This is a genomic window from Bradyrhizobium sp. GCM10028915 (assembly GCF_042666195.1).
Taxonomy (GTDB): domain Bacteria; phylum Pseudomonadota; class Alphaproteobacteria; order Rhizobiales; family Xanthobacteraceae; genus Bradyrhizobium; species Bradyrhizobium canariense_D.
In genome coordinates, this window is record NZ_JBHTFN010000044.1 from 1,159,714 (window position 1) to 1,216,104 (window position 56,391).

A 56,391-nucleotide genomic window follows, 5' to 3' on the forward strand; every position below is an offset into this window, starting at 1 on the left:
CGCGCACATCGTGGCAATCGCGACATACTCGCCGAGCATGAACAGAAGATACGGCGTCGAGCCGTACTCGACCATGAAGCCGGCGACGAGCTCGGATTCTGCTTCGACGAGGTCGAACGGCGGGCGGTTGGTTTCAGCCAGCGCCGAGACGTAGAAGATCACGAACATCGGGAACAGCGGCCAGACGTACCAGTTCAGGATGGTGAGCTGCGGCAGCCCGATCAGGCTGGCGAGGCCGCGGACATGCTGCGCCTCGACCACGGCCGAGAGGTTCAGCGTGCCGGCGCAGAGCAGCACCGTGATGATGACGAAGCCGATCGAGACCTCGTAGGACACCATCTGCGCCGCCGAGCGCAGCGCCGCGAGGAACGGATATTTCGAGTTCGACGACCAGCCGGCCATGATGATGCCGTAGATCGACAGCGACGAGATCGCGAAGATGAAGAGAACGCCGACGTTGATGTCGGAGATCACCCAGCCGAGATTGGTAGGGATCACCGCCCAGGCCGCGAGCGCGAGCACGCACGAGACCAAGGGAGCAAGAAGAAACACGCCCTTGTTGGCGCCGGACGGGATGATCGGCTCCTTCAGCACGAACTTCAGGAGGTCGGCGAAGGATTGCAGCAGGCCCCAGGGACCAACCACGTTCGGGCCGCGGCGGATCTGCACCGCCGCCCAGATCTTGCGGTCGGCGAGCAGGATGTAGGCGATCGCCACCAGCAGAACGACCAGCACCAGGACGCTCTGCGCGATCATGATGATCAGCGGCCAGAGGAACCCGGTCCAGAATGCGCTTTCGAAGAATTCCATCGGCTCACTCCGCTGCGGTCAGCATCTGCCCGGAGGCAAGCCGCGAACATTCCGCCATCACGGCGGACGCACGCGCGATTGGGTTGGTCAAATAGAAGTCCTCGACAAGCGGCTTGAACGGGGCCTTCTCCGTCGTGCCGCCCTTCCCCGCGAGCTTCTTGATCTGGTCGGCCGAGCCGGGCTCGATCTGGTCGAGACGCATCAGATGCGGCACGGCCTTGAAGATCGCCTGGCGCAGGGCCGAAAGCGAGTCATAGCCGAGCTTCTTGCCGAGCGCCTCCGACAGCGCGCGGACAATCGCCCAGTCCTCGCGGGCCTCGCCCGGCGGGAATGCGGCGCGTCCGGTCATTTGCACGCGGCCTTCGGTGTTGACGTAGATCGCGGACTTCTCGGTATAGGCGGCTGCTGGCAGGATCACGTCGGCCCGATGGGCGCCGCGGTCGCCGTGGGTGCCGATATAGACGACGAAGGTGCCGTCCGACGGCTTGATCTCGTCGGCGCCGAGCAGGAACAGCAGATCGAGCGTCCCGAACGTCGTCATCTGCGCCGCATTCAGCCCGCCCTGACCAGCGACAAAGCCGATATCGAGAGCGCCGACGCGCGAGGCGCTCTCGTGCAGGACGCCGAAGCCGTTCCAGCCGTCCTTGAGCGCGCCGACGTCGAGTGCGAGCTTGGCCGCGGCTGCGAGAATGGCGGCGCCGTCGTGGCGCGAGGCGGCGCCAGCACCGACCAGGATGATCGGGTTCTTGGCGTTCTTCAGCACGTCCATGAAGGAGTGCTTGCCGGCCGCGAGCTCACCCAGCGTGTCGGTGCCCGCGCCGAGGTGATCATAGTCGTACGTGAGGTCGGGCTTGGCGCCGATCACGCCGACCTTGAAGCCGCCGGCGCGCCAGCGCTTGCGGATGCGGGCATTGAACACGGCCGCTTCTTTCCGCGGATTGGCGCCGATGATGAGCAGCGCATCGGCCTGCTCGACGCCGGCGAGCGTCGGATTGAAGATGTAGGAGCCGCGGCCGAGCGCGGGATCGAAGGCGTCGCCGCCCTGCACCGCCAGATTGGCCGAGCCGTATTTGGCCAGCAAGTCCTTCAGCGCGAACATCTCTTCGACGCCAGCGAGGTCGCCCGCGATCGCGCCGATGCGCTTGCCGTCGGTGCGGGCCGCTTTCGCGGCGATCGCGGCAAAGGCCTCGGGCCAGTTCGCCGCGCGCAGCTTGCCGGCTTCGCGGATATAGGGCCGGTCGAGACGCTGGGTGCGCAGGCCGTCGACGACGTGACGGGTCTTGTCGGAGATCCACTCCTCGTTCACGGCCTCGTTGATGCGCGGCAGGATACGCATCACTTCGCGGCCGCGGGTGTCGACGCGGATCGCGGATCCCACGCCGTCCATCACGTCGATCGACTGGGTCTTGCCGAGCTCCCACGGGCGCGCGGCGAAAGCATAGGGCTTCGAGGTCAGCGCGCCGACCGGGCAGATGTCGACGAGATTGCCTTGCAATTCCGAGGTCAGCGCGTGCTCGAGATAGGTCGTGATCTCCATGTCCTCGCCGCGGCCGGTCGCACCCATTTCGGGGGCGCCGGCCACTTCCGCCGAGAAGCGGACGCAGCGGGTGCACTGGATGCAGCGGTTCATCGAGGTCTTGACCAACGCGCCGAGATATTTGTCCTCGACCGCGCGCTTGTTCTCGGCGAAGCGGCTGGTGTCGACACCGTAGCCCATCGCCTGGTCCTGGAGGTCGCACTCGCCGCCCTGATCGCAGATCGGGCAATCCAGCGGATGGTTGATCAGAAGGAATTCCATCACGCCTTCGCGCGCCTTCTTCACCATCGGCGAACGGGTGGAGATTTCCGGCGGCTCGCCCTTGGGGCCTGGACGGCAATCGCGCACGCCCCAGGCGCAGCTCGCGACCGGCTTCGGGCCGCCCTTCACCTCGACGAGGCACATCCGGCAATTGCCGGCGATCGACAGCCGCTCATGATAGCAGAAGCGCGGAATCTCGGCGCCGGCCGCTTCGCACGCCTGGAGCAGCGTGTATTCGGCGGGGACATCGATCTCTTTACCGTCGATGATGAGCTTGGTCATTCTCTCTACTCCGCCGCGACCATGTTCACGGGATCGCGGACGCCGATATCGTCGATGTCGGACTTGTGCGAATATTGGTCGATGCGCGCTTCGATCTCGTGACGGAAATGCGCTATCAGGCCCTGGATCGGCCACGCCGCCGCGTCGCCAAGCGCGCAGATGGTGTGGCCTTCGACCTGCTTGGTGACTTCCAGCAGCATGTCGATCTCGCGCTTGTGGGCGCGGCCTTCGGCCATGCGGGTCAAGACGCGCCACATCCAGCCGGTGCCTTCGCGGCACGGCGTGCACTGGCCGCAGCTCTCATGCTTGTAGAAATAGGAGATGCGGGCGATGGCGCGGATCAAATCGGTCGACTTGTCCATCACGATCACGGCCGCGGTGCCGAGACCCGAGCGCAGCTTGCTCAAGCTGTCGAAATCCATCGGCGTGTCGATGATCTGCTCGGCCGGCACCATGCGCACGGAGGAGCCGCCGGGGATCACGGCCTTGAGGTTGTCCCAACCACCGCGGATGCCGCCGCAATGCTTCTCGATCAGCTCACGGAACGGAATGCCCATGGCCTCTTCGACGTTGCAGGGCCGCTCGACATGGCCGGAGATGCAGAACAGCTTGGTGCCGACATTGTTCGGACGACCGATGCCGGCGAACCATGCCGCGCCACGGCGCAGGATGTCCGGCGCAACCGCGATCGACTCGACATTGTTGACGGTGGTCGGGCAGCCGTACAGGCCGACATTGGCCGGGAACGGCGGCTTCAGGCGCGGCTGGCCCTTCTTGCCTTCGAGGCTCTCGAGCAGCGCGGTTTCCTCGCCGCAGATATAGGCGCCGGCGCCGTGGGCGACGTAGATGTCGAACGGCCAGCCGTTGACGTTGTCCTTGCCGACCAGCTTGGCCTCATAGGCCTGGTCGATCGCCGCCTGGAGATGCTCGCGCTCGCGGATGAACTCGCCGCGGACATAGATGTAGCAGGCATGCGCGTTCATCGCGCAGCTCGCGATCAGGCAGCCCTCGATCAGGAGATGCGGATCGTGCCGCATGATCTCGCGATCCTTGCAAGTCCCGGGCTCGGATTCGTCGGCGTTGACGACGAGATAGCTCGGCCGGCCGTCGGTCGATTCCTTCGGCATGAACGACCATTTCAGGCCGGTCGGGAAGCCGGCGCCACCGCGGCCGCGCAGCCCCGACGCCTTCATCTCGTTGATGATCCAGTCACGGCCCTTGTCGATGATGTTCTTCGTACCATCCCAGGCGCCGCGGCGCCGCGCGCCCTCGAGCCCCCAATCGTGGAGGCCGTAGAGGTTCTTGAAGATGCGGTCCTTGTCCTCGAGCATGTCAGTGCTTTCCGATCAACGGTTGGCTTGCTTGTAGGCAAGCCCGGCGGCGCAGACGGCGAAGGTCAGCGCCCAGAGCAGACTGGATTCCAGCGACGCGTTCAGGGCGAAGCGCTGAAGCAGGAAAATGAATGTGGCCGCCACGGCGGAATGCATTGCGACGAAGCCCCACTTCTTCACAACACTGCTCCCTTCAACTGGCGGTGAGAGATCACGCATCAGGTGATTTCCTTCAGCGTTGTCGGCCCACCGGTCGGCGCCGAGAACTGGCGGCCGTTCTGCGGACCGGGCTTGGGCGGGTTGCCCGAGGCAAAGCCATCGAGCACCTTGCCGAAGCTTTCCTTGGTCAGATCCTCATATGTGTCCTTGCCGATCAGCACCATCGGCGCATTCACGCAGGCACCGAGGCACTCCACCTCCTCCCAGCTGAAATTGCCGTCCTTGGAGAGATGGAAGGGCTCGTGATGAATGCGGTGCTCGCAGACGTGGATCAGATCCTCGGCCCCGCGCAGGCGGCACGGCGTGGTGCCGCAGACCTGGACGTGGGCCTTCTTGCCGACCGGGGCGAGCTGGAACATCGTGTAGAAGGTGGCGACCTCGAGCACGCGGATATAGGGCATGTCGAGCATGTCGGCGATGACGCGGATCGCGGCTTCCGAGACCCAGCCGTCGTGCTGCTCCTGCGCCCGCCAGAGGATGGCGATGACGGCCGAAGCCTGGCGTCCGGCCGGATATTTCGCGATCTGCTGCTTGGCGAACGCGAGGTTCTCCTCCGTGAACGCAAAGCTCGCGGGCTGGACTTCCTTCGGTGCTAATCGGCGAACGGACATCTCTTCAATCTCTCACTGCACACGGCGCGCTGTTTTCGCATTCAGGGCATTGATCCTGTCCTGCCAGAATGCGCTTGCGGTGCCGAAAACATTGTAGCCGACGTGGGTGGAGACCTTGATGCGGTCGAGGATCGACAGCTCGGTCACCGTTTCCATACGTCGGGTGCTGGGATCGTAGACGATCAGCTTCAGCGGGGTGTGTTCGAGGATGTAGCGCGAGACCGCGTGCGAACGGTCGCTGCCGTGCTCCTCGCACATGACGACGCTGTCGGCCTGGAGCAGCCGGGCGCCGCCCTTGATCGCCTCGATCTCGACGCCCTCGACGTCGAGCTTGATCAGGTACTTGCCGGTGCCTGCGATCTTGCCGTCGTCGATCAGATTGTCGAGCGCAATGACCGGCACGTCCTCGCCGCCCGCCGACGCATCGCCGGCGATGCTGAAGGCCTCGTGCTTGGTGCCTGACAGACGCGCGGTGCCACGGGCCGCGCCGATCGCGCATTTCATGGTCTCGAAGCGGCTGGCGTTAATGCGGGCGTTGTTGTCAAGCTTCGGATAGTTCTGCCCCGACGGCTCGATCGCGATCGCCTTGTGCGAGCCGAACGGCTTGCTCGACACCAGCACCGACCAATAGCCGTAATTCGCGCCGCAATCGAGCAGCGTGTAGTCGACGTCGATGGAATCGGCGAACAACAGCTCCAGCTCGTCCTCGTAATTGTAGGAGCGGTTGAGCAGCTTGCTCCAATAGCCGTCGCCGTAGGGAAATTCGAACACGGCGTCGGGATTGAGCTTGATCGCGATGTTGCGCTCGGGCAGCGTCTTGCGCAGCAGATTGGCGCAGGCGATGTAGCCCATATGCGAGAAGTGCGACGAGATCTTCGATCCCGTCACCAGCGCCAAGGCAGCCGTCCGCTCCCACAGGTTGGCCCCTTCAAGGGCCCCCGAGGCGCGGTCAAACTGGATCGGCGCCTGCGCCATCACCGATCGACCTCTCCGAACACGATGTCGAGCGAGCCGAGGATCGCCGAGACGTCGGCGAGCAGATGACCGCGGCAGATGTGGTCCATCGCCTGCAGATGCGCAAAGCCGGGCGCGCGGATCTTGCACTTGTAGGGCTTGTTGGTGCCGTCCGAGATCAGAAAGACGCCGAACTCGCCCTTCGGCGCCTCGACCGCGGCGTAGACCTCGCCGGCGGGCACGTGGACGCCTTCGGTGTAGAGCTTGAAGTGGTGGATCAGCGCTTCCATCGAGCGCTTCATCTCGCCACGGCGCGGCGGCGCGACCTTGTTGTCCTCGACGACGACGGGACCCTTCCCGTCGGCCGCGTTCAGCTTCTGGATGCACTGCTTCATGATGCGCACGGACTGGCGCATCTCTTCCATGCGGATCAGATAGCGGTCATAGCAGTCGCCGTTCTTGCCGATCGGGATATCGAAATCCATCTCGGCGTAGCATTCATAGGGCTGCGACTTGCGCAGATCCCAGGCCGCGCCCGAGCCGCGCACCATCACGCCCGAGAAGCCCCACTCCCAAGCTTCCTTCAGCGACACGACGCCGATGTCGACGTTGCGCTGCTTGAAGATGCGGTTGGCGGTGAGCAGCCGGTCGAGATCTTCGACCACTTTCAGGAACGGATCGCACCAGGCGTCGATGTCGTCGACCAGCTTCTGCGGCAGGTCCTGATGCACGCCGCCGACGCGGAAATAGGCTGCGTGCATGCGACTGCCGGAGGCGCGCTCGTAGAACACCATCAGCTTTTCGCGCTCTTCAAAGCCCCACAGCGGCGGGGTCAGCGCGCCGACGTCCATCGCCTGCGTGGTGACGTTGAGCAAATGCGACAGGATGCGGCCGATCTCGCAATAGAGCACGCGGATCAGCTGCGCGCGGCGCGGCACCTCGATGCCGAGCAGCTTTTCTGCAGCCATGCAGAAGGCGTGCTCCTGGTTCATCGGCGCGACGTAGTCCAGGCGGTCGAAATAAGGGATCGCCTGCAGATAGGTCTTCTGCTCGATCAGCTTTTCGGTGCCGCGATGCAGCAGACCGATATGCGGATCGACGCGGGCGACGACTTCGCCGTCAAGCTCCAGCACCAGACGCAGCACGCCGTGCGCAGCCGGATGCTGCGGTCCGAAGTTGATCGTGAAGTTGCGAAGCTGTTCGGGTTGCTCGTTCATGATCAGACCTTCGGCCCCGCTTTTTCATCGCCCGGAAGGACCGGATAGTCGGCGCCCTCCCACGGGGACAAAAAGTCGAACTTGCGGAATTCCTGGTTGAGCCTGACCGGCTCGTACACCACCCGCTTCTCCTGGTCGTCGTAGCGGACCTCGAGGAAGCCGGTGGTCGGGAAATCCTTGCGCAGCGGATGACCCTCGAAGCCGTAATCGGTCAGGAGGCGGCGCATGTCGGGATGACCGACGAAGATCACGCCATAGAGGTCATAGGCCTCGCGCTCGAACCAGTCGGCGCCGGGAAACACCTCGATCAGCGACGGCACCTGCGTGGTCTCGTCCGCCTGGGCCTTGAGCCGGATCCGCGCGTTCAAGGTCGGTGACAGGAAGTGATAGATCACGTCGAAGCGTTTTTCGCGCGACGGATAATCCGCGGCCGTGATGTCGGTGAAGTTGATGAAGCGGCAGCTCGGGTCGTCGCGGAGGTACTTGACCACCTCGACGATTTTGCTGACCTCGACATCCACCGTGAGTTGGTTGAAGGCCACCGAATAACCCATGGCGGCGCCCGGAAAGGCGTTAACGATCGTCTGCCCCAGGGCGTCGAGCTTGGCGTCGTCCATGACGTAAAACCTTAGCGTTCGATTGTGCCGGTGCGGCGGATCTTCTTCTGCAGCAGCAGCACGCCGTAGAGCAGTGCTTCCGCCGTGGGCGGGCAGCCCGGCACATAGATGTCGATCGGCACGATGCGGTCGCAACCGCGCACGACCGAGTAGGAATAGTGATAATAGCCGCCGCCGTTGGCGCAGGAGCCCATCGAGATGACGTAGCGCGGCTCGGGCATCTGGTCGTAGACCTTGCGCAACGCAGGCGCCATCTTGTTGGTCAGGGTCCCCGCGACGATCATCACGTCCGACTGACGCGGTGAAGCGCGCGGCGCGAAGCCGAAGCGCTCGACGTCGTAGCGCGGCATCGAGACCTGCATCATCTCGACCGCGCAGCAGGCGAGACCGAAGGTCATCCACATCAGCGAGCCGGTGCGCGCCCAGGTGATGAGGTCGTCGGTCGCGGCCACGAAGAAGCCCTTGTCGGACAGTTCCGAATTGACCTCGAGGAAGAACGGATCATTGGCCCCGACCGGCTTGCCGGTCGACGGGTCCAGGATGCCCTTGGGGGCCGGCGCGAGAACCGGACCGGCGGACGACGTAGGGGTCAATCCCATTCCAGTGCGCCTTTCTTCCATTCATAGGCGAACCCGACCGTCAGCACGGCGAGGAACACCACCATGGACCAGAAGCCGGTCGCGCCAAGCTTGCCGAACGCCACCGCCCAGGGAAACAGGAACGCCACCTCGAGGTCGAAGATGATGAAGAGGATGGCGACGAGATAGAAGCGGACGTCGAACTTCATGCGGGCGTCGTCGAAGGCGTTGAAACCGCACTCATACGCCGACAGCTTTTCCGGGTCCGGCTGCTGGAACGCCACGATGAACGGCGCGATCAGCAGCACCAGGCCAATGAGGCCCGCTACCCCTATGAAGACGACGAGTGGAAGATAGTTCTGCAGAATGCCGCTCATTGACGAGCCCTTTTTCCCGCAGCCTCGGGACAGCCACGGATTCGTCCAGTTTGGAATTGTTCTGAGCCTTAGCGCAGTGCACCAATGGGCGCAAGACACGCTCTTTTTAGGCCCTTTGTCGCCCTCAGAACGGTGGAAATCCCGGAATCACCCCGCGGCTGGTATGGAGCAGATCGACAGCCCCAGCAAGGGCGCCCCGATCAGTCCACACGCGCTGGGCCGTGACGTCCGTGGTTGGGAAGGCTCACTTTATCTAGGCCGCGACGCTGCAAAGTCCAGATTATAACGAGGCCAAGCGCGCCCATTATCGGGCGAGCGACCCGGGAGCCATGCATCACGATCGGACCTGGGCTCGTCTGGCGAATGTGTCGGGCAGGAGGCCCACTTCGCCCCAGCGGAAAATGGGTGGCGAGCGCGGCGGCGACGTGGCTGGGTCGTCGCGCGCCGCGCTCGCATGAGCTTCGGGCCGGGGGGCATGACCCGCGAGCTATCGATCTCGTGGTGGAAGCCGGCGACGGGCCGGTCAGGCTCTCACGATGGCCTTCCCTCGCCTGTTCTCGTCATTTGCCTCACCATTTGTAGGAGACGCTGGCGGTGACGCGCCGGCGGTCGCCGTAGAAGCAGGATGACGCCGCCGCGCAGCTCGCGACGTAGATCTTGTCGGTCAAATTGACCACGTTCAGCGCGGTGCGCCAGTTCTGCCATTCGTAGTGGAGCGCGAGATCGCCGAGCACGACCGCGGGAACCTCGAGGGTATTGGCGGTATCCGCCCACGACGAACCGATATAGCGGAGACCGCCGCCGAAGCCGAACCCCGCGAGTGGCCCGTCCTTGAAGGTGTAGTCCGCCCAGCCGGACACCAGGAGCTCCGGCGTGTTGGTCGGGGTCTTGCCGACCAGCGCCGGGTCCAGATCCCTGCTGTTGAACAAACGGTAGGCCGTGAACGAGCCGATCAGCTTCAGCTCACGCGTGGCGTTCGCCACCGCTTCGAGCTCGATGCCGCGCGAGGTCACCTCGCCGGTCTGGTTCTGCAAGGTCGTGACGACAGGATCGGTCGTTGCCACATGCTGACGTTTCAGGTCGAACACCGAAGCGGTGAAGTAGCCGTCAAATCCCCGCGGCGCGACCTTCACCCCGATTTCCGTCTGTTGGCCGGTCTCCGGCAGGAACAGCTGGTTTTGCGCGTTGAGGCCGATGACCGGATTGTAGCTCGTGGCGTAGGACACATAGGGCGCGATGCCGTTGTCGAAATTGTAGATCAGCCCGGCGCGCCCGCTGAACCTGCTGTCGTCGCGGCTGGCAAGCGTGGCGCCGGTATCACGGGCAGCCTGCGTCGTCTCGACCCAATCGTTGCGGCCGCTCAGCACCAGCGTGAAGTTGCCGAGCTTCATCTGGTCCTGAAGATAGGTGCCGGCCTGCTTCTGCGTGATCTGGAAGTTGCGGAACGGTGCGCCCGTCAACGGAATGTCAAACCCGTAGGCGGGATGGAAGACGTTGATCGAAGGGACGGTGCCGAAGTTGAAAGCCTGATAATCGTCGATCTGGTAGCCCTTCAAATCGACCCCGAACAGCATCGTATGCCGCACCGCGCCGGTGTTGAAGCGGTACTCCAGCTGATTGTCGAGATTGGCCTGGTTGGCGGTGTTCTTCGCATACCAATTATAGCGACCGAGACTGGCCGTGTTGATGTCAGCCCAATTATTGCCGACATAGCCGCGATAGGTCACATCGACATGGGCAAAGCGCGCATTCTGCCGGAACGTCAAATCGTCGGTGAGATTGCGCTCGAACTGATAGCCCAGCATCTCCTGCTCGCGCGCGAACTTGTCGACGCTGGGATCGCCAGCGAAAAAGCTGGTCGGGATCTTGCCGAACCGAGCGTTGGTCACCGTGCCCTCATAGGGCAGGAAGTTGATGCCACGGGTTTCCTGCCGGGAAGCTGAAGCCAGTACCGTGAACCTCGTGTCGGCGTCCGGCTTCCAGGTCACCGACGGCGCGATGAAGTAGTTGTTGTCCGGCGTGAAATTGACCTGCGTGGGGCCGTTCTGGACCTGACCGACGACGCGGTAGAACAGCTTGCCGTTCTCGTGGCTCGTTGCGACCGGACCGCCAACATCGAAGCCGACATAGGCGTTGCCGAAATTGTTGACGCCGGTCTCGATGAAACGGACGGGCTCCGCCGGCGGCATCTTGCTGATGACGTTGACGATGCCGCTCGGGCTCGATCCGCCATAGAGCACGGCCGATGGACCGCGCAGCACCTCGACGCGCTCCATGTTGGGCGTCTGGAGCTTCCAGCTCGCATAGGAGGTGTAGAACAGCTGCATGCCGTCGAGAAACAGTCCGACGTCGTCGGACTTAAAGCCGCGGATCAGCCACCAGTCGTTGCGCGTGTCCGCGCCGAAGGTCCCGGCGCGGACGCCGGCAGTATAGCGCAGGACCTCGTCGAGCTTGTTCGCCTTCTGGTCGCGAATCTGCTCCGCGCCGATCACCGACACCGCCTGCGGCGTCTCCATGATCGGCGTGTTGGTCTTGGTGCCGGACGAGCTGCGGCCGGCGACGTAGCCGTGCACCGGGCCGAGCGGGGTCTCGACGAAACAACATTGCGCGGCGGCTGCGGCCTGTTTCGGTTGGCGGTCTGCTGGGACGATCGCGGCGCACGGCGCTGCACGGAGATGGCTCGTCGGCGCGCTTCCGGCGCGGCGACGGTCACCGACGGAATGTTCTGCGCGCCAATCTGCGCAGGAGATTGTGCAAGCGATGCCTGCGGCAGCAAAACCCAAGCGGATGCGGTCGCCAACATGGCCGACCGCAGCATTCCAAGACTGTTCACGCGCAACCCCAAAACTGCGTGTTCTGATGGCACATGCTGTCGGCCCATGACGGCATGCGCTTGCGGTGACGCTTAGGGCAGCGCGCGCGAATTCCCTAATTGAAAGCCTCTTAGAAGGAGTCTTAGAAAGAGTCTTGAAAAGGGTCTTGGAAGCGATCCAACATGTTCCCGGATCGCCGAAACGTCAGCGCGAAATCTTCTCGCTCTCGAGCATCTCGGCGGCGATTGCCGTCAATTGATCGACCTGCTGCAGCAGCGTCTCGAACTCGGCTTCGCTCAAATGTTCGCGCAAACGCCGATTGCGCTCCTGCGCACCGGCGACGATCGCATCATGCGCCGCGAGGCCCGTTGCGGTCAGCGAGACCAGCACCTCGCGGCTGTCCTTCGGGTTCGCCGATTTCGCGATCAGCTTGCGCGACACGAGTTCCGCAAGCGCGCGGCTGATCTGCCCCTTGTCCTGGCCGACGGCTTCCGCGAGCCGCGCCACGCTCATCGGCGGCCGCCGGCCAAGCGAGGCGACCAGGCCGAACTCGACCGATGACAATCCGGCGAGACGCTTGTAGCGCAGGATGGCGCCGCGCTTGAGCAAATTGGCCAGCACCATCAGCCGCGACGACAGCATGACGGTGATCGGCGCCAGCGACTGACTTTCGTCCGCATCGGACGATGTGCGCCCGTCCCTGCCTGATGTCTGGCTCATGGTCCACCTCTGCCAAGAAAGCCGCGGCGTGCCAAGTCTTGGTAGCGCGACCTCCCCAGCCTGATCCGAATGCGATCAAGAGGCATTTGGAAATCGTTGACATTGTCATCGATCTAATCTTCACTTGGTACAAGGCATCAAAAAAGCCCGGCCGGTACGGCCGACTGCGGGAGGACCAGCATGACCATCACCCAGCGGGATCGCGATCTCGGCACGGCCTATGCGATGAAGCCCGCGCACACCCGCACCGAGCTCACGTCGGTCATGCGCGGCACGCCGATGGGCGAACTGCTCCGCCGCTACTGGCATCCGGTCGGGCTCATCAGAGACGCAACCGACACTCCGAAGAAGGTCCGCGCGCTCGGCGAGGATCTGGTGCTGTTCCGCGACAAGCACGGCCGCGCCGGCCTGCTGCACGCCCGCTGCTGCCACCGCGGCACCACGCTCTATTATGGCAAGGTCGAGGAGGACGGCATCCGCTGCTGCTATCACGGCTGGAAGTTCGACACCGAGGGCCATTGCCTGGAGCAGCCCTGCGAGCCCGATGGCGGCCAGTTCAAGGACAAGGTGCGCCAGCCCTGGTATCCGGTCGAGGAGCGCTACGGGCTGATCTTCGCCTATATGGGCCCGGCCGAGAAACGCCCGGTGCTGCCGGCCTATGAGTGCTTGGAGACCATGGACGACGGCGAGTTCGTCGACGCCGACGATTCCTCGATCGGCGGCGGTGGTCCCGCGATCATCCCCTGCAACTGGCTCCAGCATTTCGAGAACGTGGTCGATCCCTACCACGTGCCGGTGCTGCACGGCTCGTTCTCGGGTCCGCAATTCACCAACATGATGGCATCGATGCCGGAGGTGACGTTCGACAAGACGCCGCGCGGGATCGCCGTGCGCTCGATCCGCAAGCAGGATGACGGCAAGGTGTTTTACCGCGTCACCGAGGCGGCGCTCCCCACCTTGCGCGTCGTGCCAAACCCGCGCGTGGCGCAATTCGCCCGCGTCGAGTCGATCGGCTGGACGCTGCCGATCGACGACACCTCGTTCCGCATCTACGTCGCCGGCCGCGTCAAGAACGCCGGCGACATCGGTCGCATGCGCTCGAAATTCAACGGCAAATTCTGGTGGGACATGACCGAGGAAGAACATCAGCGATTTCCGGGCGATTACGAAGCCCAGGTCGGCCAAGGACCGCAGACCATCCATTCCGAGGAGCATTTCGGCCAGAGCGACCGCGGCATCCTCATGATCCGACGCATGCTGAGCGACCAGCTCGAGGCGATGGAAGCAGGCCGCGATCCGATCGGAATCTCGTTCGATGCAAGCGCGCCTCCCGTCGAATTCGAAGCGGGGAATTACATCCGCGAAGGCTGACCTGCCAGCCCCAATCAGGGCTGGACCGACAACGATAACAAAGACTAATTGGGGGAAGCGATGGTCGATGTGACGTCACAAATGTCGGTGCAAACGGCCGCGACGGCAAAACCCTCGGCGCGGCGCTATTACGTGCTAGGCCTGCTTACGATCATCTACGCGCTGAACTTCCTCGACCGCACGATCTTCAACGTGCTGATCGAGCCGATCAAGAAGGAGTTTCAGCTCAGCGATACCATGATGGGCCTGCTCGCGGGCTTCGGCTTCGCGCTGTTCTACTCCCTGCTCGGCATCCCCATCGCGCGCGTCGCCGACCGGCTCAACCGGCGCAACATCGTCGCCGCCGCCTTCGCGTTCTGGAGCGCGATGACGGCGTTGTGCGGCGCCGCTTCGAGCGTCACCTCGTTGGCGCTGGCGAGGATCGGCGTCGGCATCGGCGAATCCGCAGGCTCGCCCGCCTCGCAATCGATCGTGGCCGACCTCTTCGCCAAGAACGAGCGTCCGCGCGCGCTCGGCATCTACGCCGTCGGCACCTATCTCGGCGTATTCCTCGGCTATTTCGTGGGCGGGTACGTCAACCAGCACTATGGCTGGCGGATGGCGTTCTACGTTGCGGGCCTGCCCGGCATCCTGCTTGCTGTTGTCCTGTGGCTGACGATCTCCGAGCCGAAGCGCGGCGCCATGCAGGAGAATTTCGTGCCCGAGCCGCTCGGGCCGACGCTGCGCTTCCTGGCCTCGCAGCGAAGCTTCATCATCGTGCTGATCGGCTTCTGTCTCACCACTTACACGAACTATGCGACCGCGGCGTGGATCCCGCCGTTCCTGGCGCGTGTGCACCATCTGTCGAGCGCGGAGATCGGCACCTATGCCGGCACCTTCAAGGGTCTCGCCGGCATGGCCGGCACCCTGCTCGGCGGCTTCGTGGTGGCGCAGATCAGCCGCCGCGACGACCGCTGGAAGCTGTGGGCGCCCGCCATCACCTCGGGCCTTGCCGGCCCGGTGTTCGCGCTGTGCATGCTGACGCAGGACTTTGCGCTGATGGTGGCCACGCTGGCGCTGACCTCGTTCCTGGTCGGCTTCCATCTCGGACCGATCTTCGCGATCGCGCAGACGGTCGCCAAGCCGAGCATGCGGGCGCTGGCCTCCGCCCTGATCGCGCTCACTGCCACCTGCTTCGGCCAGGGCCTCGGCCCGCTCGCCGTGGGCGTGGTCAACGATGCCCTGAAGGGCGCTTACGGCGCCGACGCGGTGCGCTATTCCCTGCTCTCGGCGGCGGTCACGACCACGCTGGGGGCACTCCTGTTCGTCTGGGCGGCGCGCTCGATCCGGGACGATATCGGCCGGGCGGCCGCCTGACGCCGGTACAGGCCGCAAGCCCGGCGAAACCAACCGGGCGCATTAATGAAACCATTTTGCGGAACCCGCGAAACCATCCGGAAACAGACGGTCTTTACAAGACGAGCCATAGACGGCGGCAAAGCCCGTCGGGAGGCTCAGATGAACCACTCTATCCACTCTGCTGATCGTGCGACCCATCTGAAGATCGTGGTGGTGGCGCTGGTGGCCGGAATTACAGTGGCCGGCTTCGGGATCGCAGCCCGCACCAATGCCGATTACAGCCAGACCGCCCAGTCCGCCCATGTGATCAAGGCCGGGAAGCCGGTGGTGGTGACGAGCGCAGGGACGTCGGAGATCCGCTGACACCGCCCCGCTCGGGGCTGACAGAGGCCGCCGCCTGGCGGCCTTTTTCGTTTTCCAGAGCAATGCTTAGCCGGGATGTGCCGGTGAAGCGCAACATCCTTGACTTCACCCAGCCCCGCCTTTAAGTCCCCCCTCGTTCCGCGCGCTGTCAGCGAACCACGCGGGAGTAGCTCAGTTGGTTAGAGCGCCGGCCTGTCACGCCGGAGGTCGCGGGTTCGAGCCCCGTCTCTCGCGCCATTTTGGCAATTCCTTCATAGCCTTAGAGCAAACTTCTACACGCCTTTCGCGGCTGTGACGGCGATTGCCGGCATCCGTCGAGAACTTGCGCCATAGTCAGCCGAAGCCCGAATCGTCTAGGCCTTCCAGGACTTGGAGGGATCCCCACCCTTTACCGCCTTTTCCGGGGCCCCTGTGATTGAGGAGGCCAGATATGGCTAAGAAGGATTCCACGAAGAAGGCTGCCGCGCCCGCCACCATCACGCTCAAGCACCTCGCCGCCGACATTGCGGAGAGCCAGGACCTGTCGAAGAAGCGCGCCGAGGCCGTTCTGACCGACATGGTCGAACTCATCACCAAGCACCTGAAGAAGGGCGACCGCGTCCGCATCGTCGGCCTTGGCATCCTCCAGGTCCGCAAGCGCGCCGCCCGCACCGGCCGCAATCCCGCCACGGGCGAGCCGATCCACATCAAAGCCACCAAGAAGGTCGCCTTCCGCCCCGTCAAGGAACTAAAAGAGGCGATCTGACCACTCACGTTTCGTTAAGCCTGATCAGCCTCCTCCGGCCTCACCGCACCCTGCTTTTCTGGTATACCGCCTCTCTCCCCTGACCCGGCGGTTTGACCAGAAATGTCCTCCCTCACCTTTTCGCATACCGTGACCGAGCGCTTCCTGCGCTACGTCACCATCGACACCCAATCCGATCCGGAATCCCCGGCCTCGCCATCGACCGAGAAACAGAAAGATCTCGGCCGTGTGCTCGCCGCCGAGCTCAGGGAGATGGGCGTCGAGGACGCTCATCTCGATGATTACGGCTACGTCTATGGAACGATCCCGGCGAACACGACCAAGAAGGTGCCCGTGATCTGCTTCTGCTCGCACATGGACACTTCGCCCGACGTCACCGGCAACGACGTCAAGCCGCAGATGGTGAAGAACTATCGCGGCGGCGACATCACGCTGCCGGGCGATACCAGCCAGGTGATCCGCTTCGCCGAGCATCCGGCGCTGAAGAACCAGATCGGCAACGACATCATCACCACCGACGGCACCACGCTGCTCGGTGCCGACAACAAGGCCGGCGTGGCTGAGATCATGGATGCCGCGCATTTCTTCATCAACAACCCGCAAGTGAAGCACGGCACCATCAAGATCCTGTTCACGCCGGACGAGGAGATCGGCCGCGGCGTCGACAATGTCGACATCAAGAAGCTCGGCGCTGATTTCGGCTACACCATGGACGGCGAGAGCGCGGGTAGCGTCGAGGACGAGACCTTCTCGGCGGACGGCGCCACCATCACCATCAACGGCGTCAGCGCCCATCCCGGCTATGCCAAGGGCAAGATGGAGCACGCCATCAAGATCGCCGCCGCCATCGTCGAGCGCCTGCCCCGGGAAGGCTGCTCGCCCGAGACGACATCAGGCAAGCAGGGTTTTCTGCATCCGATCGGGATCGAGGGTGCGCTGGAGCAGGCTACGCTCTCCTTCATTGTGCGCGACTTCACCGAGGAAGGGCTGAAGGAGAAGGAGATCCTGCTCGAGAACATCGTCAAGGACGTGATGAAGGATTTTCCGCGCTCAACTTACACATTCGAGGTGCGGGAGCAGTACCGCAACATGAAGCAGGTGATCGATCGCCACCCGCACATTCTTGAATACGCCATCGAAGCGATCCGCCGCGCCGGCCTGCGCCCGATGCGCACCGCGATCCGCGGCGGCACCGACGGCTCCCGCCTGTCCTTCATGGGACTGCCCTGCCCCAACATCTTCGCCGGCGAGCACGCATTTCACTCCCGGCTCGAATGGGTCAGCCGGCAGGACATGGAGAAGGCGGTGCAGACGATCGTCCATCTCGCCATGATCTGGGAGGAGAAGGCTTAGGCCTCTCGTCAAAAGGCAATATGGCCGGGATCGCTCCCGGCCATCGTCCTGCACGTTACGGCACCCGCATCGCACGCGGAGAGCGATGGAAGCGGTTGGAGCTCGCCATCCAGTTCGGGAGCGGCGCGCCGTCGCGATGCCGGCCACCGGCAACAGCCGCAGCCCAGGCCACCGCAGCGCCGATCAGGGTTGCTGCCGCAACGGAGAAGGCGACGATGATGGAGTTACGCCGCGCCCGATTGATGGCCGTCCTTGAATCCGCGATCAGCGTGTCGACCCGTCGCTCCGAGTCGGGTGCTGCAAGTCCCGTCAACGCGGCCACCTGCTGCACGAGGTAGGCCCGGTCATCGGTGCTGACGCCGCTGTGGCTCGACGACGTCATCAGGATGCGTCCCGCTTCGGCACGAGGTTCCCTGAGGTCGGTGTTGGGGGGCCGCCGCGCTGCGCGAAACAGCTTATCCAGCTCGTAGCTCAACAGAGGCTCGGCGGCGGAGGTACTGCTCGCCGAACTGCGCATTGGCGAGCGGTCAATCGCAGCTGCGCCGAGCATCGCGAGCAGAGCGGCACCAAGCAGCACGGCGAGCGCCCAGGACATCAGGCCATGCAGCCCGTCCCGCCGTTCGCCCTCGTCTTCGATCGTTGTGACCGCCGGGGCTGGTCGCGTCGTCCGGCCGGCGATATAGCCGCCGAAGCCGAAGCTGATAATCGCCTGGATGATCAGATACAGCCCCGACAGCAAAGCCAGCGCCGCCGATGCATCGCGCCATGTCGGCGAGGCTGAACTGACGCCCAGGCCGACGGCGACTCCAAAGCCGACCAGGATGAACGACATTGCGCCGGCAGCCAAAGCGCCTGCGATCACCGAGCTCCACTGGATGATGCGCCTTTCATCGGCAGCGACGCCGCCGCCTTCCACGATGTCTTCCCGTATGAGAGTTTCCATGGCCATCGCCGCTCTCTCAGCGCAAGCCGAAGAACGACAAGATCGCCATGACCACCACGATCAAGCCGATGAGATAAATCAATCCGTCCATGGTCCGTCCTCCTCAATTTCTCCTCGTCGCTAATCACAATGAACAAGGAACGTTCCAAATTGGACCGAGCCAGCGGGAACGAACCCGCGCGATGCGGATTATCTGTCCAAGTCCCAAGGATGAAGTTTGTGAGCACGAAAGCCTCAGCCGGTAAGTCCCGGCTGGGGCTTTCTTTTTGTGCGCCGGTTCCTGTCCTATGTTAACGACGCCGGCTCTCGGATCATCAAGGATGCGCTCGGGGCGGGAACCTCCGGATCGGGAGAGCCGCGTGGATCGCAGAACCGCGTGCCTTCATCAGGCAGATGCATTCCGGGAAAAGGCGATCGCCGATCCCGAGCACCACGACCAGTGGATCGATGAAGCCATCAAATGGCTGGAACGGGCCATGGAAGCGGGCTGCCGCGCCGTCGTCACGGTCGAAGGCGGCGATATGCCGAACGTTGCACGCGGAGCGGCAGCCGATGCTCGGCTGAGCTTGATCACACGCCAATGAGAAGAGCTGCCGTCTTCGCGAGCGCTGCGGCAATTGTTCCCGGAACGTAACAATGTTGCGGGTCGACACTGTTCCCAACGCCATGCTAGGCCGGGCGCAGACCGCAACCAGAGTGACGTCGTGCTCGCGAACCGCCAGCCCTCAGGATCATGCCGGCCGCGCAACTGGCGCGGGCTGCTGTCTGTGCTGATCGCGGTCGTCTACCTGCTCGCGGGAGCGCTGCATGGCCTGCACGACATCGACGTCACCACGCCCGGTGGCGGCTCGGAGATCAGCGCGGTGCTTGACGGCTCGGCGGATCACAACGACCACAAGGCCATCGGCGGGCATCATTGCCATGGCTGCTTCTCGGTGACGGTGGCGCAGCCGACGCCACCGGCCGGATCGATCGGGCTCGTGTCCGCATCGCGCCCGCAACGCGCACCCCGGCTCGCCGGCATTGTTCCCGACACCGACTCCCCGCCTCCCAAACATATGGCCTGAACGGATTGGTCGGGCGCCACGAGCGTCCATTCGGTTCATCCTCACAGGTCGGTTTCATGTTTTTCAGGGGAATGGCCGCGCGCCTGGCGTGCGCGGCAGCGTGTCTGATTGCCGGATCGGCGCTTGCGCCATCTCACGCCCAGACTCTGACGATGCGGAGCGCGCTTTCGCGCGCGCTGGCCGCGAGCCCGCGGCTGACCGCGGCGGAGCGCGATGTCGGCATCGCCACGGGCCAGCGCATCCAGGCAGGTGCGCTTCTCAATCCGGAACTGACCTACGAACAGGACAATTCGTTCGGGTCCGGCATCTATCGCGGCACACGATCGGCCGAGACCACGCTCCAGATCAGCCAGGCCTTCGAGCTGTTCGGCAAGCGCGACGCGCGGATTGCAGCTGGCGTCGCCGGCATCGAGGTCGCCGCGATCCAGCGCAAAGCCGTCAGGCTGGAGGTGCTGTCGGAGACCGCAATCGCCTTCCTCAGCGTGCTCGGCGCACAGCGGCGCATCCAGATCCTCGACGAGCAGATCACCGCCATCGACCGGCTGACGCCGCTTTTGCGCCGACGCGTCGAGGCCGGCGCCTCCTCGCCGGCCGAGACCGGCCGTGCGGAGGTGGCGTCCGCACTGGTGAAGGCCGACCGCGAGCGCTTCAAGGCGACGCTGGCCAGCGCCCGGCGCGAGCTTGCGGTCCTGATGGGCGACGCGGCACCGAAATTCGGCGAGGTCTCCGGCCGGCTCGACACCATGGGACGGCCCCCGACATTCCAGTCGGTCGTCGCCGCGATCGATGCCAATCCGCAGCTGGTGCGCTGGACCGCGATCTATGCCCAGCGCAACGCCGAGCTGTTGCTGGCGCGGCTGCGGCCCTATCCCGACGTGCGGATCGCCGCCGGCTGGCGCCATTTCAACGAGACCAACGACGACGCGGCGCGCCTCACCGTCTCGGTGCCGATCCCCGTGTTCGACCAGAACCAGGGCAATATCCTTTCGGCCCAGGAAAGCCTCGCCAAGACCAAGGCCGAGCGCGAGGCCAACCGCAACACGCTGATCGTGGTCGCCGGCCGCGCCTACGACTCGCTCCAGGGCTCGCTGCGCGAGCTCGCGGTGCTGCGCGAGAGCGCCATTCCCAAGGCCACCGAAGCCTCGGACGCCATCGCGCAAGGCTACGGCCAGGGCCGCTTCAGCCTGCTCGAAGTGCTCGATGCCCAGGCCAGCGTCACCCAGGCGCGGCTGCGCGAGCAGGAGGCGCTGCAGAATTTCCACGCGGGGGTGGCGACCATCGAAGGGCTCGTCGGCAATCCCTTTACGCTGGCGCGGGAGAGCGCACGATGAAGACGTCCTCCACCATCCTCGTCGCATTCGTTGCCGCCGCACTTGGCGTCGCACTTGGCGCTTACGGCTTTTCCCTGCTCGGCCCGGCCAGGGTCGAACATGCCGAACACGCCGCGGACAAGAAGCCGGAGAAGCCGAACGACCATGTCGAGCAGGACGAGCACGGCGCCGACCGGATCCGCATCTCCGACGTCAAGCTCGCCGCCGCAGGCGTGACGCTGGCGGAAGCCGCGAGCGTCACGCTGTCCGACACGCTCGCCTTCAACGGCATCCTGCGCGCCAACCAGGAAGCCGTGGTGCAGGTGACGCCGCGCTTTCCGGGCGTCGCCAAATCGATCCAGAAGCGCATCGGCGACGAGGTCGGCAAGGACGATCTGCTCGCCGCGATCGAGAGCAACCAGAGTCTCACCGTCTACGAGCTCAAGGCGCCGCTTGCCGGCACCGTCATCGAGCGGCAGATTTCGCTCGGCGAATACGCCTCCGAGCAGAAGCCGGCCTTCGTCGTCGCCGACCTCTCCACTATCTGGGTCGATCTGTCGATCTATCGCCAGGATCTGCGGCGCGTTCGTCTCAACGACGAGGTGCTGATCGATCCCGACGACGGCCGCGGCGAGATCAAGGGCACGATCGCCTACATGGCCCCGATCGGCTCGAGCGAGACCCAGACGGCGCTGGCGCGCGTGGTGCTGCCAAATCCGGACGGGCGCTTGCGTCCCGGCCTGTTTGTCACGGCACGGCTGATCCTCGCCGCCCGCAACGTCGCGGTCGCGGTGCGCAAAAGCGCGATCCAGACGCTGGAGAACAGGACTATCGTGTTCGTTCGTGAGGACGGCGACAAGATCGAGGCGCGCCCGGTGGAGCTTGGCGATTCCGACCCGCGCCATGTCGAGATCAAGGCCGGTCTATCGGCCGGCGAGCATTACGTCGCGGAAAACAGCTTCGTCGTGAAGGCGGAGATGGGCAAGGGCGAGGCCGAGCATGATTGAGCGTCTCATCGCGGTCTCGCTGCAGCAGCGCTGGCTGGTCCTGCTGCTCGCGCTCGGCGCCGTCGCTTTCGGAGCGTGGAATTTCCAACGCCTTCCGATCGACGCCGTGCCTGACATCACCAACGTCCAGGTCCAGATCAACACCCGCGCCCCCGGCTATTCGCCGCTGGAAACCGAGCAGCGCATCACCTTCCCGGTCGAGACCGCGATGGGCGGGCTGCCCAAGCTCGACTACACGCGCTCGCTGTCGCGCTACGGCCTGAGTCAGGTGACCGTCGTCTTCAAGGACGGCACCGACATCTATTTTGCCCGCCAGCTCGTCGGCGAACGGATCCAGCAGGTGAAGGACCAGCTTCCGGCCGGCGTCGAGGTCGCGATGGGACCGGTCTCGACCGGGCTCGGCGAAATCTTCATGTACACCGTCGAGGCCAAGGCGGGCGCGAAGACGCAAGGCGGCCACGACTATTCGCTGACCGACTTGCGCACCGTGCAGGACTGGATCATCAAGCCGCAGCTTCGCAACGTGCCGGGGGTGATCGAGGTCAACACCATCGGCGGCTTCGAGCGGCAATTCCATGTGCTCCCCGATCCCGGCAAGCTGATGGCCTACCGGCTCGGCTTTCGCGACGTCATGACGGCGCTCGCCGCCAACAATGCCGATGTCGGCGCCGGCTATATCGAGCGCAACGGCGAGCAATATCTGGTTCGCTCGCCGGGCCAGGTCGGCAATGTCGGCGAAATCAGGGACATCGTCATCGGCTCGCGCGGCGGCAATCCCGTCAGGATCAGGGATATCGCGACCGTCACCGAAGGCCGCGATTTGCGCACGGGAGCCGCAACGCGCGATGGCGAGGAAACCGTGCTCGGCACCGCCATGCTTTTGATCGGCGAGAACAGCCGCACCGTGGCGCGCCGTGTCGCGGCCCGGCTGGAGGATATCGCCAAATCGCTGCCCGACGGCGTCGTGACGCGGACCGTCTACGACCGCACCGATCTGGTCGAAGCCACCATCGGCACCGTCGAGAGCAATCTGCTGGAAGGCGCGGCCCTGGTCGTGGCCGTGCTGTTCCTGATCCTCGGCAACATCCGCGCCGCGCTGGTGGTGGCTTGCGTCATTCCGCTGTCCATGGCCATGACGGTCACCGGCATGGTCGAGGCCAAGGTCAGCGCGAACCTGATGAGCCTGGGTGCAATCGATTTCGGCATCATCGTCGACGGCGCCGTGATCATCGTCGAGAACTGCCTGCGCATGCTGGCCGAGGTCCAGCGCGAGAAAGGCGGCCTGCTCACGATCTCCGAACGGCTGCGCGCGATCCGGAGTGGGTCGAGCGAGGTGATCAAGCCGAGCCTGTTCGGAACGCTGATCATCGCAGTGGTCTACCTGCCGGTGCTGACGCTGACCGGCGTCGAGGGCAAGATGTTCACGCCGATGGCCCTGACGGTGCTGATGGCGCTGGGTGCCGCGGTGCTGTTCTCCATCACCTTCGTGCCGGCGGCGGTTGCCATCTTCGTCACCGGCAAGGTGTCCGAACACGAAAACCTGTTCATGCGGCTGGCGAAGCGCGCCTATCTCCCCGTGCTCCGGCTGGCGATCGACCATCGCCTCGGCGTCGCAATCATGGCCGCCATCATCGTGGTCGCAAGCTGCGTTGCCGCCGCGCGCATGGGCGGCGAGTTCATCCCGAGCCTGGACGAAGGCGACGTCGCGCTGGCCTCGATCCGGATTCCCGGCACCAGCCTGACCCAGTCGCTGGACCTGCAAAAGGCGCTGGAAAAGCGCATCAAGCAGATTCCGGAGGTGAAGGCGTTCTTCACCCGCATCGGCACCGCGGAGATCGCAACCGATCCGATGTCGCCGGCACAGACCGACGGCTACATCATGCTGAAGCCGCGCGCCGAATGGCCCGACCCTGGCAGGTCCAAGGCCGAGGTGATCGAGGCTATTGCCCGTGCCGCTGACGACATCCCCGGCAGCGCCTATGAAATCTCCCAGCCGATCCAGTTCCGCGTCAACGAGTTGATCTCCGGCGTGCGAAGCGACGTCGGCGTCAAGATCTTCGGCGACGACCTCGACATCCTGCAAGGCGCGGCAAAACAGGTCGAAGCCGCGATCCGCGGCATCCGCGGGGCCAGCGACGTCAAGATCGAGCAGGTCTCGGGCCTGCCGATCCTCACCGTCCGCCTCGACCGCCAGGCGCTCGCCCGGTATGGGCTCAGCATCAGCGAGGTGCAGGGCATCGTCGAGATCGCGGTCGGCGGCAAGTCGGCCGGCAAGCTGTTCGAGGGCGACCGCCGCTTCGACATCGTCGTGCGCCTGCCGGAACATCTGCGCGGCGATCTCGAGGCCATCCGGGCGATCCCGATCCCGCTGCCGCCGGGTGAGGAAGCAGCAATCGGCGCGCCAATCCGGACCGCATTGCCCGCCCCTCCCCTTGCCCAGATGCGCTATGTGCCGCTGTCGTCGGTCGCAACCGTCGAAGCGACGCCTGGCCCGAACCAGATCAGCCGCGAGAACGGCAAGCGGCGCATTGTGGTCACCGCCAATGTCCGCGCGCGCGATCTCGGCTCCTTCGTCACCGAGGCCGAGGCAGCCGTCGCGGAGAAGGTCAAGCTGCCGCCGGGCTACTGGATCGGCTGGGGCGGACAGTTCGAGCAATTGGTCTCCGCCACCAAGCGGCTGACGCTCGTGGTGCCGTTGGCGCTGCTGCTGGTCTTCCTGCTGCTGTTCATGGGCATGGGATCGGCGGCTGATGCGGCGCTCGTGTTCTCCGGCGTGCCGCTGGCACTGACCGGCGGCGTCATGGCGCTGCTGCTGCGCGGTATTCCGCTGTCCATCAGCGCCGGCGTCGGCTTCATCGCACTGTCGGGCGTCGCTGTCCTCAACGGGCTCGTCATCATCGCCTTCATCGAGCGGCTGCGCAGCGAGGGCCAACCCGTTACCGACGCGGTGCGCGAGGGCGCGCTGACACGCCTGCGTCCGGTGCTGATGACGGCGCTGGTCGCGTCCCTCGGCTTCGTGCCGATGGCTCTTGCCACCGGGGCCGGCGCCGAGGTGCAGCGGCCGCTCGCGACTGTGGTGATCGGCGGTATCATCTCCTCAACCGTGCTGACGCTGCTGGTGCTGCCGGCGCTCTACGTGCTGTTCCGCCGTGACGGGGCTGCCGAAACGCCTACAATGGCGCCTGATTTGGCAGCGTCCAGGGAGCGATAGAGGTGGGCAGCCACGACCATCACGGCCATCATCACGATGATCATAGCCACGGCCATAATCACGATCATGGTGGCCACGCCCATGCCCATGCGCCCGCCAGTTTCGGCAAGGCGTTCGCAATCGGCATCTCACTCAACACCGCGCTGGTCGCGGCGGAGGCCGTCTATGGCTATATCGGCAACTCCACGGCTCTGCTTGCGGATGCCGGCCATAATCTTAGCGACGTGCTCGGCCTGGTCGTGGCCTGGTGCGCGTCGATCGCGGCGCGGCGCGCGCCCAGCGGCCGCTTCACCTATGGCCTGCGCGCCTCCACCATCCTGGCGGCGCTGGCGAACGCGGTGTTCCTGCTGGTCGCAACCGGCGCGATCGGCTGGGAAGCGATTTTGCGCCTGCGGGAGCCGGAGCCGGTCGCCGGCATCACCGTGATGGTGGTCGCCGGCATCGGCATCCTCATCAACGGTTTTACCGCCATGTTGTTCGCGCGCGGTCGCAAGGACGACATCAACATCGAAGGCGCCTATCTGCACATGGCGGCCGACGCCGCGGTCTCGCTCGGCGTCGTCATCTCGGCGGCGCTGATCATCTGGACCGGCTGGCTCTGGCTCGATCCCGTCACCAGCCTCGTCATCTGCGCCACCATCCTCTGGAGCACCACCAGCCTGCTCCGTGGCTCCATCGACATGTCGATGGCGGCGGCGCCCAGGGGCACCGACATTGCCGCGATCAAGATCCTTCTGCTGGAGCGGCCCGGTGTCACTGCGATCCACGATCTCCACGTCTGGCCGATCTCGACCACCGAGACGGCGCTGACCTGCCACCTTGTCATGCCCACCGGCGCCGGCGATGCCTTCCTGATGGAGACGGCGCAGATGCTGAAGCGCTCCCACCGCATCGGCCACACCACGCTTCAGATCGAGACGCATCCGGACAATGGCTGCGCGCTGGCGCCGGATGACGTGGTGTGAGGTAGTTGCGTTGCTGCGTCCCCATCGTCATTGCGAGGAGCGAAGCGACGAAGCAATCCAGACTGCCTCCGCGGAGAACGGTCTGGATTGCTTCGCTGCGCTCGCAATGATGAGGACAGAGCGACGCCTACGCCGCCTTCGCCGTCACGATCCAGATCGCGCCCTGGAGCGCCACGCTCTGACCCTTCAGGAACGGCGCGAGCGTCTCGCGGATCGAGGCTTTTGCCGCGGCATAGGTCTCCGGCGGATGCCCTTGCAGCGCGCGGCTCGCCGGGCCGATCTGGAGCGAGCCTTCGACCGCGGCATCGAGCCCGCCGCCAATCGCGACGTCCATCGCGAGATTGTGCGGCTCCATCGCGACGTCGACGAAGCCCGCGCCTTTCAGGATGCGCGTCACGCGCTCTTCGGAGGCGAAGGCGAACGGGCCCGGCTCCTCCGGCCCGACCGGCGGCATCTTGGGAACGTGCTTGTAGACCGCCATAAGCGGCGCCATCATCCACGGATTTTCCTTCGGCTCGCGCCAGCAGGCAAACGCCAACCGTCCCGTCGGCTTCAGCGCGCGGCGGAGATTGGTGAAAGACGCGATGGGATCGGCGAAGAACATCACGCCGAACCGCGAGGCCAGCAGGTCAAAGCTCGCCGGCTCGAACGGATGCACCGTCGCATCGGCCAGCACGAAATCGAGCGGCAGGCCTTTTGGCGCAAACGCGCGCGCCTGCGACAGCATCGGCTCGGAGACGTCGAGCCCGAGCGCAAAGCCATCAGGCGCGACAGCCTTCGCGAACGCGAACGTCGTCGCACCGGAGCCACAGCCGATGTCGAGGACGCGCTCGCCCGGCTTCGGCCTGGCGCGGGCGATCAGCACGTCGGCAATGGGTCCCAGCAGGCTCTCCTGCGCCGCATGGCGATCGGCCCAGCGCTGCCCGCTGGGGCCATTCCAGTAGGCGATCTGATCGGCGTTCTGCTCGTGTCCGCTTGGTTGTTGCATCAGGGCCTCTGTGGCTCGGTATCGCCCGCCTGCGCCTATCGGCTTCGGCGCGGCAGCCTTCGTTCGCTTCGCGCCAATAACGTGTGAGGCTGGCTCGCCGAGCCGAAGCTCGCGAAGCGAGCAAAGGCTGGTGGGCGGTGAGAGATTCGAACTCCCGACCCTCTCGGTGTAAACGAGATGCTCTAACCAGCTGAGCTAACCGCCCCTCGCCGCTTCTTTATCCCTACCGGCCCCGAACGGGCAAGCGCGGAACGCCAATTCCAGGGCCTCAATCCTGTGGCCGGCCCGGCAGCAGCGGCACCGCGTCGATCCACACCGCCGCCGACTGGCACCAGATCTGCCTGACGGGCCGCAATTTGTCGCGCTGGCGGATGCTGCCCCAGCGGATGCCCCAATCGTCCTCCTGGTCGCCGTCGCCGCTCGTGAACAGCGGGGAACCGCAGTCGGCGCAAAAGTGCTGGAAGCGCATCCGGCCGTTGTCGCCGCGCTTGCCGTAGATCCTGGGCGTGCCGGCAGTCAGGCGGACTTCGGCGCCCGAACAGACGGCCGTCACCCGGAAGGGCGAGCCGGTCAGTGTCTGGCAATCGGTGCAGTGGCAGACCGACACCGTCTCCGGGTCGATCTCGGCTTCAAAGGTAATCTCGCCGCAATGGCATTGCCCGTCGATGTGCATTGTCGTCATCCGCTGCCCAAAACAAAATGCCCCACAAAAAAACGGCGCCCGAAGGCGCCGTTTTATCATCTTTTTCGAGCTGCGATCTCAGTGAGCGGTCAGGCCGCCGGCGGCTTCGTCGCCGTCCGGCTTCACCGTCACCTTGGTGTCCTCTTCCCAGACGATCGGCACTGGCTTCTTGACCAGCGCCTTGGCGACGACGTCGTCGAGGCGCGAGACCGGGATGATCTCCATGCCGCCCTTGATCGCATCGGAAATCTCCGTGAGATCCTTGGCGTTGTCCTCAGGAATCAGCACCGTCTTGATGCCGCCGCGGGCAGCAGCCAGCAGCTTCTCCTTCAGGCCGCCGATCGGCAGCACGCGGCCGCGCAGCGTGATTTCGCCGGTCATCGCGACATCGTGGCGGACCGGGATGCCGGTCATGACCGAGATGATCGCGGTGGCCATCGCTACGCCCGCCGACGGACCGTCCTTCGGCGTCGCGCCTTCCGGCACGTGCACGTGGATGTCGCGCCGGTCGAACAGCGGCGGCTCGATGCCGTAGACGATCGCGCGCGAGCGGACATAGGACGCCGCCGCCGAGATCGATTCCTTCATCACGTCACGCAGATTGCCCGTGACCGTCATCTTGCCCTTGCCGGGCATCATGACGCCTTCGATCGTCAGCAACTCGCCGCCGACATCGGTCCAGGCAAGGCCGGTGACGATGCCGACCTGCGGCTCGCTCTCGATCTCACCGTAGCGGTACTTCGGCACGCCCAGAAGCTCTTCGAGAGTCTTCTCGGTGATCTTGACCGACTTCTTCTTGGAGATCATCAGCTCCTTCACCGCCTTGCGGGCGAGTGTGGAGAGCTCACGCTCCAAATTGCGCACGCCCGCTTCGCGGGTGTAGCGGCGGATCAGAAGCAGCAGCGCGTCGTCGTCGATCGAGAACTCCTTGGAGTCCAGGCCGTGCTTGGACACCGCGGTCGGGATCAAGTGCTTGCGCGCGATCTCGACCTTCTCGTTCTCGGTGTAGCCCGCGATCCGGATGATCTCCATGCGGTCCATCAGCGGTCCCGGAATATTGAGCGTATTCGCGGTCGTGATGAACATCACGTTGGACAGATCGTAGTCGACCTCGAGATAGTGGTCGTTGAAGGTCGCGTTCTGCTCGGGGTCGAGGACCTCGAGCAGCGCCGAGGACGGATCGCCGCGGAAATCGGCGCCCATCTTGTCGATCTCGTCCAGCAGGAACAGCGGATTGGACGACTTCGCCTTCCGCATCGACTGGATGATCTTGCCGGGCATCGAGCCGATATAGGTGCGGCGGTGCCCGCGGATCTCGGCCTCGTCGCGCACGCCACCGAGCGAGACGCGCACGAATTCACGCCCCGTCGCCTTCGCGATCGACTTGCCGAGCGAGGTCTTGCCGACGCCGGGAGGGCCGACGAGGCACAGGATCGGGCCCGTCAGCTTGTTGGCGCGCGACTGTACGGCGAGATACTCGACGATGCGGTCCTTGACCTTCTCCAGCCCGTAGTGATCCGCATCCAGAACCGCCTGCGCGGCTTCCAGATCCTTCTTCACCTTGGACTTCTTGTTCCACGGAATCGACAGCAGCCAATCCAGATAGTTGCGCACGACGGTCGCTTCCGCGGACATCGGCGACATCTGGCGCAGCTTCTTCAATTCATGCTGCGCCTTCTCGCGCGCTTCCTTGGAGAGCTTGGTCTTGGAGATCTTCTCTTCGAGATCGGCGAGCTCGTCGCGACCGTCGTCGTCGCCGAGCTCCTTCTGGATCGCCTTCATCTGCTCGTTGAGATAGTACTCGCGCTGGGTCTTCTCCATCTGGCGCTTGACGCGCGAGCGGATGCGCTTCTCGACCTGGAGCACCGAGATCTCGCTCTCCATCAGGCCCAGCACCTTCTCCAGGCGCTGCGTGACCGACAGCGTCTCCAGGATGCCCTGGCGATCCGCGATCTTGACGGCGAGATGCGAGGCGACGGTGTCGGCGAGCTTGGCAAAATCGGTGATCGCCTGCACGACGCCGACGACCTCGGCCGAGATCTTCTTGTTGAGCTTCACGTAGCTCTCGAAGTCGGACACGACGGAGCGCGCCATGGCCTCCGCCTCGACCGACTTCGCATCGGTATCGGCGAGCGCAATCGCGGTCGCTTCGTAATAGTCGGCGCGATCGGTGTACTTCTGCACGCGCGCCCGCTCGAGCCCTTCGACCAGCACCTTCACAGTGCCGTCGGGAAGCTTCAAAAGCTGGAGCACGCTGGCAAGCGTACCGGTCTCGTAAATGGAATCGGGTGCCGGATCATCGTCGGACGCGTTCTTCTGGGTCGCGAGCATGATCAGCGCGTCGTTCTTCATCACCTCTTCGAGCGCGCGGATCGACTTCTCGCGGCCGACGAAGAGCGGAACGATCATGTGCGGGAAGACGACGATGTCGCGCAGGGGCAGCACGGGATAGGCGTGCGTTTCGCCATGGACGATGGTTGGCCTGGGTTTTGGATTGGTCATGGCCTTTTCCTTTTGCTTTGCCCCCTTGCACGCAGCCCGCCATGCTCATGCGCAACCGCCACAAGGTGCCGAGGTGACCCGCAATACCGATCGCTCCTTTTGAGGTTGGACCGGCTTGCCGAATCGGAACTGAGGCGAATCTTGAAGAGAATTTTTACTCGCCGCCGACATTAGGTGGCTATCGACCCGGGGGGTGTCAAGTCATTGAAAGACGCGCGCCATCAGGCGCTTACGCACGCAAATAAGCGACGCAACACCGGCTGCGGAGATACTTTCCGCAGCCCCTGCTTGAGGAGACGATTGGAGCGTTCCAGCGCCGAAATCAGGCGCTGGCGTTCTCGACGGCGCGATCGGACCGATCGGCGTAGATGTAGAGCGGACGCGCCGTTCCTTCCACGACTTCGCGGGAAATCACGACTTCTTCCACACCTTCGAGGCCCGGCAGGTCGAACATGGTCTCGAGCAGGATCGCCTCGAGGATTGAACGCAGCCCCCGCGCACCGGTCTTGCGCTCGATCGCCCTGCGGGCAACCGCGCCAAGCGCCTCGTCGGCGAAGGTCAGCTCGATGTTCTCCATCTCGAACAGCCGCTGGTACTGTTTCACCAGCGCGTTCTTCGGCTCGACCAGGATCTTCTTGAGCGAAGCCTCGTCCAGATCCTCCAGCGTCGCCACGACGGGCAGACGGCCGACGAATTCCGGGATCAGGCCGTACTTCAGGAGATCCTCAGGCTCGACATGACGGAAGATTTCGCCGGTGCGGCGGTCTTCCGGTGCGAGCACCTGAGCGGCGAAACCGATCGAGGTCGAACGTCCGCGTGCCGAGATGATCTTTTCGAGGCCCGAGAACGCACCACCGCAGATGAACAGGATATTGGTGGTGTCCACCTGCAGGAACTCCTGCTGCGGATGCTTGCGGCCGCCCTGCGGCGGGACCGAAGCCACCGTGCCTTCCATGATCTTGAGCAGCGCCTGCTGCACGCCCTCACCCGACACGTCGCGCGTGATCGAGGGATTGTCGGACTTGCGGCTGATCTTGTCGATTTCGTCGATGTAGACGATGCCGCGCTGGGCACGCTCGACATTGTAGTCGGCGGCCTGGAGCAGCTTCAGGATGATGTTCTCGACGTCCTCGCCGACATAGCCGGCTTCGGTCAGCGTCGTCGCATCCGCCATCGTGAACGGCACGTCCAGGATGCGGGCGAGCGTCTGCGCGAGCAGCGTCTTACCCGAGCCGGTCGGACCGATCAGCAGGATGTTCGACTTCGCAAGCTCGACGTCGTTGTGCTTGGTCTGGTGGTTGAGGCGCTTGTAGTGATTGTGCACCGCGACCGAGAGGACCTTCTTCGCATGGTTCTGGCCGATCACGTAATCGTCCAGCACCTTGCAGATTTCCTTCGGCGTCGGAATCCCGTCGCGCGACTTCACCAGCGAGGATTTGTTCTCCTCGCGAATGATGTCCATGCAGAGCTCAACGCACTCGTCGCAAATGAAGACCGTGGGACCCGCGATCAGTTTGCGCACTTCGTGCTGGCTCTTGCCGCAGAACGAGCAATACAGCGTGTTCTTGGAGTCGCTCGTGCCGACCTTACTCATTCATGTCTCCGTCCGCGGTTCGATCCCGTCCGCTCGATCGCCCTATTCCGGCACGACAGCCGGTACAATCCTTCAAATAGAGCAAATTCCGTACCAAAAAAGACCCTACGCGTTACATGCCGTGCGAATCGCGGTCATTCGATTCCCCGCGATCATAGCCGATCAGTCATAGCGAACCATGCTGGCACCCGACTATCAAGAATTCGCTAATCGGGGGTCGCCGGCTACCCGTGACAATACCGTGATTTCCGGTCTTGGCACGGGCGAAGTGATCGAAATCACCCCGGCGTTGCTGGATTGCCACGAAAAACAAGCACGAAAGCGGAACTTTCTGCCTGTCGCAGGGCGCAAAAGTGCGTTTTGCGACGCGCGCACGTGTCCTTAACGTGAACGCTCCCTGATGGTGCCCGCGGTCCCAGAGGGATTGCCGGCACAGTAGTGCTACGGGGTCTTCGGCGACGCGGTTTCCTCGGCGCGCTTGTCGATCACCCTGTCGACCAGGCCGAACTCCTTGGCGTCGCTCGCGGTCAGGAACTTGTCGCGTTCCAGCGCGTCCTCGATCGCCTTGTAGGTCTGGCCGGTGTGCTTCACGTAGATCTCGTTGAGCCGCTTCTTCAGGTTCAGGATTTCCTGGGCGTGCAGCATGATGTCGGTGGCCTGGCCCTGGAAGCCGCCGGAGGGCTGATGCACCATGATGCGCGCGTTCGGCAGCGAGAAGCGCATGTCCTTCTCGCCGGCGCAGAGCAGCAGCGAGCCCATCGAGGCGGCCTGGCCGGTGCACAGCGTCGAGACCGGCGGACGAATGAACTGCATGGTGTCGTAGATCGCGAGGCCCGACGTCACCACGCCGCCCGGCGAGTTGATGTACATCGAGATTTCCTTCTTCGGATTTTCCGCCTCAAGGAACAACAGCTGCGCGACGATCAGCGTCGACATGCCGTCCTCGACCGGCCCGGTCAGGAAGATGATGCGCTCTTTCAGAAGGCGCGAGAAAATGTCGTAGGCGCGCTCGCCACGGTTGGTCTGCTCGACCACCATGGGCACGAGGTTCATGTAGGTTTCAACCGGATCGCGCATGAGTCACCTAGGGTTTTGAAGAGGCGGACATCGCCAGGCCCGGCTGCCAGTCGGGGCTGGATCTGCCGGAAGGCCGATGGACGTCCCGTGATGCAGGAACTTGGAAGCAGAGGGCGTAGCGACAGATATAGCCCAATTCGCGCCTGACAAGTGCGGAGCGAATTAAGGCTTAATCCGTGAGGCAGTTGAAGCTGATTCGTACAAAGAGGCCCAGCCGGCCACCTGGCTAGCTCGACCTCTTCGCTGATCATCCTTAATGCAAGGCTATCCTGGAGGCTCTCCTAAAGGCTCTTCTGGAGCCCTCAGGCCGCGGTCTTTTCCGCCTCGTCGTCCTTGTAGAGATCGTCGCGCGAGACCTTCTTCTCGGTCACCTTGGCAAGCTCGAGGATGAAGTCGACGACCTTGTCCTCATAGATCGGTGCACGAAGCTGGGCCAACGCTTGGGCGTTGCTGCGGTAATAGTCCCAGACCTCCTTCTCGCGGCCCGGCATCGAGCGCGCCCGCTCGATCACGGCGCGGCCGACCTCGTCATCGGTCACGGAGATCTTGTTCTTCTCGCCGATCTCCGAGAGCACGAGGCCGAGCCGCACGCGACGATCGGCGATCTTGCGGTACTCTTCCTTGGCGGCGTCTTCAGTGGTGTCTTCGTCGGCGAAGGTCTTGCCGGCGGAGTCCATCTCGGCCCTCACCGAGTTCCACATCAGATTGAACTCCTCGTCGACCAGCGAGGGCGGAGCCTCGAAGCGATGGGCCTCGTCGAGGCGGTCGAGCAGCGCGCGCTTGACGCGCTGGCGGGTCGCGGTCGCGAACTCGGCCACCAGCCGCTCGCGCGCCGCTTCCTTCAGCTTGTCCAGCGATTCCAGGCCGAGCGTCTTCGCGAACTCGTCGTCGATCGCGAGATCCTGCGGCGCCTCGATCAGCGTCGCGGTGGTCTCGAACTCGGCCGGCTGGCCGGCAAGCTTGTCGTTCATGTAGTTCTTGGGGAACGCCACCTTCAGCGTGCGGGTCTCGTTGGCGGCGATGCCGATGAGCTGCTCTTCGAAGCCGGGGATGAAGGTGTTGGATCCGATCACCACCTGGATGCCCTCGCCGGCGCCGCCTTCGAAGGCTTCGCCGTTGATGGTGCCCTTAAAGGCGACGGTGACGCGATCACCCGATTCGGCCTTGGCGCCCTCGCCCTTCGCGGCATAGCCACGGTTCGAATCGGCGATGCGCTTGATCGCCTCGTCGACGTCGGCGTCGGTGACTTCGGCCACGGGCTTTTCGACCTCGAAGGTCTTGAAGTCGGCGAGCGCAATCGACGGCACCACCTCGATCGCAACCGTGTAGGTCAGATCGGTTTTGCCGTTGAGCAGCTCCTCGACCTCGGCCTGCTCGGTCGGCATGGTGATCTTCGGTTCGGTCGCCAGGCGGAAGCCGCGCTCGGAGAACAGCTGAGTGTTGGTGTCGCGGATGGTCTGGTCGATGGTCTCGGCCATCACCGAGCGGCCATAGACCTTCTTGAGGTGCGTGACCGGCACCTTGCCGGGACGGAAGCCGTTGATGCGAACCTTGTCCTTGAGGTCGACGAGCTTGGCACCGGCCTTGGCGTCGAGATCAGACGCGGGAACGCTGATCTTAAACTCGCGCTTCAAACCTTCCGAGAGGGTTTCTGTGACCTGCATGGTGTCCAATCTTCTTCTCGTTCGGTCCCGGCGCGCATGCGTCGGGACGCTGTCATTAATCGATCCGGCGCGAGGCGAACGCCTCAACGCCGGTGGTTCATCGGACCGACTTCCGGCGGACAAACATCCGCGCGGGAGCAGATCGCGTAATCCGTGCAAACGCTGAAAGCGCTTGGTGCGGGCGGAGGGACTCGAACCCCCACAACTTTCGTCACTGGAACCTAAATCCAGCGCGTCTACCAGTTCCGCCACGCCCGCGTAAATTTGCATCAAGACCGGCCGCGATGCCGCGGGCGGCGGGCTTATAGCATGTGCCCGCCTGTTCGCAGCAAAAAAATGGCCCGATAGAGGCAGGCTTCACCTAGGCACGACGGCTGGACTTATCCAGCACGGCGTGGTCCGGATCGGCCCATGAAAACGCGGATCTTCGACCTGACGAGGCGCGAGGTTTTGGCCGGATTTGGCGCCTCTGCGGCCGGGCTGACGGCGGGCGGCGCAGTCCCGGCCGTGACCGCCCAACTCGCGCTTCAGGCAAGGCCGGCAACGCTGGCTCTGAGGTCGGGGCAGCCGGCTACACCCATCTGGGAGCTGGCCGCCGTCAGCCATCTCGGGGATGTCCGCCTCAAACGTGGCGACCGCTGCGAGGTGGTCTTCCGCAACGACCTGCCTGTGCCGCTTGCACCAGTTTGGTACGGCCTCAATGGCCCGGCCGCGGCCGACCCGCTTCGGGGTCGCGCACCGACGGCCCCGGACGCGACGGAAACATCAATCATTTCAGTGCCAACCGCGGGAACCCTGTTGGCCGACTTCCGGCTGTTCGAGGACGGCCTGAAGCAGCCCGCGCGCCCGCTTCCGATCATCGCCACCGAGACCAACACGGTCGCCGCCGATCGCGACGTGGTCCTCTTGATCGAGGAGTGGCGGCTGCGGCCGGATGGGACCGCACTTGCCCCGGGCCGGGAGCCGAAGGACACATCCCCGCTCTATACAATCAACGGAACGACTTCATTCGAACTCTCAGCTTCAGCAAATGAGCGGCTGCGGCTGCGCTTTATCAACGGCTCGCAACGTTCTGTTCTGGCGATCAAATTGGAAAGTCACGAGGTCCACGTGGTGGCCCTGGACGGACAGCCGGCTGAGCCGTTCCCGGCTCGCAACGGCGCGCTGGTGCTGGCTCCCGGCGCACGCGCCGACGCCTTCGTGGATGCGGCCACATCGGCCCCATTCCTGCTGCATGACCGCAAGGAGGCGCGCCAGGTCGGCCGCCTGATGGTCTCCGGCAAGCTTGAGCGGCGTGCGCCGCCGTTGCCGCTCTTGCCACTCCCTCCGAATGACCTGCCCGACCGGCTCGATCTGAGGGGCGCCCTGCGATTCGATGTCGCTCTCGGGGCAGCCGACGCCGGGTGGGTACGGGCCGCAAATTTCTCGACGTCCTCCGCCCCCGCCTTTCGCACCAAGGCCGGCCGCACCGTCGTGTTGGCCCTCAAGAACCCCGCCTCCGTCGCAGCCGTCTTCCATCTCCACGGCCACCATTTCCGCCTGCTCGACAAGCTCGACGACGGCTGGAAGCCCTATTGGGTCGACACGCTCGCGATCGAACCCGGCCAGACCCAGCGCATCGCATTCGCTGCGGCCTCTCCCGGGCGGTGGCTGATCGAATCCGTCGTCACCGACTGGGCCGCGCCGCGGCTGGTGCGCTGGTACGAGGTGGAGTGAGCTATCGGCCACGCGTCCAAAGATAGCGAGCGTCCGGTTCTTTCTCCTCGTTTCGGGTCCCGTTGGTCTGCTCGATCAGCGTGAACCCGCGCGCTTCATAGAAGCGGCGCGCCAACGCGTTGCGCTGGAAGGTCCAGAGCTCCAGCTGTTCGCTGGCCTGCTTGGCGATATCGAGGAGTTCGGTGCCGACGCCGCGCCCTTGAACAGCAGGAAGCACGTAAAGCTGCTCGACCCAGCCGTCACGGACAGCGATGATTCCGCTCAGTACATCGGCATCGAAGCGTCCCCACACGCGGCACGTCGCCAAGACATGCTCGCGGTAGAACCAGCGGTCCTCATCCGGCGTATGCAGCCCAGCAAGCCAGGGCATCGCATGGTCGAATGCAGCCCGGTGAACCTGCGCCGCCGCGCCCATATCGGTGAGCGCGAGCGGCCTGAGCATTAGTACTCGATCCCCAGCGCATGATAGATCCGTCGGTGCACGGCGGGCAGCGTCTCGGTGAGATCCTCCGCGATCAGGCCCGGCCCCGCCTCGCTCGCCGCTTCGCCATGCATCCACACCGCGATGCTGGCGGCTTCGAACGCCGGGACGCCCTGCGCAAGGAGGCCTGCGATGATGCCGGCGAGGACGTCGCCGGCACCCGCGGTGGCGAGCCAGGGCGGAGCGTTGGCGGCGATGGTGGCGCGGCCGTCGGGCGCGGCAATCGTGGTATCCGCGCCCTTCAGCAGCACGACCGCGCCGGAGCGCTCGGCGGCGGCGCGCACGCGCTCGATCTTCGAGCGCCCAGGATGTTTGTTGCTGAGGTCGGAGAACAGCCGCGGGAACTCGCCCTCGTGCGGCGTCAGCACCACCGCCTTGTCCTGCGACGTCTTGATCGATTCGAACAGGCGCTCGGGATTGGCGGCAAAGCTCGTCAGCGCATCCGCGTCGAGCACCAGGCGCCGCTGGGAGGTAAGCGCCGTGTGGACGAGATCGCAGGTGCGCTCGCCGACGCCCGCGCCAGGGCCGATGATGCAGGTGTTGTAACGCTTGTCGCCGAGCAGCTCGCCGAACTCGATGGCGGTATCGACGGGGTGAACCATCACCGCGGTGAGCGCAGCCGCATTGATCGCCAGCGCATCACGCGGCGTGGCCAGAGTCACCAGGCCCGCGCCGGCGCGCAGCGCCCCGCGCGCGGCGAGCCGCGCCGCACCGGTCGCCGCCGCATCGCCCGAGACCGCCAGCACATGACCTCGCGCGTATTTATGGCCGTCGATGCGCGGCACCGGAAAGGCCGAGCCCCAGAAGTCCGGATCGTTCTCAAAAATCTGCGGCGCGATCTCGTCCAGCACCTGCGCCTCGATGCCGATGTCGGCGACGCGGACGTGACCGCAATGCATGCGCCCCGGCAGCAGCAGATGCGCCGGCTTCTTGCGGAAGAAGGTGACGGTCTCGGCGGCGTTCACGGCCACGCCCAGCACGGCCGCGCTGGTGCCGTTGATGCCGCTCGGCAGGTCGACCGCGAGCACCGGCGCACCATTGGCGTTGATCGCCTCGATCATCTCACGCGCCTCGCCCTCGACGGGACGGCTGAGGCCCGCGCCGAACAGCGCATCGATGATCAGCGCCGGTCGCCCGATCGCCTGCGGGTTGAACGGGAGCACCGGGTGTTTCCAACCCCGCGCGGCCGAGGCCGCATCGCCCTGGAGCTGGTCCCGCTCGCACATCAGGATCACCGAGACCTCGCGGCCTTGCGCGGCGAGCTCGGCGGCTGCGACAAAACCGTCCCCGCCGTTGTTGCCCGGGCCGGCCACGATCAGGATTGGCCCCTCCTCCACCAGCGCGTGGGCGGCCTCGGCGACCGCCTGACCGGCGCTGAGCATCAGCTTGAAGCCGGGGGTGCCTGCCGCAATGCTGAGCTGGTCGGCGCGCTGCATTTCGGCGTTGGTCAGAACTTCCATGCCACTTCCCTGTCCAAAAGCCTTTTCAAGAGGCACGTTCCGCACCGGGCCATCCGGCGGAACGACGATCTGCACAGATATTGAACCGTTTGCCTATTTCGTAGTCTGCGGTATTTTGTGCGGGTCGGCGCCCACCTATCAGAGCTGCACGTTAAAGGGCTGATAACGCTCCAGTAATCAGGGCATTTGCAACTTGGCATAGACCCTGCTTTCGCGGAAGTCGCTTCGGTTCGTCGTGCTCACTGGCATTTATCAGGGTGTGGCCGGCCGTTGTTGCCGGATTGGTCAGGGATCCCGGCATAGCGAAGACAAGATCATGCGTTAAGAAAAGCGCATCCTGACGAAGACGTTGCTATTGTTCGAAAGGCCGGGAGGCGCGCAGTGAAGAAAATCGAAGCCATCATCAAGCCATTCAAGCTCGACGAGGTGAAGGAAGCGCTTCAGGAAGTCGGCCTTCAGGGCATCACCGTCACCGAAGCCAAGGGCTTCGGCCGGCAGAAGGGTCACGCCGAGCTGTACCGCGGCGCAGAATACATCGTCGACTTCCTGCCCAAGGTGAAGATCGAAATCGTGATCGGCGACGATCTGGTCGAGCGCGCCATCGACGCAATCCGCCGCGCCGCGCAAACCGGGCGCATCGGCGACGGCAAGATTTTCGTCTCCAACATCGAAGAGGCGATCCGCATCCGAACCGGCGAATCCGGGCTGGACGCTATCTGAGCCGGGTGCTATCCCGCATTTTGCGACATTCTGACAAGAAATAGGCTGCTTCGGCGGCCTCGTTTTGTTTGTGCCTCGCGCGCCTCAAGAAGCGTGAACACGGTCGCTCGAAGTTTGGAAACCGACCCGCAGAGCCAAAAGGGGTATGCATGAAGACCGCCAAAGACGTCCTGAAATCGATCAAGGACAACGACGTCAAATACGTCGACCTGCGCTTCACCGATCCGCGCGGCAAGTGGCAGCACGTCACCTTCGACATCAGCATGATCGATGAGGACATTTTCGCCGAAGGCACGATGTTCGACGGCTCATCGATCGCCGGCTGGAAGGCGATCAACGAGTCCGACATGTGCCTGATGCCCGATCCGGTGACCGCGACGATCGATCCGTTCTTCGCCGAGACCACCATGGTCATCACCTGCGACGTGCTCGAGCCGACCACCGGCGAGCCCTACAACCGCGATCCCCGCGGCATCGCCAAGAAGGCCGAGGCGATGGTGAAGTCGATGGGCGTTGGCGACACCGTCTTCGTCGGCCCCGAAGCCGAATTCTTCGTGTTCGACGACGTGCGCTTCTCCGCCAATCCCTACAGCACCGGCTTCCGCCTCGACTCCTCGGAGCTGCCGACCAACTCCGACACCGAATATGAAGGCGGCAATCTCGGCCATCGTGTCCGCACCAAGGGCGGCTACTTCCCGGTGCCGCCGCAGGATTCCGTGCAGGACATGCGCTCGGAGATGCTCGGCGCCATGGCCAAGATGGGTGTGAAGGTCGAGAAGCACCATCACGAAGTCGCCTCCGCCCAGCACGAGCTCGGCATGAAGTTCGACACGCTGACGCTGATGGCCGACCACATGCAGATCTACAAATACTGCATCCACCAGGTCGCGCACATCTACGGCAAGACCGCCACCTTCATGCCGAAGCCGGTCTTCGGCGACAACGGCTCGGGCATGCACGTGCACCAGTCGATCTGGAAGGACGGCAAGCCGGTGTTCGCCGGCAACAAATACGCCGACCTGTCGGAGACCTGCCTCCACTACATCGGCGGCATCATCAAGCACGCCAAGGCGATCAACGCCTTCACCAATCCGTCGACCAACTCCTACAAGCGTCTGGTCCCGGGCTATGAGGCTCCCGTGCTGCTCGCCTATTCCGCGCGCAACCGCTCGGCCTCCTGCCGGATCCCCTACACTGCTTCGCCGAAGGCCAAGCGTGTCGAGGTGCGCTTCCCCGATCCGCTCGCCAATCCCTATCTCGGTTTCGCCGCGATGCTGATGGCTGGCCTCGACGGCATCAAGAACAAGATCGATCCGGGTCCGGCGATGGACAAGGACCTCTACGATCTGCCGAAGGAAGAGCTGAAGCAGATCCCGACGGTGTGCGGCAGCTTGCGCGAGGCGCTCGAAAACCTCGACAAGGACCGCGGCTTCCTGAAGAACGGCGGCGTGTTCGACGACGATTTCATCGACGCCTATATCGAGCTGAAGATGACCGAAGTCGCCCGCTTCGAAATGACCCCGCACCCGGTCGAGTTCGAGATGTACTATTCGGGCTAGGCGGCCCGAACGACCACGACGCACGAAAGGCGCCCCTCGGGGCGCCTTTTTTGTGGTCATCGAGTTTCGTTCTGCGTCTGACTCCATTTCGTTCTCAAAGAACGAATCGGAATCGAGAAAACTGGCGCGCATCAATTCTTGATATCTGGTTTATTGCGCCCGAGAGATCGCGAGCGCTGTTGGTAATTCGCAGGATGCATTCAGCGCCGCGAAATCCATCCTGGAGACTAGTTCTCGTGCCTGTTTGCGAAAATCGCCAATCCTCCGCCGCCGGTCGCAACGATCGATAGCCTTATAGGCCTCGGCGCAGCCCCGCAGCTACGCCGCCGCGCGCTGCTTCGCCACCATGGCCTGACCGAACGCCTCGAACAGTTTTCGGTTGATCGGATTGTGCTGCGGGTCGTATTCGGCGTGCCATTGCACGCCGAGCGCAAAGGTCTTGGCTTCCGCGATGCGGATCGCCTCGATGGTGCCGTCCTCGGCAATGCCCTCGATCAGCACGCGCTTGCCGGGATCGAGGATGCCCTGGCCGTGCAGCGAATTGACCCTGATCTTGTCACAGCCGAGCAATTCCGCGAACGCGCCGCCCGGTGTCAGATCGACGTCGTGACGATCGGCGAACACCACTGTCGGGTCGGGATGGATCTCACCATTCTCAAGCCTTGGCATGCGATGGTTCATGCGGCCCGGGATTTCGCGGATCTCGGGATGCAGCGAGCCGCCGAAGGCGACGTTCATCTCCTGGAGGCCCCTGCAGATGCCGAACAGCGGGATACCGCGGGCAACGCAGGCGACCGAGAGCGCCAGCGCCACCTCGTCGCGGTGGATGTCGTAGGGCTCGTGCGCCTCACACGGATCGACGTTGAAACGGGTCGGATGGACGTTGGCGCGGGCGCCGGTGAGCACGATTCCGTCGACGGTATCGAGCAGCGCGCCGATATCGGTGATGTCGGGCGAGCCCGCGAACATCACCGGCAGACCGCCGGAAACCTCGGCCACGGCGCGCAGATTACGCTCGCCGACCATCTGGACCTGAAATCGATTCTCAACGCGATGGGCGTTCCCGATCACGCCGACGACCGGCTTTCTCATCTCCCGTTCAGACCTCTCGCCGAAGACGATTCTCCAAACATGCCCCTGGGGTGGAACAAATTCAACAGAAGGGTACGCGGGACGGCAATGCTATTTTCGCGCAAATGCCTCCCGGGCCACGATCGCGCCGCCAAGGGGCAGGCCGGCGGTCTTCAGCGCGGTCGCCGCCGGGTCGCCCGGCGCAGCCAACCAGGGCAGTTTCGTCTCGATTCCGCGCGTCACGGGCTCCCCGAGCGCGCCACCGAAATCGATCGGCCAAAGCCCGTTGGGCACTATTTCGGCGGTAAGGCCACGGAGTGCGTAACCGTCGCCCAGCACCGCCTCCACATGGTCGCCGGCGACAAGGCGCGCGGTCGTAGGGTCCAGGGGATCGCCAAAGCTCACCAGCGTGGGCATTAGGTCGCCCTGCACCGCGACGACGCCGGTCTGCCGGTTGAGCTCGTTGAACGAGACGCGGTTGCCTCGCGCAGCGCCATAAGCGCGGAGCGCGACATAGTTGATGTCGTCGAGATCGAGCTTCGCGCCCTGCTGATGCGCGAGCAATGCCACCACATTCTTTCCCCGGCCGAGGTCGACGAACACGGCCTCGCCGCGCATCGTGGTGCGGCCGCCCCGGCTATAGCCGCGATCGGGCACGACGGACAGAATGCCCGACCCGGTCTTGATCCCGTCAGGCGTCGTCACCTCGACCCCGAGGCGATATTTGTGACCGGGCCGATTGATCCGGATCTGGTCGCCAATCACGAGCACGGCCAGAAGCCCGAGCAGACCCACCCATTTGCTGATGAAACTCAAGCGCGCCCCACCTGTTCTCTCCTCGTCGGTCTGCACCGTTCATACGGCAGCGTCAAACCAGCGCGTTGACGCGGTCTTGATCAAAAGCGTGTTTGTCGAAAGAGTGCCCCCCGTTCCACCTAAAGGCCATTGCGTGATCACATTCCCGAATGAACGACCCCCGACCCGTTTTGATCTGGCTTGGGGCATTTCGGTCGGCGGCATCGGTGTGGTGCTGTTCGCCGTGCTGCTCGCGTTCTCCTGGTACTTCGCGACCACCCTGCTCCTGATCTTCGCCGGGGTGCTGCTGGGCCTTGGGCTCAACGCGCTGACCAACGCGCTTGGCCGGCACGCGCGTCTTCCGCATACGCTGCGGCTCGCGATCGTCTGCTTGGCCCTCGCGCTGATGCTCGCGGGCATCGCATATCTCGGCGGCGCCACCATCGCCGATCAGGCGGCGGGACTCAGCAAAACCATCAAATCCCAGATCGGCAACGTCAAATCATTCCTGGACAATCACGGCATCGACACCAGCTTCTTCGATTTCGGGAGCTCCGGACCCGGTTCGTCTCCCGACGCGCAACCGGAGCCGACGCCGTCGGCCGGCACGGCGTCGCGCGGGGCAATACCCGGCGCAGGCGCCCTTGCCTCCAGCGGCGGGGCGATCGTGAGCCAGACGTTCAAGCTGCTGCTTGGCACCATCCACGGCGTGGGAAACATCTTCATCGTGCTGTTTCTGGGAGTCGCCTTCGCCGCCCAACCCAGCGTCTATCGCGAGGGATTGCTGTTCATCGCGCCTGCAAAACATCGCGCGCGCACGGCCGTCATCATCGACCGCGTCAGCGAGACACTTGAACGATGGCTGATCGCACAGATGATCGTCATGCTCGCGGTCGGCGCGGTAACCTGGATCGGGCTTCTCATCATCGGCATCCCGGGCTCCTTCATTCTCGGGATTCAGGCGGGACTGCTCGGCTTCATTCCGACCGTCGGCGCCATCATAGCCGGCGTCGTGGTCGTGCTGGCGAGCCTCGCCTCAGGATGGATTCCGGCGCTGTCGGCGTTTCTCCTCTTCATGGGCGTCCACGCCATGGAGAGCTACGTGCTGACGCCCCTGCTGCAGCGGCAGGCACTGGACATTCCGCCGGCCACGCTGTTCGCGTTCCAGATCCTGCTCGGCGTCGTGTTCGGGATCTGGGGCCTGGCGCTGGCGCTGCCACTGGTCGCCATCGCCAAAGTCGTGATCGACCATTTCAAGACGTATGAAGCGCCGCCTCTGGCGGAGGCGGCCTGAGCCGCCTCAGGTGATGAGCACGGTTTCGGTGTGCTCCACCTCAGGCGGTGCCGCAAAATACTGGCCGACGAGGCCGCGCCATTCGGTGAAATTCTCGGAGCCGCGAAAATCGACGGTGTGGTTCTCGAGCGTCTCCCACTTCACCATCAGACGATAGCGCTGCGGCTTCTCGATCGACTTGTGCAGCTCGAAACCGTGAAAACCCTTGGAGCGGCCGAAAGCGGCCTTCGCCTTGGCAACGGCGGCCTCAAAATCCTTCTCGCTGCCCGGCTTGACGTCGATTTGCGCGATCTCGGTGATCATCTGTTTCCACCCATTTTGTTCGATGGGCGTGTCTACCGCAGCCCGCGACAAAGAAAAAGGCGCCGAAACGGCGCCCTGCTTCCAAGAATGCAGATCACTCAGGCGAGCAGCAGAACGGTGCCCACCACCATCAGCGCACAACCGGCGAACAGCGCGAGCGGCCAGTAATTGCGGCCTTGCGTGTAGCGCCCCTGGGCGCGGCGCTCGGTGATCAGCGCGCTCTCGTATTCGTCCGCGGTCGAGAACAGGCACGCGAAGCCGCCGCGTGCCGAAGTCGCCGCGGCTTCGAGCGACATCAAGGCGGTCTGCGGGTTCTGTCGACGGATCGATTCCATGACCGCAATGGTAGGGATCGAATGGTAAACAGGGGATTACCGCGAGGCCTCCTTTGCCTAGGCGGTCGCCGGCTGCGCTTTGGACTGCGTGTTGGGCACGCCGATCCGCGCGGCGCTCTGGCGGCGCCAGTTCTCCAGCGACAGTGGCAGCTCCTCCGCCGACTCGACGCGGTTTCGGCCGCCGCGCTTGGCCTGGTAGAGCGCGGTGTCGGCCGAGGCCAGCAGCACTTCGAGCTCGGTGCCGGCCGGACCGCCGGCGACGCCGATGCTGACGGTGGTGTCGACCGGGCCCTCGTCGACGACGACGCCGGAGGTCTCGAAGGCCTCGCGCACGCGCTCAGCGACCAGCACGCCCTCCTCGAGCGAACACGGCAGGAGGGCGGCGAACTCCTCGCCGCCGATGCGACCCGACATGTCGCTGATGCGCAGATTGCTGACGACGACGGTCGAGAACAGTTTCAGCATCTCGTCGCCGGCGGGATGGCCGAACCGGTCGTTGATCGACTTGAAATGATCGATATCGAAGATCATCACGGTCACGGGACGTCCGGCCTTTGCCTCGCGCTCGATCACGCGCCCGCAGGCTTCCGAGAAGCCGCGGCGGTTGAGCATGCCGGTCAGCGGATCGGTGGAGGCGGCGGTCCGGTGCGCGGTGACGGTGCGCTCGGACACCAGCATGAAGATCACGAACACGGTGCCGACGGCATAAAGCACGAGCTCGACCGCGAACACGGTGACCCAGATGCTGCTGGCGAAACCCGCATCGTGCGGACGCAGGAAGCTGCCGAGCACGATCGGCAGCATCAAGACGCAGCCGTGCATCACCGGCACCACGAAGGCCGGCCAGCGCCGTTGCAGGCTCTTGCGTCGCTCGACCCAGAGCTCGCTGGCGGTCAACGCCGCATAGACCGACACGATGCCGGCGCCGACGATCATGCGCAGCATGGACGCGGCGGGATCGAGCAACGTGGCGGCAGCGACCCAGGCGAGCGCGCCGACCAGGAGACCCGGCCAATTCGGCTTGCGGCCGTGGAAGACGCGCGCCGCATTCCACACCATGCCGCACGCGACGAAGCCGACCGCGTTCAGCGCAAGGTAAAGATGCGGCCCCAATCTGTCGCCCGCCGCCGTCCAGAGCGCGACCGATGCGGCGCCGAGGAGATAGGCGGTGCCCCACCATTTCAGCGCAGCGCTATTCTCCTGCCTTCCGAAAAACACCATCATGGCGCCGAGCAGTGCGGCGACCATGGTGGCGACCAAATAGAGCGTGATGCTATCGAGCGACATCATGTCGGCCCCCTTCTAGACATAGCAGTTACGCGATCGGATCAACCGATTTGCGCGCCCTTCCAAAAGCGACGCTATGTCCCGCGGGTTCCATTCAGGTTTTCATGCGAGCCCAAGTTTTCAGGAAACACGCCATCAATTTGCATACAAACGAACAGCAAAAAGGGCGCTGAAATCAGCGCCCTTTTGCATCTCATTGAAGCCGCTTTCGCGACGAATGCGACCGATGCGATTAACGCTTCGAGAACTGGAAGGACCGGCGGGCCTTGGCCTTGCCGTACTTCTTGCGCTCGACCACGCGGGAGTCGCGGGTGAGGAAGCCGCCCTTTTTGAGCACGGTGCGCAGCTCCGGCTCGAAATAGGTCAGTGCCTTGGAGATGCCGTGACGGACGGCACCGGCCTGGCCGGACAGACCACCGCCGGCGACGGTGCAGATCACGTCATACTGGCCGGACCGCGCGGCCACGGAGAACGGCTGCTCGATCATCATGCGCAGCACGGGACGGGCGAAATAGACCCCGACCTCGCGCGCGTTGACCGTGACCTTGCCGGCGCCTGGCTTGATCCAGACGCGGGCGACCGCGTCCTTGCGCTTGCCGGTGGCATAGGCGCGGTTGAACTTGTCGACTTTCTTCTCGTGCTTGGGCGCGTCGGGCGCGGCCGCCGTCTTGAGCTGCGAGAGCTGGTCGAGCGACTGGATGGATTCGGCCATGTTATGCGGCCCTCGTGTTCTTGCGGTTCAACTTGGCGATGTCGATCTTCTCGGGCGTCTGGGCCTCGTGCGGATGATCGGCGCCGCCATAGACGCGGAGGTTGCCCATCTGGACGCGACCGAGCGGGCCACGCGGGATCATGCGCTCGACGGCCTTCTCGAGCACGCGCTCGGGATGCTTGCCCTCGAGGATCTGGCGCGCGGTGCGCTCCTTGACGTGGCCGACATAGCCGGTGTGCTTGTAATAGGTCTTCTGCTCGCGCTTGCGGCCGGTGAGAACCGCATGCTGCGCGTTGATGATGATGATGTTGTCGCCGCAATCAACGTGCGGGGTGTAGGTCGGGAGGTGCTTGCCGCGCAGGCGCATGGCGACGATGGTGGCGAGACGGCCGACGACCAGACCCTTGGCGTCGATCAGTACCCACTTCTTCGTCACCTCAGCCGGCTTTGCCGAAAAGGTTTTCATGTCAGAGTTTCCGTGAACGGGGAGCATCGGCGCGAACACCGCACCGGACTGGCGGTTTTCTAGAGAACAGAGGCGCCGCGGTCAATGCCCAAAGGCGGAATTTACTTGTTAAATATCAACGACTTGGAAATATGGTATTAAGATACCCGTAAAAAGTTCAAACGTTTGGAATGGAATAGGTCGAGGTGACATGCGCAATCGGATCGGGCGAGGTGCCGGACAATAGCTTCACCTCACCGACTGCGAGGCGCTTGCCGAGCTTGAGCAGCCGCGCCTCCGCCAGCACGTCCTGCCCGGGCTGGCCCTTGCGCAGGAAGTTAATGTTGAGATTGGTGGTCACCGCGAGCCCGATCGGCCCGATCGCGGACAACAGCACCACGTACATCGCGAAATCGGCGAGCGCCATCAGGGTCGGGCCGGACACGGTTCCACCCGGCCGCAGCATCTTTTCGCTATAGCGCTGACGCAAAAGGCAGGCCTGACCGTCCGCGCTCTCGATCGTGATGTCGTCGCCGCTGAAGGCCTGGGGAAACTCGTTGCGGAGGAACTGCTCGAGCTCCGCCACGCTCATTTTCGCTAACGCCATGCTGCCCCTCACCCTCGCTTCACGTCCCCTGTTACATTAAGTTATCTGCGTCATCCAATCGCAATAATCCAACCGGAAACGCTTTGATGTCCGTCCAGGCCGCCCGCGCCCCCTCCCCGCAACTGCCGATCCTGCTGCGCGAGACCGTCGGCCCTATCGCGGTCCTGACCCTGAACCGCCCGGCCGCCCGCAACAGCCTGTCGGCGGCGATGATCGCAAGCCTGCATGCCGAGCTCAACGAGATCCGCGACGACAAGTCCGTCCGCGGCGTCGTGATCGCGGCCAACGGTCCCGCCTTCTCCGCCGGCCACGACATGAAGGAGCTGACCGCGCGTCGCGGCGACCCGGATCGCGGCCGTGCCTTCTTCGCCGAGATGATGACCGCCTGCAGCGCGATGATGCAGGCGATCGTGCACCTGCCCAAGCCCGTGGTCGCATCCGTTCAGGGCATCGCCACTGCCGCCGGCTGCCAGCTCGTGGCCAGCTGCGATCTCGCGATCGCCTCGGAAGCAGCACACTTCGCCACTCCGGGCGTCGACATCGGCCTGTTCTGCTCGACGCCAATGGTGGCGCTGTCGCGCAATGTGCCGCGCAAGCAGGCGATGGAGATGTTGCTGACAGGCGAGCCGATCCCGGCCGCACGCGCTCGCGAGATCGGGCTCGTCAATCGTGTCGTCGCCGCCGGCAGCGAGCGCCATGCCGCCATTGCGCTCGCCGAACAGGTCGCGCTGAAATCCGCCTATACCGTCAAGCTCGGCAAGGAGGCGTTCTACCGCCAGGCCGAGATGAACCTTGCAGATGCCTATCGCTATGCGGCAGAGGTGATGACCGAGAACATGATGGCGCGCGACGCCGAGGAAGGCATTGGCGCCTTCATCGAGAAGCGCACGCCGACATGGCGGGATGAGTAATTCGTCATTGCGAGCGAAGCGAAGCAATCCAGAATCCCTCCTCGGAGACAGACTGGATTGCTTCGTCGCTTCGCTCCTCGCAATGACGGCGAAAGATGAGCCCGAAAAGATGAGCCAATGAACCACGACGCCTATCCCGACAATTACATCCGGGGCATCCTCAACAACGTGAAGTCGATCGCGATGGTCGGCGCTTCGCCTGCCAACGTGCGGCCGAGCTATTTCGCGTTCAAATATCTGGCCCAGCGCGGCTACGACATGATTCCGGTTAATCCCGGCCATGTCGGCAAGGAGCTGCTCGGAAAACCCTTCGTCGCCTCGCTGTCCGACATCGGCCGTCCGGTCGACATGATCGACATTTTCCGCAACTCCAGCCACATCATGCCGGTGGTCGAGGAAGCCCTCACGCTCGATCCGCTGCCGATGGTGATCTGGATGCAGTTGGGGGCGCGCGACGATGCGGCGGCGCTGAAGGCGGAATCGGTCGGTATCAAGGTGGTGATGAACCGCTGCCCCAAGATCGAATATGGCCGCCTGTCGTCGGAGATCTCGTGGATGGGCGTCAATTCGCGCACGCTGAGCTCCAAACGCGCTCCGGTACCGACGCAGGGCATGCGGCTATCCCTCAATCGGATGAGTGTCGGCGGCGGCGACACTGCGGCATCGGACCGCGCCGCCAAAAACAAGACCGAGCAAAGCTGACGCAATTGCGAAGGTTTCATTCGCGAACGCGACAATGCGTAGCACGATCGTTCCGATGTGAAGCCGCGCCTTGACGGCAGCCGCGGCGCCAATCAGCATGCCGCGCGATTTCAGACCACGAGAACAGGACGCCCTCAATGAGCGATCGCCTTCCGGGATTTTCGACCCTCGCCGTGCATGCCGGTGCACAGCCCGATCCCACCACCGGTGCGCGCGCGACTCCGATATATCAAACGACGTCGTTCGTCTTCAACGATGCCGACCACGCCGCCTCTCTGTTCGGCCTGCAGGCGTTCGGCAACATCTATACCCGCATCGGCAATCCCACCAACGCCGTGCTGGAAGAGCGCGTCGCGGCGCTCGAAGGCGGCACGGCCGCGCTGGCGGTGGCCTCGGGCCATGCCGCGCAGGTCGTGGTGTTGCAGCAATTGCTCCAGCCCGGCGACGAGTTCATCGCCGCGCGAAAGCTCTATGGCGGCTCCATCAACCAGTTCACCCACGCGTTCAAGAGCTTCGGCTGGAACGTGGTGTGGGCCGATCCCGACGACATCGCGAGCTTCGAACGCGCGGTCACGCCGCGCACGAAAGCGATCTTCATCGAGTCCATCGCCAATCCCGCCGGCAGCATCACCGACATCGAGGCGATCTCGACGGTGGCGCGCAAGGCGGGCGTACCGCTCATCGTCGACAATACGCTGGCCTCGCCCTATCTGATCCGCCCGATCGACCACGGCGCCGACATCGTCGTGCACTCGCTGACGAAATTTCTCGGCGGCCACGGCAATTCGATCGGCGGCATCATCGTCGATGCCGGCACTTTCGACTGGTCGACAGGCGGCAAATATCCGATGCTATCGGAGCCGCGGCCCGAATATCACGGCATCCGGCTCCAGGAGACGTTTGGCAATTTCGCCTTCGCGATCGCCTGCCGCGTGCTCGGCCTGCGCGACCTCGGACCCGCGCTGTCGCCGTTCAACGCCTTCATGATCCTCACCGGCATCGAGACATTGCCGCTGCGCATGCAGAAGCACTGCGACAATGCGAAAGCGGTCGCCGAATTCCTCGCCGGCCATCCGGCGGTGGCCGCGGTGAACTATGCGGGCCTTGCAAGCGACAAGTACAACCAGCTCGCGCGCAAATACGCGCCGAAGGGTGCCGGCGCCGTGTTCACCTTCAGCCTGAAGGGCGGCTACGATGCCGGCGTCAGCCTGGTGTCGAAGTTGCAGCTGTTCTCGCATCTGGCCAATGTCGGCGACACCCGTTCGCTGGTCATCCATCCGGCCTCGACCACGCACAGCCAGCTCGACGACGCCGCCAAGGTCAAGTCCGGCGCCGGCCCCGACGTGGTGCGGCTCTCGATCGGCATCGAGGACAAGGAAGATTTGATCGCCGATCTGGAACAGGCACTGGGCACGTAGCTGTCCTGGACATTCCGGGGCGCTTTGATGTGCCCCGGGAGTCCGGCTCCAGTTAACAGTCATTAACCATATCTGCCGCATACATCGTCACTGGATCGCCCCCTTTGATTCGGAGCCGACGATGCTGCGCTGGATGGTGCCTGCCCTTGCGGCGATGTTGACAGTCTCAGCTGCGTTCGCCGCCGATCTGCCGGCCACGCCGAGGCGGCGGGCCGCCGCTCCGCCGCAGGAGCCGCCGCAGGTCTATGTCGAGACCGATCCGGATGCGCTGATCTCGCCGGCCTACGGCATCGGCAGCTACGTCCGCAATTTACCGGGTACGCCACTGCTGCCGGGGTCGCACACGCTGCCGGGCTATTACGGCCGCCCCTGGGACTACGATTACCAGGGCGCGTATTACGGCGGGAAGCAGGTCGATTATTTCTGGCGCCTGCCCTACTCGTGCGGCATCTACGGCTATTGCTGAAGAGCAGATCCGATCAGCCGGCCTGACCGACGGGAACGGCGCGCGGCTGCGCTTCGGTTGCGCCACGCGGCGCGAGCCGCTCTGTCTGCATCACCGCAAGCGTCAGCACCACGATCGCAACTGCCTGATGCGCGAGCGCGAGATCGATCGGCACCTGGTTGAGCAGCGTGAGGATGCCGAGCACGCCTTGCAGGCTGACCGCGCCCAGCAGCAAGAGCGCGCCGCTTGCCGCAGAACCCGCGCGTGAACGGACCGCATCGAACGTGTGCAACGCCGCCAGCGCGAACAGCGCATAGGCCGTCATCCGGTGCTCGAACTGCACCGTCAGCACATTGTCGAACATGTTGCGCCACCACGGCGTCTCGAACCACAGCCGCTCCCCTGAGGGAATGAACGCGCCGTCGATCTGCGGCCAGGTGTTGTAGGCGCGGCCGGCGCGCAGGCCCGCAACCAGAGCACCAAAATAGATCTGGATAAAGGTCACCGCGAGGAGCAAGGCGCTGGTAAAGCGCAGCCGCGACGATGCTGCGATCTGCGGACGCCCGGCGAGCCGCCGCACCGTCCAGACGATGCCGGCGAAGATCACGAGCGCGAGCATAAGATGTGTCGCCAGCCGATATTGCGACACCTCGACGCGTTCGGACAGCCCCGAGGCCACCATCCACCAGCCGACCGCGCCCTGGAGGCCGCCGAGCCCAAACAATAGCCACAGCCGCCGCTTCAACTCACCGGACAGGCCGCCGCGCCAGAGGAAGAACAGGAACGGCAACAGATAGGCGACGCCGATGAAACGGCCGAGCAGCCGATGGCTCCATTCCCACCAGAAGATCTCCTTGAACTCGGACAGGCTCATGCCGGCGTTGAGTTCGCGATATTGCGGGATCGTCTTGTAGGCCTCGAAGGCCGCCGTCCACTGCGCTTCCGAAAGTGGCGGCACGCTGCCCGTGACCGGCTTCCACTCGACGATCGAGAGCCCGGATTCCGTCAGCCGCGTTGCGCCTCCGACCAGCACCATCAGCGCGATCAGCGCAGCCACTGAGATCAGCCACCAGCGCACGGCGCGATACGGCTCGGACGGGGCGGAATTCGTCGTCATTCGAGGCAAAACCAGAGCTTGAACCGGACTGCGTGCCCCTTATAGTCCCCCGCTCCCGCAGCGCAAGTTACGCGAAAGCCGCGATATTCCGTCATGACGATCCGCACTCGCAAGTTCCTCGGCACCATCCTGCTCCTGGTGCTCGCCACCGTCTGGGCACTGCTCGGCATGGCGCTGGCGCAGATGCCGTGGATCGCCGAATCCGGCTGGCGGCAGGCGATCTACTACGTGGTGGTCGGCATGGGCTGGGTGCTGCCGGCGATGCCGATCGTGAGCTGGATGCAGCGGCCGGACCGGGCCAAGTCGAGTTCGTAGCGCTTCCAGTTCGTAGCGCTTCTAGGTCCCAGCAGTGCCAGTCGGCTTCACCGGCGCAAAAGCGACCCCCGACACCAGCACCCGCATCATGCGCAGCGAGCGCACCCGGCCGTCCCAGGAAATGCGCGGCAGCGCGCGCAGATTGGTGCGTCCCTCCGCGTCCACCACGCCCGGGATCGTCGTCACCGCGCTGGCAAAGCCCGCCTCCTCCGCCATGATGACATGGCTGCGCCGGAACGAGGCGCGATCACCGAACGGAAAGGCGAGATGCCGGATGTCGCGATCGAAGGCCGCCTCCGCCACCGCCTTGCCCATCGTCATCTCGCGCAGTGCGGCCGCATCCTTCATGTTGGCGAGAACGGGATAGTTCACGGTCGCACTGCCGATTGTCACCAGCGGATCGGCCGAAAGCCTTGCCAGATCCTCCCAATTCATCGATGCCTCGCGTGAGAGCGCGGCAAGGTCGACCCGGTAGCGCGTGCAGAGGTCTGCGATCGCAGCCGACACATCCGCCGGCGGCAGCGAGCGCAGCCAGGCCTCGAGGAACGAAAACAGCGCCTGCTTCTCCGCGTTGCCAGTCACAGTGAAGCGCTGCTCCTTCTCGCCCATCAAGAGACTGACACGGCTCTCGCGCGCGATCACCTGTTCGAGTCCGAGCCACCAGGCCTCACCGACGCCGTCGGGAAACGCCGTGGGCACATAGATCGTGAAGGGCACGGCGTGGCGCGCCAGCACCGGATAGGCAAAGTCGATCAGATCCTTGCCGGCGCCGTCGAAGGTGAGTGCCACGAAGCGCCGCTGTTCCGACAGCGTCACCGCGCGCCGGCAGACCTCGTCCATGCCGACGAAATCATAGTTCCACCGCTTCAGCGCGCGAATGGCGCGATCGAGGAAATGCGGCGTGATCTCGTTCTCGCGCAGCGGCTGAAACCCGCCGCGCCGGCGCGACCGCACATGCGCAAAGCGCAGGATGGCGCCGGCTCCACGACTGCGCAGCGCAGCCTGGCCCGTGAACCAGGTCAGCTCAAGTCGCAGCCGTTCCAGCCATCTGTCGTCGGATGCCAATGTCCCACCTCGCGCCCGTCGGCGGCCGGTCCCCTCTTATAGTCATTACCCTTTGTTGACATTTCTTTGCAAAGGTCGGCCACAGGCCGAATTACGCATATTTTTGATTTCTCGACAGGTTCGCGAATGACCATGGCTGCGGCGATGCAAAGCCGGACGGCAGAATTGCCAGCGCAGTCGAAAGCGGGCCGCATCGCGCATGTCGATATCGTGACCGATCTCGGCGCGGCCGAGGCCGTCTGGCGCGCCTTCGAGCAGCCCGGTCATCTCTTCACGCCCTATCAGCGATTTGATCTGCTCAGTCCCTGGCAGCGTCTGGTCGGCGAGCAGGAACGCGCCCGCCCCTTTATCGTCATTGCCCGCGACTCCGAGCATCGGCCGCTGCTGCTGCTGCCGCTCTCGCTGCGCCAAAGCCACGGCGTGCGCACCGCCTGCTTCATGGGCGGCAAGCATACGACCTTCAACATGGGCTTGTGGAACGCCGAATTTGCAGCGCAGGTCGCCAGCGGTGATCTCGACGCGCTGCTTGCGCCGCTCAACGAACATGCCGACGTGCTCGCACTGACGCAGCAGCCGCTGCACTGGAACGACCAGCAGAACCCGTTCGCGCATTTGCCACGCCAAAGCGCGATCAACGGCTGCCCGCTGCTCACGATGGAACCGGGCGGTCCGCCGGCATCGCGGATCAGCAACTCCTTCCGCCGCCGCCTCAAGAGCAAGGAGAAGAAGCTCCAGGCGCTCGCCGGCTATCGCTATCATTTGGCGACCACCGATGCGGACATCACCCGCCTGCTCGACTGGTTCTTCCGTATCAAGCCGGCTCGGATGGCCGAACAGAAGCTGCCCAACGTCTTCGCAGAGCCCGGCGTCGAGCAATTCGTCCGCAGCGCCTGCCTTGCACCACGCGGCGACGGCCGCGTCATCGACATCCACGCGCTCGAATGCGACGACGAGGTGATCGCAATCTTCGCTGGCGTCGCCGACGGCCAGCGCTTCTCGATGATGTTCAACACCTACACGATGTCCGAGCACGCCCGCTACAGCCCCGGGCTGATCCTGATGCGCTACATCATCGACCGCTGCGCCGAGCGCGGCTACCGCTCGCTCGACCTCGGCATCGGCTCGGACGAGTACAAGCGGATGTTCTGCAAGGACGACCAGGACATCTTCGACAGTTTCGTTCCGCTGACGTCACGCGGAAAGCTCGCGGCCATGGCGATGTCCTCGCTGAGCCACGGCAAGCGGCTGGTGAAACAGAACCAGATGTTGTTCGACCTGGCGCAGCGGCTGCGGCGAGCGTTCGGGTAGCTCTCGCCATTGCACGACTGCCCACCTTCTCCCCTTGTGGGAGAAGGTGGCGCGAAGCGCCGGATGAGGGGTTGTATCAGCAAGTCAAAATGCGAGAGGCACGCGCGGAGAGAGACCCCTCACCCGTCTCGCCGCTATCGCGGCGAGCCACCCTCTCCCACAGGGGGAGAGGGTAAGAAACGCCTACGCCGCCACGACGCGCGGCGCGTCCCTCGCATCCGACGGCTGCACCGGTCTGTTCAGCATCGTCACTTCATTGAATCCGACGGCGCTGAGCTGCTCGCACATCAGTGCGCGCGCATCCGGCGCCATCGACGCGTCGGGCACGACGACGGCGCGGGCATTCGCCGTCAGGAGCTCCGCCGGAAGGTCGGAGGCACTGCCGGCATCGAGCAGCACGTGGTCGTAGGCGCGCAGCAGCGCGTCGATCGCGAGCGTCACGCGGGGCGACTGCAACAGGCTGCGATCGAAGCCGGGGCGGCCTGCCATGACCAGATGCAGCCGCGAGAGCTTGTCCCGGGTGATGATCTGCGCGAACGACGCCTCGCCCTGCATCAGTTCGGCGAGGCCGGGTGCCGAGGCATCGACGGACACGGCGGCCATGGTCGGCGAGGACGCGGCGAGATCGACCACGACGACCCGCGCATCGCGCGCCAGGTGCCGGGCCAATGTCAGCGTCGACAGCGTGATGGCTTCGCCGCTCGCAGTGCCGAGCACCGTGACCTTCTTCGCCATGGCTCCGGCGGCGCGCAGGCTGTCGGCCAGATGCTCGATCTCCGCGAATTCGGCGACATCGGCATCGGCCGTCATCTCCGGCTGCAGCGGCGCGGGTTCTGCCATGACCGGGTCGACGACCGGATCGGCGAAGGGCTCGACGACCACCGGTTGGACGATTTGTTCCTGGCGAGCCGACGCCCGCATGAGCGTTGGCGTGAACACCGCCACCGCACGGGGCGCGGTCTGGCGCAACAACTCTCCGGTGACGACGACGCCCGACGAGAGCAGCAGTGTCGCGATCGTCGCGATCAGCACGATCGGCAGCTTCTTCGGGTAGGCCGGCGTGTTCGAGACGACGGCGCGCGAGATGATGCGGCCATCCGTCGGCGCGGTGTCGATGGTCTCGCGGGTGTTGGCCTCACGGTACTTCGCGAGATAGGTTTCGAGCAGGTCGCGCTGCGCCTTGGCCTCACGCTCGAGGGCGCGGAGCTGCACGTCCTGGCCGTTGGTGGCCGTCGCCTGCTTCTTGAGCTGCTCGAGGCTCGCCGACAATTCCTGAACGCGCCCGCTGGCGGCACGCGCATCGTTTTCGAGCGTGCGGGCGAGCTTGGCGGCCTCGTCGCGGATCTGGGTGTCGAGGTCGGCGAGCTGCGCCTTCAACTCCTTGATGCGCGGATGGTTGCCGAGCAACGTCGACGATTGCTCGGCCAGCTGGGCCCGCAACGCCACGCGCTGCTGCGAAGGCGTGCGCATCGATTCCGAGTTCAAAATTTCCGACGATTCGATCGGTTTGCCGCTCTGGATCATCTCGCGGATCAGGCGCGCCTTGGACTCGGCATCGGCCTTGAGCGCGCGCGCATTGTTGAGCTGGGTGTTGACCTCGCCCATCTGCTGGTTCGATAGCGTCGTGTTGTTGGTGCCGACGAACAGGCTCGACTTGGAGCGGAAGTCCTCGGCCTTCGCTTCGGCCTCGGAGACATTCCGTCGCAGCTCATCGATCCTGCCGGCATACCACTGGCTGGCGTTTCGGGCCTGGTCCTGGCGCGCATCCTGCTGGAGCACGAGATAGCCGTCGGCGATCGAATTGGCGACGCGCACGGC

At 64.4% G+C, this 56,391-nt stretch carries 53 protein-coding genes and 3 tRNA genes (2 of these 56 cut by a window edge); 22 read left to right on the plus strand and 34 right to left on the minus strand.

Annotated elements, in window-relative coordinates; all coding sequences use genetic code 11:
• From nuoH to ACFQX9_RS25800, 12 genes are all read right to left on the minus strand, one after another.
• Positions 1-810, minus strand: the 5' portion of a protein-coding gene (gene nuoH, locus ACFQX9_RS25745; protein WP_018455085.1) for an NADH-quinone oxidoreductase subunit NuoH. The gene continues 258 nt to the left of window position 1, outside the view; only the first 810 of its 1,068 coding nucleotides appear in the window; its start codon is at positions 808-810; its stop codon lies beyond the left edge, outside the window.
• A gap of 4 nt (positions 811-814) precedes the next feature.
• Complete coding sequence (nuoG, locus tag ACFQX9_RS25750; RefSeq protein ID WP_247336860.1) at positions 815-2,890, minus strand: NADH-quinone oxidoreductase subunit NuoG; 2,076 nt, start codon at positions 2,888-2,890, stop codon at positions 815-817.
• 5 nt (positions 2,891-2,895) lie between these two features.
• A complete protein-coding gene (gene nuoF, locus ACFQX9_RS25755) occupies positions 2,896-4,221 on the minus strand; it encodes an NADH-quinone oxidoreductase subunit NuoF (protein ID WP_018455087.1) in 1,326 nt (441 codons plus the stop codon).
• 15 nt (positions 4,222-4,236) lie between these two features.
• Positions 4,237-4,440: a hypothetical protein gene (locus tag ACFQX9_RS25760; RefSeq protein WP_026232874.1), complete on the minus strand. Its 204-nt coding sequence runs from the start codon at positions 4,438-4,440 to the stop codon at positions 4,237-4,239.
• Positions 4,440-5,051 carry an NADH-quinone oxidoreductase subunit NuoE gene (gene nuoE, locus ACFQX9_RS25765; protein ID WP_018455089.1) on the minus strand — a complete coding sequence of 204 codons (612 nt, stop codon included), beginning with the start codon at positions 5,049-5,051 and terminating at the stop codon, positions 4,440-4,442. Before nuoE ends, ACFQX9_RS25760 begins: the two co-directional genes overlap by 1 nt.
• 12 nt (positions 5,052-5,063) lie before the next feature.
• Positions 5,064-6,026, minus strand: coding sequence for an FkbM family methyltransferase (locus ACFQX9_RS25770; protein WP_162496315.1), 963 nt, complete (start codon positions 6,024-6,026; stop codon positions 5,064-5,066).
• Positions 6,026-7,222 (minus strand): NADH-quinone oxidoreductase subunit D, encoded by a 1,197-nt coding sequence (locus tag ACFQX9_RS25775; protein WP_007603549.1) that lies wholly within the window; start codon positions 7,220-7,222, stop codon positions 6,026-6,028. Before ACFQX9_RS25775 ends, ACFQX9_RS25770 begins: the two co-directional genes overlap by 1 nt.
• Before the next feature lie 2 nt (positions 7,223-7,224).
• Entirely contained in the window at positions 7,225-7,839 is a 615-nt protein-coding gene (locus ACFQX9_RS25780) for an NADH-quinone oxidoreductase subunit C (protein ID WP_085353344.1), read from the minus strand.
• 11 nt (positions 7,840-7,850) lie between these two features.
• Positions 7,851-8,432 carry an NADH-quinone oxidoreductase subunit B family protein gene (locus tag ACFQX9_RS25785; protein WP_026232875.1) on the minus strand — a complete coding sequence of 194 codons (582 nt, stop codon included), beginning with the start codon at positions 8,430-8,432 and terminating at the stop codon, positions 7,851-7,853.
• Positions 8,429-8,794: an NADH-quinone oxidoreductase subunit A gene (locus ACFQX9_RS25790; protein ID WP_008136158.1), complete on the minus strand. Its 366-nt coding sequence runs from the start codon at positions 8,792-8,794 to the stop codon at positions 8,429-8,431. Before ACFQX9_RS25790 ends, ACFQX9_RS25785 begins: the two co-directional genes overlap by 4 nt.
• A 569-nt stretch (positions 8,795-9,363) precedes the next feature.
• Positions 9,364-11,367, minus strand: coding sequence for a TonB-dependent siderophore receptor (locus tag ACFQX9_RS25795; RefSeq protein ID WP_377791014.1), 2,004 nt, complete (start codon positions 11,365-11,367; stop codon positions 9,364-9,366).
• 444 nt (positions 11,368-11,811) lie between these two features.
• Positions 11,812-12,327: a MarR family winged helix-turn-helix transcriptional regulator gene (locus ACFQX9_RS25800; RefSeq protein ID WP_018455095.1), complete on the minus strand. Its 516-nt coding sequence runs from the start codon at positions 12,325-12,327 to the stop codon at positions 11,812-11,814.
• Between the two features lie 180 nt (positions 12,328-12,507).
• Between ACFQX9_RS25800 and ACFQX9_RS25805 the strand changes: the two genes are divergently transcribed.
• The 6 genes from ACFQX9_RS25805 to pepT all read left to right on the plus strand — a co-directional run bounded on the left by ACFQX9_RS25805 (position 12,508) and on the right by pepT (position 17,497).
• Positions 12,508-13,698, plus strand: a complete 1,191-nt coding sequence (locus ACFQX9_RS25805; RefSeq protein WP_085353350.1) for an aromatic ring-hydroxylating dioxygenase subunit alpha — start codon at positions 12,508-12,510, stop codon at positions 13,696-13,698.
• Positions 13,699-13,758: 60 nt separating this feature from the next.
• Positions 13,759-15,054 carry an MFS transporter gene (locus ACFQX9_RS25810; protein ID WP_026232876.1) on the plus strand — a complete coding sequence of 432 codons (1,296 nt, stop codon included), beginning with the start codon at positions 13,759-13,761 and terminating at the stop codon, positions 15,052-15,054.
• Positions 15,055-15,195: 141 nt separating this feature from the next.
• Positions 15,196-15,399 (plus strand): hypothetical protein, encoded by a 204-nt coding sequence (locus tag ACFQX9_RS25815; RefSeq protein ID WP_026232877.1) that lies wholly within the window; start codon positions 15,196-15,198, stop codon positions 15,397-15,399.
• Positions 15,400-15,559: 160 nt separating this feature from the next.
• A tRNA-Asp gene (locus ACFQX9_RS25820) sits at positions 15,560-15,636 on the plus strand.
• Positions 15,637-15,829: 193 nt separating this feature from the next.
• Complete coding sequence (locus ACFQX9_RS25825) at positions 15,830-16,144, plus strand: HU family DNA-binding protein (protein ID WP_085353352.1); 315 nt, start codon at positions 15,830-15,832, stop codon at positions 16,142-16,144.
• A 102-nt stretch (positions 16,145-16,246) separates the two neighbouring features.
• Complete coding sequence (gene pepT, locus ACFQX9_RS25830; RefSeq protein ID WP_204511352.1) at positions 16,247-17,497, plus strand: peptidase T; 1,251 nt, start codon at positions 16,247-16,249, stop codon at positions 17,495-17,497.
• Positions 17,498-17,552: 55 nt separating this feature from the next.
• On the opposite strand, the gene ACFQX9_RS25835 is transcribed toward pepT, so the two are convergent.
• Entirely contained in the window at positions 17,553-18,446 is an 894-nt protein-coding gene (locus ACFQX9_RS25835) for a hypothetical protein (RefSeq protein WP_377791015.1), read from the minus strand.
• A 353-nt stretch (positions 18,447-18,799) separates the two neighbouring features.
• Between ACFQX9_RS25835 and ACFQX9_RS25840 the strand changes: the two genes are divergently transcribed.
• From ACFQX9_RS25840 to ACFQX9_RS25865, 6 genes are all read left to right on the plus strand, one after another.
• A complete protein-coding gene (locus ACFQX9_RS25840) occupies positions 18,800-19,024 on the plus strand; it encodes a hypothetical protein (protein ID WP_018455102.1) in 225 nt (74 codons plus the stop codon).
• Positions 19,025-19,144: 120 nt separating this feature from the next.
• On the plus strand, positions 19,145-19,507 hold the full coding sequence (locus ACFQX9_RS25845; protein WP_085353356.1) for a hypothetical protein: 363 nt from the start codon (positions 19,145-19,147) through the stop codon (positions 19,505-19,507).
• A gap of 56 nt (positions 19,508-19,563) precedes the next feature.
• On the plus strand, positions 19,564-20,838 hold the full coding sequence (ihpA, locus tag ACFQX9_RS25850; protein ID WP_085353357.1) for a divalent metal ion exporter subunit IhpA: 1,275 nt from the start codon (positions 19,564-19,566) through the stop codon (positions 20,836-20,838).
• Positions 20,835-21,824 (plus strand): divalent metal ion exporter adaptor subunit IhpB, encoded by a 990-nt coding sequence (gene ihpB, locus ACFQX9_RS25855; protein ID WP_377791016.1) that lies wholly within the window; start codon positions 20,835-20,837, stop codon positions 21,822-21,824. Before ihpA ends, ihpB begins: the two co-directional genes overlap by 4 nt.
• On the plus strand, positions 21,817-25,035 hold the full coding sequence (locus ACFQX9_RS25860; RefSeq protein ID WP_377791017.1) for an efflux RND transporter permease subunit: 3,219 nt from the start codon (positions 21,817-21,819) through the stop codon (positions 25,033-25,035). The genes ihpB and ACFQX9_RS25860 overlap by 8 nt, the downstream gene beginning before the upstream one ends.
• Positions 25,036-25,037: 2 nt before the next feature.
• Positions 25,038-26,000, plus strand: a complete 963-nt coding sequence (locus ACFQX9_RS25865) for a cation diffusion facilitator family transporter (RefSeq protein WP_377791018.1) — start codon at positions 25,038-25,040, stop codon at positions 25,998-26,000.
• Between the two features lie 127 nt (positions 26,001-26,127).
• Here ACFQX9_RS25865 and ACFQX9_RS25870 read toward each other — a convergent pair whose 3' ends face one another.
• The 8 genes from ACFQX9_RS25870 to ACFQX9_RS25905 form a co-directional block, all read right to left on the minus strand.
• On the minus strand, positions 26,128-26,988 hold the full coding sequence (locus ACFQX9_RS25870; protein ID WP_085353363.1) for a class I SAM-dependent methyltransferase: 861 nt from the start codon (positions 26,986-26,988) through the stop codon (positions 26,128-26,130).
• Positions 26,989-27,116: 128 nt separating this feature from the next.
• Positions 27,117-27,193, minus strand: a tRNA-Val gene (locus ACFQX9_RS25875).
• A 63-nt stretch (positions 27,194-27,256) separates the two neighbouring features.
• Positions 27,257-27,661 (minus strand): GFA family protein, encoded by a 405-nt coding sequence (locus ACFQX9_RS25880; RefSeq protein ID WP_018455108.1) that lies wholly within the window; start codon positions 27,659-27,661, stop codon positions 27,257-27,259.
• An 87-nt stretch (positions 27,662-27,748) separates the two neighbouring features.
• Positions 27,749-30,172, minus strand: coding sequence for an endopeptidase La (gene lon / locus ACFQX9_RS25885; protein WP_018455109.1), 2,424 nt, complete (start codon positions 30,170-30,172; stop codon positions 27,749-27,751).
• Positions 30,173-30,494: 322 nt separating this feature from the next.
• Positions 30,495-31,766 carry an ATP-dependent Clp protease ATP-binding subunit ClpX gene (gene clpX, locus ACFQX9_RS25890; protein ID WP_007603503.1) on the minus strand — a complete coding sequence of 424 codons (1,272 nt, stop codon included), beginning with the start codon at positions 31,764-31,766 and terminating at the stop codon, positions 30,495-30,497.
• A 441-nt stretch (positions 31,767-32,207) separates the two neighbouring features.
• Positions 32,208-32,843, minus strand: a complete 636-nt coding sequence (locus tag ACFQX9_RS25895; RefSeq protein ID WP_007611005.1) for an ATP-dependent Clp protease proteolytic subunit — start codon at positions 32,841-32,843, stop codon at positions 32,208-32,210.
• Positions 32,844-33,145: 302 nt separating this feature from the next.
• The gene (gene tig / locus ACFQX9_RS25900) at positions 33,146-34,507 is read right to left on the minus strand and encodes a trigger factor (RefSeq protein WP_377791019.1); all 1,362 of its coding nucleotides are present in this window, start codon (positions 34,505-34,507) and stop codon (positions 33,146-33,148) included.
• A gap of 173 nt (positions 34,508-34,680) precedes the next feature.
• A tRNA-Leu gene (locus ACFQX9_RS25905) sits at positions 34,681-34,765 on the minus strand.
• A gap of 153 nt (positions 34,766-34,918) precedes the next feature.
• On the opposite strand from ACFQX9_RS25905, the gene ACFQX9_RS25910 reads away from it, so the two are divergent.
• On the plus strand, positions 34,919-36,223 hold the full coding sequence (locus ACFQX9_RS25910) for a multicopper oxidase family protein (RefSeq protein WP_377791020.1): 1,305 nt from the start codon (positions 34,919-34,921) through the stop codon (positions 36,221-36,223).
• Between the two features lies 1 nt (position 36,224).
• On the opposite strand, the gene ACFQX9_RS25915 is transcribed toward ACFQX9_RS25910, so the two are convergent.
• Both ACFQX9_RS25915 and ACFQX9_RS25920 read right to left on the minus strand, forming a co-directional pair.
• Positions 36,225-36,665, minus strand: coding sequence for a GNAT family N-acetyltransferase (locus tag ACFQX9_RS25915; RefSeq protein WP_204511359.1), 441 nt, complete (start codon positions 36,663-36,665; stop codon positions 36,225-36,227).
• The gene (locus ACFQX9_RS25920) at positions 36,665-38,164 is read right to left on the minus strand and encodes an NAD(P)H-hydrate dehydratase (RefSeq protein ID WP_085384770.1); all 1,500 of its coding nucleotides are present in this window, start codon (positions 38,162-38,164) and stop codon (positions 36,665-36,667) included. The genes ACFQX9_RS25915 and ACFQX9_RS25920 overlap by 1 nt, the downstream gene beginning before the upstream one ends.
• Before the next feature lie 381 nt (positions 38,165-38,545).
• Between ACFQX9_RS25920 and ACFQX9_RS25925 the strand changes: the two genes are divergently transcribed.
• Together ACFQX9_RS25925 and glnA are read left to right on the plus strand one after the other, a co-directional pair.
• Positions 38,546-38,884 carry a P-II family nitrogen regulator gene (locus ACFQX9_RS25925; protein ID WP_007603495.1) on the plus strand — a complete coding sequence of 113 codons (339 nt, stop codon included), beginning with the start codon at positions 38,546-38,548 and terminating at the stop codon, positions 38,882-38,884.
• Between the two features lie 149 nt (positions 38,885-39,033).
• Positions 39,034-40,443, plus strand: a complete 1,410-nt coding sequence (glnA, locus tag ACFQX9_RS25930) for a type I glutamate--ammonia ligase (protein WP_007603494.1) — start codon at positions 39,034-39,036, stop codon at positions 40,441-40,443.
• A 318-nt stretch (positions 40,444-40,761) separates the two neighbouring features.
• On the opposite strand, the gene ACFQX9_RS25935 is transcribed toward glnA, so the two are convergent.
• Positions 40,762-41,535: a gamma-glutamyl-gamma-aminobutyrate hydrolase family protein gene (locus ACFQX9_RS25935; RefSeq protein ID WP_018455114.1), complete on the minus strand. Its 774-nt coding sequence runs from the start codon at positions 41,533-41,535 to the stop codon at positions 40,762-40,764.
• Positions 41,536-41,625: 90 nt separating this feature from the next.
• Positions 41,626-42,330 (minus strand): hypothetical protein, encoded by a 705-nt coding sequence (locus ACFQX9_RS25940; RefSeq protein WP_085353583.1) that lies wholly within the window; start codon positions 42,328-42,330, stop codon positions 41,626-41,628.
• Positions 42,331-42,466: 136 nt separating this feature from the next.
• Between ACFQX9_RS25940 and ACFQX9_RS25945 the strand changes: the two genes are divergently transcribed.
• Complete coding sequence (locus tag ACFQX9_RS25945) at positions 42,467-43,603, plus strand: AI-2E family transporter (protein WP_039799329.1); 1,137 nt, start codon at positions 42,467-42,469, stop codon at positions 43,601-43,603.
• A gap of 6 nt (positions 43,604-43,609) precedes the next feature.
• Here ACFQX9_RS25945 and ACFQX9_RS25950 read toward each other — a convergent pair whose 3' ends face one another.
• The 6 genes from ACFQX9_RS25950 to ACFQX9_RS25975 all read right to left on the minus strand — a co-directional run bounded on the left by ACFQX9_RS25950 (position 43,610) and on the right by ACFQX9_RS25975 (position 47,292).
• Positions 43,610-43,906, minus strand: a complete 297-nt coding sequence (locus ACFQX9_RS25950) for an antibiotic biosynthesis monooxygenase (protein WP_018455117.1) — start codon at positions 43,904-43,906, stop codon at positions 43,610-43,612.
• Positions 43,907-44,004: 98 nt separating this feature from the next.
• A complete protein-coding gene (locus ACFQX9_RS25955) occupies positions 44,005-44,241 on the minus strand; it encodes a hypothetical protein (protein WP_018455118.1) in 237 nt (78 codons plus the stop codon).
• Between the two features lie 57 nt (positions 44,242-44,298).
• Positions 44,299-45,531, minus strand: coding sequence for a diguanylate cyclase (locus ACFQX9_RS25960; RefSeq protein ID WP_018455119.1), 1,233 nt, complete (start codon positions 45,529-45,531; stop codon positions 44,299-44,301).
• 229 nt (positions 45,532-45,760) lie between these two features.
• Positions 45,761-46,240 (minus strand): 30S ribosomal protein S9, encoded by a 480-nt coding sequence (gene rpsI / locus ACFQX9_RS25965; RefSeq protein WP_377791021.1) that lies wholly within the window; start codon positions 46,238-46,240, stop codon positions 45,761-45,763.
• A 1-nt stretch (position 46,241) separates the two neighbouring features.
• Positions 46,242-46,706, minus strand: a complete 465-nt coding sequence (gene rplM / locus ACFQX9_RS25970) for a 50S ribosomal protein L13 (protein WP_018455120.1) — start codon at positions 46,704-46,706, stop codon at positions 46,242-46,244.
• Between the two features lie 157 nt (positions 46,707-46,863).
• Complete coding sequence (locus ACFQX9_RS25975; protein ID WP_007603483.1) at positions 46,864-47,292, minus strand: PaaI family thioesterase; 429 nt, start codon at positions 47,290-47,292, stop codon at positions 46,864-46,866.
• 86 nt (positions 47,293-47,378) lie between these two features.
• On the opposite strand from ACFQX9_RS25975, the gene ACFQX9_RS25980 reads away from it, so the two are divergent.
• From ACFQX9_RS25980 to ACFQX9_RS25995, 4 genes are all read left to right on the plus strand, one after another.
• Entirely contained in the window at positions 47,379-48,203 is an 825-nt protein-coding gene (locus ACFQX9_RS25980; protein ID WP_204511362.1) for an enoyl-CoA hydratase, read from the plus strand.
• 117 nt (positions 48,204-48,320) lie between these two features.
• Complete coding sequence (locus tag ACFQX9_RS25985; protein ID WP_018455123.1) at positions 48,321-48,905, plus strand: CoA-binding protein; 585 nt, start codon at positions 48,321-48,323, stop codon at positions 48,903-48,905.
• A 137-nt stretch (positions 48,906-49,042) separates the two neighbouring features.
• On the plus strand, positions 49,043-50,323 hold the full coding sequence (locus ACFQX9_RS25990; RefSeq protein ID WP_085353375.1) for an O-acetylhomoserine aminocarboxypropyltransferase: 1,281 nt from the start codon (positions 49,043-49,045) through the stop codon (positions 50,321-50,323).
• A gap of 121 nt (positions 50,324-50,444) precedes the next feature.
• A complete protein-coding gene (locus ACFQX9_RS25995; protein WP_247385784.1) occupies positions 50,445-50,789 on the plus strand; it encodes a hypothetical protein in 345 nt (114 codons plus the stop codon).
• 13 nt (positions 50,790-50,802) lie between these two features.
• Here ACFQX9_RS25995 and ACFQX9_RS26000 read toward each other — a convergent pair whose 3' ends face one another.
• Positions 50,803-51,885 (minus strand): COX15/CtaA family protein, encoded by a 1,083-nt coding sequence (locus ACFQX9_RS26000; protein WP_377791022.1) that lies wholly within the window; start codon positions 51,883-51,885, stop codon positions 50,803-50,805.
• A gap of 93 nt (positions 51,886-51,978) precedes the next feature.
• Here ACFQX9_RS26000 and ACFQX9_RS26005 point away from each other — a divergent pair, with 93 nt between their 5' ends.
• Complete coding sequence (locus ACFQX9_RS26005; RefSeq protein ID WP_007603477.1) at positions 51,979-52,200, plus strand: DUF2842 domain-containing protein; 222 nt, start codon at positions 51,979-51,981, stop codon at positions 52,198-52,200.
• A gap of 21 nt (positions 52,201-52,221) precedes the next feature.
• On the opposite strand, the gene ACFQX9_RS26010 is transcribed toward ACFQX9_RS26005, so the two are convergent.
• Positions 52,222-53,265, minus strand: a complete 1,044-nt coding sequence (locus tag ACFQX9_RS26010; RefSeq protein WP_018455127.1) for a polysaccharide deacetylase family protein — start codon at positions 53,263-53,265, stop codon at positions 52,222-52,224.
• A gap of 126 nt (positions 53,266-53,391) precedes the next feature.
• Between ACFQX9_RS26010 and ACFQX9_RS26015 the strand changes: the two genes are divergently transcribed.
• Positions 53,392-54,573, plus strand: coding sequence for a GNAT family N-acetyltransferase (locus ACFQX9_RS26015; RefSeq protein WP_085353381.1), 1,182 nt, complete (start codon positions 53,392-53,394; stop codon positions 54,571-54,573).
• 183 nt (positions 54,574-54,756) lie between these two features.
• Here the strand turns inward: ACFQX9_RS26015 and ACFQX9_RS26020 are convergent, their stop codons facing one another.
• Positions 54,757-56,391: the 3' portion of an exopolysaccharide transport family protein gene (locus ACFQX9_RS26020; protein ID WP_085353383.1), read on the minus strand. The gene runs 642 nt beyond the window's last position; the window shows 1,635 of its 2,277 coding nt (coding positions 643-2,277); its start codon lies beyond the right edge, outside the window — the gene reads right to left on this strand; the stop codon is at positions 54,757-54,759.

Coding starts and splice junctions, on each gene's coding strand:
- nuoG (WP_247336860.1), bottom strand. CDS start 2,890: ATGACCAAGCTCATCATCGACGGTAAAGAGATCGATGTCCCCGCCGAA.
- nuoF (WP_018455087.1), bottom strand. CDS start 4,221: ATGCTCGAGGACAAGGACCGCATCTTCAAGAACCTCTACGGCCTCCAC.
- ACFQX9_RS25760 (WP_026232874.1), bottom strand. CDS start 4,440: ATGCGTGATCTCTCACCGCCAGTTGAAGGGAGCAGTGTTGTGAAGAAG.
- nuoE (WP_018455089.1), bottom strand. CDS start 5,051: ATGTCCGTTCGCCGATTAGCACCGAAGGAAGTCCAGCCCGCGAGCTTT.
- ACFQX9_RS25770 (WP_162496315.1), bottom strand. CDS start 6,026: ATGGCGCAGGCGCCGATCCAGTTTGACCGCGCCTCGGGGGCCCTTGAA.
- ACFQX9_RS25775 (WP_007603549.1), bottom strand. CDS start 7,222: ATGAACGAGCAACCCGAACAGCTTCGCAACTTCACGATCAACTTCGGA.
- ACFQX9_RS25780 (WP_085353344.1), bottom strand. CDS start 7,839: ATGGACGACGCCAAGCTCGACGCCCTGGGGCAGACGATCGTTAACGCC.
- ACFQX9_RS25790 (WP_008136158.1), bottom strand. CDS start 8,794: ATGAGCGGCATTCTGCAGAACTATCTTCCACTCGTCGTCTTCATAGGG.
- ACFQX9_RS25800 (WP_018455095.1), bottom strand. CDS start 12,327: ATGAGCCAGACATCAGGCAGGGACGGGCGCACATCGTCCGATGCGGAC.
- ACFQX9_RS25805 (WP_085353350.1), top strand. CDS start 12,508: ATGACCATCACCCAGCGGGATCGCGATCTCGGCACGGCCTATGCGATG.
- ACFQX9_RS25810 (WP_026232876.1), top strand. CDS start 13,759: ATGGTCGATGTGACGTCACAAATGTCGGTGCAAACGGCCGCGACGGCA.
- ACFQX9_RS25815 (WP_026232877.1), top strand. CDS start 15,196: ATGAACCACTCTATCCACTCTGCTGATCGTGCGACCCATCTGAAGATC.
- ACFQX9_RS25825 (WP_085353352.1), top strand. CDS start 15,830: ATGGCTAAGAAGGATTCCACGAAGAAGGCTGCCGCGCCCGCCACCATC.
- pepT (WP_204511352.1), top strand. CDS start 16,247: ATGTCCTCCCTCACCTTTTCGCATACCGTGACCGAGCGCTTCCTGCGC.
- ACFQX9_RS25835 (WP_377791015.1), bottom strand. CDS start 18,446: ATGGCCATGGAAACTCTCATACGGGAAGACATCGTGGAAGGCGGCGGC.
- ihpA (WP_085353357.1), top strand. CDS start 19,564: ATGTTTTTCAGGGGAATGGCCGCGCGCCTGGCGTGCGCGGCAGCGTGT.
- ihpB (WP_377791016.1), top strand. CDS start 20,835: ATGAAGACGTCCTCCACCATCCTCGTCGCATTCGTTGCCGCCGCACTT.
- ACFQX9_RS25860 (WP_377791017.1), top strand. CDS start 21,817: ATGATTGAGCGTCTCATCGCGGTCTCGCTGCAGCAGCGCTGGCTGGTC.
- ACFQX9_RS25870 (WP_085353363.1), bottom strand. CDS start 26,988: ATGCAACAACCAAGCGGACACGAGCAGAACGCCGATCAGATCGCCTAC.
- ACFQX9_RS25880 (WP_018455108.1), bottom strand. CDS start 27,661: ATGCACATCGACGGGCAATGCCATTGCGGCGAGATTACCTTTGAAGCC.
- lon (WP_018455109.1), bottom strand. CDS start 30,172: ATGACCAATCCAAAACCCAGGCCAACCATCGTCCATGGCGAAACGCAC.
- clpX (WP_007603503.1), bottom strand. CDS start 31,766: ATGAGTAAGGTCGGCACGAGCGACTCCAAGAACACGCTGTATTGCTCG.
- ACFQX9_RS25895 (WP_007611005.1), bottom strand. CDS start 32,843: ATGCGCGATCCGGTTGAAACCTACATGAACCTCGTGCCCATGGTGGTC.
- tig (WP_377791019.1), bottom strand. CDS start 34,507: ATGCAGGTCACAGAAACCCTCTCGGAAGGTTTGAAGCGCGAGTTTAAG.
- ACFQX9_RS25910 (WP_377791020.1), top strand. CDS start 34,919: ATGAAAACGCGGATCTTCGACCTGACGAGGCGCGAGGTTTTGGCCGGA.
- ACFQX9_RS25915 (WP_204511359.1), bottom strand. CDS start 36,665: ATGCTCAGGCCGCTCGCGCTCACCGATATGGGCGCGGCGGCGCAGGTT.
- ACFQX9_RS25920 (WP_085384770.1), bottom strand. CDS start 38,164: ATGGAAGTTCTGACCAACGCCGAAATGCAGCGCGCCGACCAGCTCAGC.
- glnA (WP_007603494.1), top strand. CDS start 39,034: ATGAAGACCGCCAAAGACGTCCTGAAATCGATCAAGGACAACGACGTC.
- ACFQX9_RS25935 (WP_018455114.1), bottom strand. CDS start 41,535: ATGAGAAAGCCGGTCGTCGGCGTGATCGGGAACGCCCATCGCGTTGAG.
- ACFQX9_RS25950 (WP_018455117.1), bottom strand. CDS start 43,906: ATGATCACCGAGATCGCGCAAATCGACGTCAAGCCGGGCAGCGAGAAG.
- ACFQX9_RS25955 (WP_018455118.1), bottom strand. CDS start 44,241: ATGGAATCGATCCGTCGACAGAACCCGCAGACCGCCTTGATGTCGCTC.
- ACFQX9_RS25960 (WP_018455119.1), bottom strand. CDS start 45,531: ATGATGTCGCTCGATAGCATCACGCTCTATTTGGTCGCCACCATGGTC.
- rpsI (WP_377791021.1), bottom strand. CDS start 46,240: ATGGCCGAATCCATCCAGTCGCTCGACCAGCTCTCGCAGCTCAAGACG.
- rplM (WP_018455120.1), bottom strand. CDS start 46,706: ATGAAAACCTTTTCGGCAAAGCCGGCTGAGGTGACGAAGAAGTGGGTA.
- ACFQX9_RS25975 (WP_007603483.1), bottom strand. CDS start 47,292: ATGGCGTTAGCGAAAATGAGCGTGGCGGAGCTCGAGCAGTTCCTCCGC.
- ACFQX9_RS25980 (WP_204511362.1), top strand. CDS start 47,379: ATGTCCGTCCAGGCCGCCCGCGCCCCCTCCCCGCAACTGCCGATCCTG.
- ACFQX9_RS25985 (WP_018455123.1), top strand. CDS start 48,321: ATGAACCACGACGCCTATCCCGACAATTACATCCGGGGCATCCTCAAC.
- ACFQX9_RS25990 (WP_085353375.1), top strand. CDS start 49,043: ATGAGCGATCGCCTTCCGGGATTTTCGACCCTCGCCGTGCATGCCGGT.
- ACFQX9_RS25995 (WP_247385784.1), top strand. CDS start 50,445: ATGCTGCGCTGGATGGTGCCTGCCCTTGCGGCGATGTTGACAGTCTCA.
- ACFQX9_RS26000 (WP_377791022.1), bottom strand. CDS start 51,885: ATGACGACGAATTCCGCCCCGTCCGAGCCGTATCGCGCCGTGCGCTGG.
- ACFQX9_RS26005 (WP_007603477.1), top strand. CDS start 51,979: ATGACGATCCGCACTCGCAAGTTCCTCGGCACCATCCTGCTCCTGGTG.
- ACFQX9_RS26015 (WP_085353381.1), top strand. CDS start 53,392: ATGACCATGGCTGCGGCGATGCAAAGCCGGACGGCAGAATTGCCAGCG.